Consider the following 49,398-nt stretch of genomic DNA (forward strand, 5'->3'; position numbering starts at 1 on the left):
CCATCAACGCCGATGACACCACCGACACCTTCGCAGGGCCGCCCGACTTGTGACCAAACAAGCCCAAAGCGAAATCGGTAAACAGTTTGATCATGCCCGCCTGTTCGAGGAAGGCGCCAAACAAAATAAACAGGAAGATATAGGTCGCCGAAACGTAAGTTGGCGTGCCGTAAAAGCCTTCGGTGCCAAAAGACAATTGATTCACTATCTGATCAAAGCCGTAGCCACGGTGCATCAAGTCACCCGGCAGGTACTGACCAAATAAGCCATAACCTAAAAACACGGTACAGATTAATGGCAGGGCAAAGCCCATCACCCGCCGTGCCGCTTCAAACACTAACGCAATGAGCAAGGTGCCTACAATCAGGTCTTCAGTAGTCAGCTCGCCGGAGCGATAGATCAGATCCGCCTCAAACACCCATTGATAAATCGCCGTACCAAACCCCAAAATCCCGAGCAGCCAGCCAAAGGGCTTGAATGGATGGCGCTTCGAAGTGGGATAAGTGATAAACACAATCAGCAGTAAAAAGCCGACGTGTACTGCCCGCAGCACTTGGCTCGATACCGGATGAAACGCCGCGGTGATCAATTGGAACGCAGAAAACGTGAGCGCCACAATAAACAGCGCTAACGGCCACTCGTTAGTCTTGGCATTGAGCCCTTGGTGGGAATCAGTCATGAAGTCCTCGCAACATTCAGAAACAGCCAATCTCTTCGGCGTAACGCCGAAGAGAACTCTGAGGTGGTACTGCTTACGCGAGTACTATTTAATGACACCCACTTCTTTGTAATAACGTGCGGCACCTGGGTGCAACGGAATGGCAGGACTGACCGCATTTTCGAGCTTAATCGCTTTGGCGGCGGCATGAGCGTTACTTAGATAATCCAAGTTTTCAAAGATCAGCTTCGCCATTTGGTAGGCCACATCATCCGGCACATCTTTATGGCTGACCAACATGTTTTGAATGGCGATGGTGGGCACATCGGCGTCTTGACCATCGTAGGTGTTAGCCGGGATCACCCCAGGTTGAAACGCTGCGTTACCGATTTTGGCAATCACCTCTTCAGGGATGGGCACAAAGTTCACAGGCATAGTGGAGGCCAGATCGCGGAACGCCGCCATGCCTAAACCAGACGACTGCAAGGTGGCATCTAACTGGCGGTTTTTCATCAGCTCAACTGATTCAGCGTAAGGTAGATATTCCACCGCCCCTAGGTCATCATAAGTAATTCCCGCAGCGGCAAAAATGGCGCGCGCATTCAACTCTGTGCCCGATTTAGGCGCGCCAACAGACACCCGTTTACCTTTCAAATCAGCCAAGCTTTTAATGCCAGCATCTTTGTTGGCCACAATCTGAATGTAGTTCGGGTAAATGGCCGCAATTAAGCGGATTTTATCTAACGGCTTTTTAAAGCCCGCATCGGCATCGCCTTTCCATGCGGCAGCTACTGAGTCACCTAGGGCAAAGCCTAGCTCGCCACGATTAGCTTGCAACAAGTTAAGGTTTTCCACTGACGCTTTGGTCGCTTGTACTGAGGTTTTTGCGCCATCAATGTTATTGCCATACAACTGCGATAACGCCACACCTATCGGGTAATAGATGCCACTGGTGCCTCCGGTCAGCACGTTGATAAATTTAGGTGCCGCCCAAACTGCCGAACTCACGGTCACCAGCGCCGCAGCGCTTAACACACCCAGTTTTTTATAGAGATTCATTGTTGCTTTCCTTGTTAGTGCTGGCTGATAGGTGCGACGGCTCCACCTTATCGTTAACAGCTTGTATGACCCGCATTGTCAGCAAAGTGCCACTCGCGGTGTGCGTTTTGCTTAGAGCTGCTGACTTTTGATGTTTAGCTTTTGTTCAAATTAAACGCGTTAGGTGCTGTTGCTGGTGCATCACTACACGGCACCTCACCGTGTTGCCTAACTCACGCGCTATCAACGGCAAAAACGCTCAACATAGATCAACAGCGACTATGTACTTCCATTAATAATCGGTTATTTCTGCTTATTCAATAACCGCCAATGTTAATAACTTGTAAATGTGAAATACATGCAAATACATAAGATAACTAGAATATACTGGATCGCTTCTGCTGATTTCGCCAGTTGAACAATGGTCTAACAACGCTTAAAAATCTTTAAAAACATACAATTAATGTGGTTATTGCATGGCGCAGATGGGGAGGCATCACTGACAGGAGAGAATTGACGTAACTTACTAAAAAAATAGAAATTTTATATTTATGTTAATACTCAGGCGCCACAACTGATGACGGTTGCACCAGCAAGTAAATAGCGCGCACAAAAAAGGCTGCACTGGGCAGCCTTTTAACAGCAAACACGCTTAGTTATACATGGCGTTGATTTCACGCTCATATTTGCGATAAATCAGCTTACGACGCAACTTCAACGTTGGCGTTATCAAGCCAGATTCCATGGAAAACGCTTCCGGCAGCAGAGTGAACTTTTTAATCTGCTCAAAGCCTGCGAGTTCGTGTTGCAGCTGTTTCAGACGTTCCTCAAAATGCGCCAGCACTTCAGAATTACGCACTAAGTCGAGTGTCGATTCATAACGCACGCCTTGATGCTTCGCCCACGCTTCTAATGCACCAAAAGCGGGTACGATCAACGCTGTTACGTAGTTACGCGCATCGGCAATCACTGCCACTTGTTCGATCAGCGGGCAACAACCCACTTTGCCTTCCACCCGTTGCGGCGCAATATACTTGCCGTTGGAGGTTTTCATCAGCTCTTTCAAGCGATCGGTGATAAACAGATTACCGTTGTCGTCGATACGGCCTACATCGCCAGTTTTTAACCAACCAGCTTCAAACGCTTCAGCGGTTTCTAACGGACGATTGAAGTAACCACGCATCACGGTGTCACCACGCACCAAAATCTCATCATCTTTACCGAGACGGACTTCCACGTCATTCAGCGGCAAGCCGTTAGCGCCTTTCACGCGGTTGTCTGGCGAGCAGCATGCCACGGTTGCGGTAGTTTCGGTCATGCCGTAACCCACCAACAGCGGAATGTTGATCGCGGCAAAAAACGCGCCGACTTCAGCATCCAATGCCGCGCCACCACATGGCATAAACTTGATGCGGCCACCTAAGGCGTTATGCAGTTTGCTGTACACCAATTTGTTAGCCAATGACCATTGCCATTTCAGCAGTAAGCTGCCTCTGGCACGGCCTTGGTCAACTTCAAACTGACGTTGACCAACCGACATCGCCCAAGCAAACAGTTTACGACGTGAAGCAGGACCCTTGCTGACCTTGTCCATCACGGCGCTGTACACTTTCTCGAGGAAACGTGGCACTACACACACGGTATGCGGTTTAACGGCGGCAATGGCTTCTTGCACCCGCGGGGTGTCCGCCAAGTACACGTTACGGCCACCACGGCTCATCACGTAATAGCTCCAACCACGTTCATACACATGGCTCAGCGGCAGAAACACCAACGATACATCGCCTGACTCAAATGGCACACGCTGATGGTGTTGGCGCATGGCCGAGGCAAAGTTACGTTGATCTAACATCACCCCTTTAGGATCACCCGTGGTACCGGAGGTGTAGATCAGCGTGAGGAGATCATCCAGATGACGATCAGCCAAACGTTGCACTAATTCAGGGTGTTCTTGGCCTTCCTCTTCTGAGATTAAGGCATCCAGATGGAAGTGCGTATCAGTAATCAATTCAACCTGATTATCAAACACCACCACTTGCTGCAGTGAAGGGCACAATGGCAGTAACTTACAGGCCAAGTGATATTGTGCTTCGTCATACACACACAACACTTTGGCGCCAGCATCACGAATGATGTACGCCGCTTGTTCTAAGGTTGAAGTGGGATAGATAGGCACTAACACGCCACGAGCTTTGTTGGCGGCAATATCGACAATCGTCCATTGTGGACAGTTGTTAGACAAAATTGCTACGCGGTCTTGCACGTTAAGACCATGATCAATAAAGGCGGCAGCCAATAGATCACTGTAATTTTTGAATTGATTCCAGCTGACCTTATCCCATGGGGCGGCCATTTCAAAGCCTTCCAGGGCGATATTATCAGGCTGCAATCGCACCTGTTGCTCCAGCAGGCTGATAATTTGGTATTGCTCAAGAGACATAATGTAACTCACCTTTTAGCTTACAGCTGTTTCACTTTTGACATTTTAACTCATGCCACAGTCAAGCTGGAAGATTTTTAGCGCAATTCGGCGATGACTCACATCCGTAAAATCTGGTTAGACCAGTTTATAATTTACTGATATAGCGAATAATTGAATTTGAAAATGGGGAGGATGCAGAACAAGTGCACAGCAAAATAGAACAAAAGCTCTATTTTAACAACAGGTTAATTAGATAAGTAAACGCTGTAGCCACTGGCTAAAAATATAAACAATAGTGACCAGTTAGATACGTTGAACGTCAACAGAAACTGACAGTGAATGGGTGTCGCCACCATCAAAGATTACCCCTTGCAGCGGCGAGACATCGGCATAATCCCGTCCCCAAGCCGTCACAATGTGCTGACCATTGGGCATAAGGTCGTTAGTTGGATCAAACTCAACCCAGCCCAATTCGGGCACAAAAATAGCAAACCAAGCGTGCGAGGCATCGGCACCGACCAACTTTTCTTGTCCCACTGGCGGTAGCGTTTCCAAATAACCACTGATATAGCGCGCTGGCAACCCCACCGAGCGAATACAAGCAATAGCGAAGTGGGCAAAGTCCTGACACACGCCACGGCGCTCTTTTAGTACGGTTTCCGCAGGTGTAGTGACATCGGTAGCGGCGGCATCAAAGGTAAATTCGGTAAAAATTTTGTGGGTAAAGTCCAGCGCCGCTTGCAGCACAGGCACATTATCCGCAAACGTGGCGGCGGCATAATCTCGCAGCAATTGAGAACACTGGATATGGGTTGAATCCAGCATATATTCTTTGACCATCCGCAGCTCAGCGGTGGTGGCTTGCGCTAACATCTGCCGCAATTCGCCACAGGTGATGTCATGCAGTTGTAGTTGATTCGGCAGATCGGCTTCATCAATCTCAAAAAAGCATTCCACTTCAATCGCTAACTTCTTATGTGGCTCTTGAATCGAGAAATAGTAGGTTTCATTGCCAAAGTAATCTTCGCCAGCACTTTGGTAGATAGGCGTTGGCGTCACAAGAATACGCTGGCTCAAAATCTGCTGCTTGGCGGTATTACGCGGCAGCAGGTGGGTCATGTTGTAGCACAAGGTGACCGCAGAGCTGTATTGGTATTCAGTGAGGTGACGCACGCGATATCTCATATATCAGTCTTCCATTGCGCTTTGATCAGCTGTTGTGGCCCAGCTGTGTGGTCAAAATATTTGTCGCTCAACAAGGTGGTAAACTGATCGAGCTGCTCACTGATCTGCGTCATCAACTGTTCAAGCCCCGCACGAGTGCCACTTTGTTCATCAATCAAGGCTAATGCTTCCAAATCGGCTAGCTGAATGTCGTTAAGCGACTTAATAATCAAACGGTTTTCCGGCGTTAATCCCGAGCTTTGGCTGTAGTTGCGTGGTAATTCGTTGAGATACTTACGCAGTTGATCAATTTGGTAAATCAGCGAACGCGGGTTGGTGGTATCGATCATCAACAGGTCTAAACCGTAAGCAATACGGGCACGAGTACGATAACGGCGGCGGAAGGAGATCAGCGCTTCCACGCTCAGCAGTACCGATTCCAACACCTGTTGCTGTTGCAAGCTCGGCAAGTGAGTCGTCAAGGTCGCTTTCAGCAGTGTCGCCGTTTGCAGCGCCCGCTCAGTACGGCGGCCCAGCTCTTGGAACATCCAATCCATGCCACGCAACATGCTCTCGTGAGTCAAACCAGACAACGCCAGTAGTGAGGTCACTAAGCTGTCGAGGGATTCTTCCGGCACGGATGGCAAGCCATCTTGGTAAGCGGCATCCACCGCTAAAATATGATCTCGCAGTTCATTCAAAATGATGCGGGTATCAGCCGATAGCATCTCTTTGACTTGCTCGCCGCAGGCTAGCATCGCTTGCAGGTTATATCGGATACTGCCCGCCCGTTCACCATCAATCACCAGCGCGGCTAACTCATCGTTAGGGTTTTCCAGCAGCTCCGGATTATCGGTAAAGCCGGGCAAACAACCCGTAAGTTGCGACATGGCAGTCAGCAACACGTCACGGCTTTCGGGCGGGAACGGTTCAATGCCATTGAGCTGTTTGAAGATGGTGCGCATCAAGCGCAGGCTAAGCTCCGCCCGCTCGGCATAACGACCAAACCAAAACAGGTTTTCAATGACACGGCTGGGCAGATTACTGACCTCGGCGCGGTCACGCGGCTGCGCATCTAAAATCGGCAAGCTGCTATTATCGGGTTTATCGCTAACCACCCAGGTATCTTTGCTCATCGCACCAGACAGGCTGGTCACAATCGCTTCGGCGGTGGATTCCGCCACGCGAGTTAATCCCCCCGGCATCACGCAATAACCTTCTTTTTCCGCCACGGTAAAACTGCGGAAGATGCTCGGCCGCCCTTCAATCGCACCATGATGCCAGATTGGCGCAATGGCGCCGGGAATATAACTTTGGGCCACAAAGGCGTGCGGTTGCTGCTCAATCTGCGCGATGAACTGCTGCCGCGCCTGTGCATCCAAACTATGACCATACACACTGCGGCTGTTGTAACTACGATAGGCTGGCTTAATGATCAACTGCTCAAGATTAGCCAACACGTAAGCTTTTTCTTGTGGATTACCACACCACCACGTGCGCACAGACGGCAGTTGCAGCGGTTGATTCAGCAAAAATTGGCAGATTTCTGGCAGGAAGGCGAGCAAAGCTGGCGCTTCTAATACGCCGCTGCCGAGTGGATTAGCCAGCACCACGTTACCGTTACGCGCCACTTCGAGTAAACCGGGCACACCTAAGCGTGAATCGGCACGCAGCTCGCTTTGGTCACAATAGCTATCGTCCATGCGCCGCAGAATCACATCCACTTGGCTGAGGCCGTTGAGCGATTTCATCCACACCTTGCCATTGCGCACGGTTAAGTCACCGCCCTGCACCAGCGGAAAACCTAGATAGTTAGCAAGGTAGGCATGTTCAAAGTAGGTGCTGCTGTAAGCGCCGGGCGTCAGCACCACGATGCGTGGTGAATCGGTTTTGTGTGCGACTAAATTAGCCAACGTTTGCCGCACTGTGTGAAAAAAGCTCGATAGCCGCATCACATTGGCGTTGCGGAACATACTCGGCACCACCCGCGATACTACGGTGCGGTTTTCCAGCGCGTACCCAGTGCCGCTTGGCGCTTGGGTGCGATCACCAATGGCAATAAAGTGACCATCGTGACCGCGCACCATGTCCACCGCATGAAAGATCAGCTGATGCACGCTCGGCAGTTTGACCCCATGACATTGGCGCAAAAACCCGGGATGAGAAAAGATGATCTCAGACGGAATAATACCCTCTTTGAGTAAGCGCTGCTCGCCGTAGAGATCTTGATAGATTACGTCAAACAATTTAGAGCGCTGCTTTAAGCCGCGCTCCAGCAGTTGCCACTCCGCTTGCTCAATGATGTTCGGCACGATATCCAACGCCCAAACGGCAGGCGATAGCGGATCATTATTGAGGTTATAGGTGGCACCGTCGTCGCGCAAAATACGTTGCGCCCGACGGTAGCGATCCTGCATGGCGTCATCGCCCAAACGGGCAATATTCTCCATCACCAGTTGCCAATGAGGCCGCGCCACGCGTGCATTGTCGAACGCTTCATCAAAAGCGCCCTGCGGCTGCGCATAAGGTGCCTGAGACTGCAAAGTATCACTTACAGCGGCAGACAGAGAACCGGTAGATGTCATGTTTTACTGCTAACTGTCGAAAATTAGAGCCTAGTATACTTTTTTCTTAGATCCAGCGTATGCGGATATTCCTGTGTAGGTTCCTCTGTTGCTGGAGCTAATTGTTTTGGCAGCGTTTTATTTTCATAAAACTCGCGCAGTGCATTAAATTCTGGCGGTGGCATCAATGGCCCTTGGCTAAAGCCTTGGTCAAAGAAACGGTTGACCCGCCGCGCTTCAGCCTCATTGCTGTTCACTGGCAAGGTAGCGTAATTGCGGCCGCCTGCATGGCTGACATGGTAAGTGCAACCGCCCAGCGACATGCCGTTCCAGCTATCGACCAAATCAAACACTAAGGGTGAATCCACCCCCAAGGTCGGATGCAACGCCGACGGTGGTGACCACGCGCGATAACGCACCGCGCCGACCATTGCGCCCTGCGTGCCGGTGGCGGACAAGGGGACTCGCCGGCCGTTACAGGTGAGTACATAGCGGCTCTCCGTCATACCGGTTAAGCGAACCTGTAACCGTTCCACTGAAGAATCAACAAAGCGCGCCGTGCCCGCTTGGGTGACCTCTTCACCGAGCACGTGCCAAGGCTCTATTGCCCAGCGCAGCTCCAGTTGAATGTCACCAAGTTGCTGACGGCCATAATGGGGAAAACGAAACTCTTCAAACGGCGCGAGCCACTCCAGCTTGAACGGATAACCATGCTGTTGCAGATCATCCACCACATCTTTGATATCTTGCCAGACGTAGTGCGGCATCATGAATTGGTCATGCAGCTGTGTGCCCCAACGTACTAGCGGTTTCTTGTATGGCTGGTGCCAGAACCGCGCCACTAAACAACGCAGTAGCAGCATCTGCACTAATGACATGCGCGCGTGTGGCGGCATCTCAAAGCCACGAAATTCCAGCAGCCCTTGGCGACCACTGGCACTGCCCGCGGCATAGAGCTTGTCGATACAAAACTCGGCGCGATGAGTGTTGCCAGTAATATCCACCAGCAAATTGCGCATCAGGCGGTCAACCAACCACGGCGTACTCACTTCGCCGTCTGGCATATTGTCAAAGGCGATCTCTAGCTCATAAAGTTGTTCATCACGGCCTTCATCCACGCGCGGCGCTTGGCTGGTTGGCCCAACAAACATGCCAGAAAACAGATAAGACAGCCCGGGATGATGCTGCCAGTAAGTCACCAAACTGCGCAGCAGATCCGGCCGCCGTAACATGGGACTGTCGGCGGGCGTAACGCCACCAAGCGTGACATGATTGCCGCCGCCCGTACCGGTGTGGCGACCATCGAGCATAAATTTTTCGGTGCCAAGCCGTGACAGATAGGCTTGTTCATACAAGGTTTCGGTGTTGTGCACTAACTCATCCCAGCTGTTAGCCGGATGGATATTCACTTCAATCACCCCTGGGTCGGGTGTGATCAGGAATTTTTGCAGGCGATAATCTTTCGGTGGTTCATAACCTTCAATCACCACCGGCAGTTGCAGTTTACTGGCGACCGCTTCGATGGCGTTGATCAATGCGACATAATTTTCTAAGTAACTCACTGGCGGCAAAAATAGCTGCAAGCGACCATCGCGCACTTCTAAGCAGATGGCGGTGCGCACCACATTTTTAACGATTTTATATTTTGGCTGGCAGTGACCTGCGGCTTGTTGCTGCACCGCAATCGCTGGCGCATCAACGTCAATGTTAAACACGGGCAACGGCTCACGCGGTTCAAACGGATCACGCTCGGCTTCGAACTCCTCTTCCGCAACCGCAGGCAATGAGCTGAGCGGCAAGCGGAACCCCATCGAGCTGTCGCCGGGGATCAAAGTAATTACCTCGGCGCGCATCGGCCACAGGCTGCTTTGCCATACCGCCCCATTGAATTCCACCGGCAAAATAAAACCGGTGGGATTGTCGAGCCCACGGGTCAGCAGTTGCGCTAAGCGGCGGCGCTCTAAATCATCGTTCAGATCGGCTTTGCGCGGGTCAACAGCTTCGGGCAGTTGTCGTTCAAGCCACAAGTAGTACAGCGTGTCTTCGTAGGCGGGTTGCAGATAACGCGCCGCGATACCGAGTTGCTCAGCTAGCAACTCGCCAAACTGCTGTGCGTGCGCCAACGTATGACCATAGTTAGTGTCAACCCGCGCTAACAATTTGGGGTCATGCCACAGTGCTTCACCGTCGGTACGCCAGAAACACCCGAGCGCCCAACGCGGCACTTCTTCACCGGGATACCATTTGCCTTGGCCATAATGCAGTAAACCATTACCACCGAATTGCTGCTTCATGCGCAGTAACAGATCTTTGGCGAGCCTGAGTTTATCCGCACCGAGCGCGGCAGTGTTCCACTGTGCAGAGTCCATGTCATCAATGGAGACAAACGTGGGTTCGCCGCCCATGGTGAGGCGCACATCGTGTTCGATAAATTCGGCATCGACGGCACGCCCCAGCGCATTAATATGTTGCCACTCTTCATCACTGTAGGGTTTGGTAACGCGCGGGTCTTCATGAATACGCGTGACCACGTTTTCATAGCTAAACTCACATTCGCACGGGTCGGTGTAACCGGTGATCGGTGCGGCTGACACCGGGTCAGCAGTGCAAGATAATGGAATATGACCTTCGCCAGCAAACAGGCCGCTGGTTGGATCCAACCCGACCCAGCCAGCGCCGGGCAGATAGACTTCGCACCACGCATGTAAATCAGTAAAGTCGTGGTCGGTGCCCGATGGGCCATCCAGTGCTTTAACGTCTGCCACCAGTTGTACTAAATAACCAGAGGCAAACCGTGCAGCTAAACCTAAATGCCGCAGGATCTGCACCAGCAACCACGCCGTATCACGGCAGGAGCCTTTTTTTAGCGTTAATGTTTCTTGGCAAGTTTGTACGCCAGCTTCCAAGCGAATACCGTAGGCAATCTCCTGCGATAATCGGCTATTGAGCGCGACCAAAAAGCTCACTATCGCCTGCGGTTTACGCTCAATACTGGCTAGCCAGGCGGTAAATTCGGGGCAATCGTCCGCCGTTTTTAGGTAGGGGGTGAGCTCCTCTTTCAAGCCGTCGGCATAGTGGAACGGAAATTTTTCGGCGTATTCTTCAATGAAAAAATCGAACGGGTTGATCACCGTCATATCGGCAATCACTTCAACCGCAAACTCCAGCTTGTTCATCTTTTCTGGAAACACCAACCGCGCCATCCAGTTGCCGAACGGATCTTGCTGCCAGTTGATAACGTGCTGTTCTGGCGTCACTTTGAGCGAATAGCCATGGATGTGTGTCCGTGAGTGGGGCGCTGGCCGCAGCCGTAAGATATGCGGCGACACATTGATGTAACGGTCAAACTCGTAGGTTGTTTTATGCTGAATTGCCACCCGAATGGTCATGCCGCATCCCCTTGTTGGAAATGGAACCAGTTTTCGGTGATCTGGTGATGCAGCGTAATCATCCCCAGCTGCACTTCATTCAGGTATTCACTAAATTGTTCATTAAGGTCGCTGGAGTGCTCCACGCCATTGGTGATCTGCAGCAGCTTGTCGACGTTGGCGGCGATAATACCAAACCGCGGTAAGGTCGCTGCAGCGGCTTTAACTTGCTCAAGGCAATAACGTTGCGAGCGCGGGAAGCAGGGATCGGTGAGCATAAAGGTCACCACCGATGCGCCGCTAATCGAGCAGCGCATGGTACGGCGAAAACTCAAATAAGCACTTTGGGATTTCAATACCTTAGACCACACCACTTGACCGAGTTTGACGCTCTCCTCCTCTTGCGAGTGTTGCATCTGGAAATTAGCGGCATCCAAAATACGGGTGTTCATATCGGCACGCTCCAAGAAGCGCCCCATCATAATAAAATGCCAACCGGCGTGACGGTCCATGGTGCCAGTCAGCAAGCCGATAATCTTTTGGCAACCTTCGATAATGGTGTTGAGATAGGCGTGGCGTACTGAGCGATTGATGCCCTGCTTAATATTTTGCCACGCATACAGATCGAGCTCATTAATCAGCTCCCACATTTCGCCGGGCACTACATCACGGGTGGTACGAATGTTCTCACGTACCATTTTCAACGAGGACAGCAAAGAGCTGGAATTCGTATCATCCGCCAGCATAAATTTGAGGACATTGTGCTCATCGCGCACTTTGTAGCGCTGGTTGTATAACTCAACGCCACTGTTAATCTCCACCAAGTTGTACCACGACACCGCGATATCACGCGGCAGGTCGTACAGCAGATCATCGTAAACACTGACCAAACGGGCGATGTTCTCTACCCGCTCCAAATAACGTGCGCTCCAATACAGCCGCTCAGCTACGCGAGATAACATGTTCACTCTCCTTTGGTCTCAACGATCCAAGTATCTTTACTACCACCGCCTTGTGACGAATTGACGACTAAGGAGCCTTTTCTCATCGCGACGCGAGTGAGGCCACCGGTGGTCACATAGGTATCGCGGCTTTGTAAAATAAATGGCCGCAAGTCGAGGTGGCGCGGTTCCAACGCCCCCGTGCCAATCAGGGTTGGCGCGGTAGAGAGTTTCAATGTCGGCTGCGCGATATAGTTGCGCGGGTTGGCTTTGATCAGTTCAGCAAAGGTTTGCTGCTCTTTCTTGGTTGAATGCGGCCCCACTAACATGCCATATCCACCAGATTCGTTAGCAGGCTTAACCACTAACTTATCCAAATTGGCGAGCACATATTCGCGCTGTTCTGGGTCATCGCACAGATAGGTTTCAACATTAGGCAGAATCGGCTCTTCGTTGAGATAGTAACGGATTAACGTCGGCACATAGGCGTACACGACTTTATCATCGGCGACACCCGCCCCTGGGGCATTGGCAAGCGCCACGTTGCCCGCTTTCCACGCCCGCATCAACCCAGGCACACCCAACACCGATTCAGCATTAAAAGCTTCTGGGTCGAGGAACAGGTCATCAATGCGGCGATAAATCACATCGACCCGTTCGGGGCCATAAATGGTTTTCATGTAAACGCAGTTATCATCTCCGACAAACAGATCACTGCCTTCTACCAACTCGACCCCCATCTGCTGCGCTAAAAACGCATGTTCGAAATAGGCGGAGTTATAAATGCCGGGAGTGAGCACCACAATTTCAGGCCGAGTGATTTGCCGTGGCGATAACGCGGTTAGTGTTTCAAATAACTGCGCTGGATAGGAGGCATTGGGCTGAATATCATCGTTTTCAAACAGCTCTGGCAGCACCCGTTTGGTAATGGCGCGGTTTTCCAACATGTAGGACACGCCGGACGGCACCCGTAAGTTATCTTCCAACACGTAGAACTTGCCATCATGATCCCGCACCAAGTCAGTGCCACAAATATGCGCCCACACGCCAAAAGCAGGCGAAACGCCGACACATTCCGGGCGAAAGTTCTTCGAGTCCTTAATGATGTGTTCGGGAATGATGCCGTCTTTAATGCAGTGTTGCTCGTGATACAGGTCATCAATAAAACGGTTGAGCGCGGTGAGTCGTTGCTTTAATCCCGCTTCGGTAATTGCCCAATCCTTGGCTTCAATGGTGCGCGGAATAATATCGAACGGCCAAGCACGGTCGATATTGCCCTCCTCGGTGTACACGGTAAAACTGATCCCCATCTCCTGCACGGTCGCTTCGGCGGTCAGACGGCGTTTTTCCAGTTCTTCGGCGGTTAATGAATCAAGGTATTTAAGCAGTTGTTTAGCAGGTGGACGTGGAGAGCCTGAGTGGTCGATGAGTTCATCGAAAAAATCACCGGAATCATAGTTTTTTATTAGCTTATCCATAAACCGTATATCCTCTTTGACAACCTTGGTGCAGGTTATCGCTGCTGTGCATTATTCCAGCGCATCCATAATACGTTTAATCTGAACAAAAATTAAACATCAAAGGTCAACAGCCCCCATTCTCAACGCACCAAAATGGTGCTATTAGCAAGTAGAACTCCCCGTTATACGGCAAAAAGAGGAGGATTCATCCACCGCGATGCTGACGTCTGCAAATCAGCAAATTTCGTACCACAGCAAGAAACTAACATCGCGCAAAGTGGACACCATTTGCAAACGTTTTGGCGTAACAATAGCGAGGAGATAAGGATAGAAATTTCGCTTGAGGAAGAGTGTTAACTCTTCCTCAAAATGGGGCAACGTCGTAAAAACGGCCGTTAGATTGTTGCGCGTAAGCCGGAGTCATCTCCCCCCCGCCGCTTGCCGCTACAGCTGCGCTCAGAAATAGCGACGACACTCTGGATTCCTCTCACTCGAACGCCAATCCATTACGCCAAAACTGCGGCAATTGTTGATATCTAAGTAGCAAGATTAACCCCAGAATCACTAGATCAACACTCATACCCATAGCGATGCTAAAGGCGCCCAACTCTGCCGCGCCAACGAGATAAAGCATCACCGCCGCACTCCAAACAAGTCCGCGCCAGTCTTGACGATATTTAAGGCCAATCAGTTGTACCGCCATACAGGCATTGACCATCATCAACGTAATATGCAGTAGTTGCTCTGCCCACTGTAGTGTTGGCGTAATCACCGCTTGACAGAGACCCAATGCCAACATGATTACCACTAGCAAACTCAGCAGTCGCCATTGTGCTTTAACATAGGCTTGGCGCAACCTCAGCCGTCCAGAATAACAAGGTAGCAGCCACAAGCGCGCTAATGCCATGCGGTAATCTTTCACCACGGCTTGTATCCAACAAATAAGTATTCCCACGAAGGCCGCAAGATAAACGATAGCCTGCATATCCTCCAGCTGAAAACTCATGAGCACCAATGCCATACAAGTGATAGGAAGCAGCAGAAACCAAGCTACCCAACCGAGTATGTCATCAAATAGATAACTTAGCGGGTGTAACCAACGTATTAGCGGTGCCGACATGGAAGCCCACCACTCGTGGGGGCCGATGGCGGTGAATGAGGAAACTCTTTCGTCTGGCGTCTGCTGTAACCAGGCAGTTGTTTGCGCCGACCAGCCACCAAACAATGCCACGCTCCAAAAAGCAAATGCGATCAATGTAGTCCAAAGCAAGAAATACAGCGGCACTAACGAATCAATCCCTCTGAAGACTATGAACAAAAATAAGAATGAACTTGCCAGCGCCCCCAACTTGGTCAACTGAAAAAAACCGCTAAACAACGCACAAATAGCGCCTAACAGCAGTACCTTAAATAGTGCGGCAGAAGGCCATAACAGCATTGCAGGCATCAGTGTCAATAGATAAACAAACATACTGAGCAACTGCTGCCAAATGAAAGTGCGTTTGAAATTAGGCACTAACGAGGCCCACTCCAACGCACGGTACTGCAACAAATTGGCATTTAACATATAGCCAAATGCCAGAGGTCCCATATAGCCCAATAATTTAACTGATTGATTGCTGTAGCCATCCGCGAACAGATATGCCGCCGCCCAAGGTAACAGCAAAGTGACCAACAACGAAAAACGCTGATGCCCCCAGTAATAACGCGTCCAGATATTCATACGTGCAGCTCCAGATACAGTTGTTCCAGATTCAACGCTTGGCTGGCCACTTGCCCAGCAAACTGCTCGCCTTGATAGCCATCCAACAAGTAACGTTGGCCACGTTGATGCAGCACGCTAATATGCTCAGGGAATTGCGGTACAGCACTTTCATCCAAAGCATCTGCGTTAACACTGTCTGCCGCAAAAGTGACTAAACGAACGTGTTCTTTGAGTTCGTCTAACTCGCGCATCAACAGCAATTTGCCATCTTTCAGCAGCGCCACGTGGCTGGCTACCCGTTCTAAATCTGAAGTGATATGCGACGAGAACAGCACCGCGGAGTTTGACTGTAGCGCTAGCTCAATCAAATCGGTCATAAATTGGCGCCGCGCCAGCGGATCGAGGCTGGCAACCGGTTCATCAAGTAACAGCAGTTGTGGCCGATAGGCCATCGCCATAATGATGGCTAACGATTGCCGTTGACCGACCGATAATGTGCCGACTTTCTCCTCAGCATCTAAGCCAAAACGTTGTAACCATTGCTGTTCTAACTGCTTGTCCCATTCAGGATAAAAACTGCTATGCAGCTCTAGAGCATTAGCCACTGTACAACGTTCATAGCCAAAAGGTTGCTGCGGCACATAACCCAGCTTAGCTTTTGCCTGCACCGACAACTTGTCTGGTACATTGCCAAAGATTTCCACCTCGCCCAACTCTGGCGTGATCAGCCCCAGTGCAATGCGCATCAAGGTGGATTTACCAGCGCCGTTGGCACCCAGTAGCCCTACCACCATGCCCGCTTCTAGCGTTAGCGACACTTCATCGAGTATACGGCGGTCATCGTAACGTTTAACTACCTTGTTCAATTGCAATAATGTACTCATCGCTATTATTCCTTTAGGTTATAGCGTTAACTGTCACTCATATCGCGCCATTGTTGGGCGATCAGTTCGATAAGTTGTTGTTCGGTTAGGCCTAACTGCTGTGCACTGGCCAATAATGCTGTTAATTGCGGCTGCAATAATGTCGCGGCCGATGCTTGCAGATGTGGACCTGCCGCTACCATCGTTGACTGGCCGCGACGACGTTCTAACCAGCCCTGTTCAACCAGTTGCTGAATTGCGCGCGAAACTGTCATAGGATTAACCGCTAAATGATTGGCAATTTGGCGCACTGACGGCAGCACGGTTTGTGCTGGCAACTGTCCACCAACGATCAGGTGGATAATTTGTTCGCTCAATTGGCGATAGATAGGTTCACCACTATTGGGGTTGACCTGAAGCAGTTCCAACATTTAGTTGCTCACTGTATTAATACATTGATACACTCGATTGTGCAAAATTACTACACTGGTTTTTTAATTGCAAAAGGAAATTCGCATGACGCAGCGTTACTCTCGCTGGATAGCCCTGTTAATGGGATTAGGACTATGCCACGCTTTACCGATGTCAGCTCAGGCGACAGAGCAAAGCAGTAGTTGCTACGCCGAAGGTCTTTCTGACCAACTTAAGTGCGGCAGTGTTGAGGTGGCTGAAAACCCGAAAAAGCCTAACGGCCGCAAAATCCAAATCCACTATGTAGTGATCCCCGCCATTAAAAACCTCGCCCCGAAAGAAGCGATTTTGGGTATCGCTGGCGGGCCAGGACAATCAGCCATTGAAAGCGCCGCGTCATTTGAACGTATGCTGAGTAAAGCGCGGCAACATCGCGATATTTTATTGATTGATCAACGTGGTACTGGCCAGTCAAACAAGCTCGCCTGTGCGGGTGAAGACCTTACCGACATCATCAAACTCAATGATGACGCCTATGACAGCGCCAAAGAGACTCGTGAATGCAAAGCGGCACTGGATGCGGATGTGACTCAGTACGGCAGTGAGCAAGCCCTTGATGACTTTGAAGTGGTGCGTCAGCATTTAGGCTACGAAAAGCTGCATCTGTACGGCGTATCTTATGGCACGCGCATGGCTCAGCTGTACATGCGTAAATACCCGCAAGCGCTAAAAACGGTGACCTTGGACGGCGTGGTCCCCATGAGCCAGAGCGTCCTCGCCATCGGTAGTGCTATTGCCAGAGCACAAGAGTTAGTTTTTGAAGACTGTGAACAGGACAAGAGCTGCCGCCAAACCTACCCCAAATTGCGGCAAGATTTTGAGCAGATACAGCAGTCATTAGAGGAGTACCCAGTGATGGAGAAAGTCCATCATCCCGTCACTGGCAAAACCGCGCTACTGACCCTGACACGCAACAAGTTTTTAGGTTCGCTGCGACTGGCACTCTATTCTCCGGCGGTGCGCTCCCTACTGCCATTTGCCATCCACCAAGCCTACCGCAAGAACTATCAACCGATCCTTGGCTTACTCGCGATGCAAGATGGTTCAATGGATATGGCGATGGGCATGCATGCGGCGGTGGTCTGTGGTGAGGATTGGCCGCGCCTCACCGCCAGCTTACGTCAACAAGCCGAACAAAGCGTGATGGGGCAAGAGATGCTAAAAGCCCTCGATGCGAGTTGCCCTATCTGGGATATTCCGCCAGTAAGCAAGGCGTTTGCGGCGCCGATTAGTAGTGATATTCCTACGTTACTGCTCTCTGGCGAGAAAGACCCTGCAACGCCGCCCAAATGGGCCGAGATGGCGATGCAAAAGATGAGCAAAGCGCGTCACTTAGTATCCCCTTATGCCACCCATAACGTAGCCGCCCAATCGTGCGCTGGCGAGCTGATTGCCAAACTGATTGAAACCGATGACACCAATGCGATTGATGGCGAATGCCTCCAAAAAGATGTGCGTCGTAGCTTTTATCTAAATGCCAGCAGTGTCGAGCCATTGCCGGAGGACAAGTAATGATTAACGTAGCCAACATCAGCAAAAAAATCGGTAAAGTACAGGCGTTGGACGATTTAAGCTTTAGCGCCGAAGACGGCATGATCACCGGTTTGCTCGGCCCCAATGGCGCCGGTAAAACCACCTGCTTACGCACCATTTTCGGCTTGCTCAAACCGGATCAAGGCGTGGCCGAAATCGACGGTATCAACGTTGCTAAACATCCGGTTGCTGCCAAAGCAAAATTGGGACTGTTCCCCGATCCCTTCGGCTTATACGAGCGCTTAACGCCACGCGAATATATTCAATATTTTGCCAAACTGTCAGGCATGAGCAGTAACGACGCCAAGCAAGCAACAGCAGCGGTGCTGAGCAAGTTGCGCATGGATGACATTGCCGATCGTCGCTGTAAAGGTTTCTCTCAGGGGCAGCGGATGAAAACCGCTTTGGCACAAGCAATTGTCCACCAGCCGACCAATATTATTCTTGATGAGCCAACGCGCGGCCTTGATGTGATGAGTACCCGCGTTTTGCGTGATCTCCTGTTAGACCTAAAACAGCAAGGCCACTGTGTGCTGTTTTCTAGCCATGTGATGCAAGAAGTCGCCGCCTTGTGCGATCGCGTGATTGTGATGGCTAATGGCAAAGTGGCCGCTATCGGCAGCCCGCAAGAGTTGTGTGAACGTACTGGGCAAGACTCGCTGGAAGAAGCCTTTATTCAATTAATCGGTACCGATGAGGGGATTGCCGCATGATCAGTAAAACACTCACCTTGCTGCGAAAGGAGCTGATTGATGCTAGCCGCGATAAGCGCTCGGTATTGGCGGGGCTGTATTACGCCATCGGCACCCCATTAATCATGTGTGGTTTGTTTATGGTGTTAATCAACCAGTTGTCTAGCCCCGATGACTTACCGATCAAAATCACCAATGCCGATACCGCCCCCGATTTAGTGCGCTATCTCGGCCAAAAAGGCATTAATAATGATACTGGCGAACAGGCTGACAAGATCCAACTGGTCATCAGCGATGATTACGCCCAACAGATGGCACAAGGTAAAAGCGCAGAAGTGATTATCGTCGCGGATAACTCCGAAGAAAAACTGCAGAAATCAATTCGGCGGTTACAGCAAGCACTACAAAGCTATTCGATGGAGATGGGCAGTTTACGCTTGCTGGCTCGCGGGATTGACCCGCGCGTACTGCGACCACTGCAAGTTGAACTGCATGACCAAGCCACTCAAGACTCTAAGGGCGGCATGATCATGGGCATCGCCATCTTTACCATGCTGTATTCAGTCTTTATCTCCGGTATGAACTTAGCTATTGATACCAGCGCTGGTGAACGCGAGCGCAACTCGCTGGGATTGTTGCTAAGTCATCCCGTAACCACTGGTCAGTTAGTGTTATCCAAACTGTTAGCAGTAACAGCCTTTGCCATGTTGGGCTTAGTGTTAATTTTAGCGATCAGCCACTTTGCTTATCCACTAGTGCCTTGGCCAGAACTGGGATTTAACATCACCATCACCCCGAGCTTTATGGCGACGGTACTGGTTATTGGTTTACCGGTGGCCATGCTGGCTGCGAGCTTGCAATTGTTTGTGTCGTTTATGGCTAAAACCTTTAAAGAGGCGCAATCGTATCTGACGATGGTGATGTTTATTCCGTTGGCGTTGGCAATGAGTGCGAGCTATAACATTGCCCCTGATGTGCTGAAATGGTTGCCAGTATCAGGCCAACAAGGGGCATTGATGGAAGTCATCAAAGGCAAGGCGTTGCCAATGCAGGAGTTGTTAATCTCCTCCGGTGCCACGCTGGCAATCACTCTGCTGCTGGCATTGGCGCTAACCCGCATGCTGCGCAGTGAAAAGGTGGTATTTGGCTTGTAAGTGTTATTGCAACTGCGGATACGCGAAATAGCGCTGTCCGCTGATTGCCATCACTAACGAATGAGGGATGAGAGACTATGTGGCGATGGTGCAAACAACATCATGTACTGCTGACCATACTATTACTGGTCGCTGCGCTTATTTGCTATGGGCTCGGCGCTCATCAAAGCTCAGTGCTATTGGTAGTTGTCGGTTGCTGTTTGGAAATGGCATTTTGGTCGCGGTTAGTGCTGCGCCGCTAACATGTTGATGGCGAAAAAAGGCTGGCATCTGCCATAGCCTTAAGTAATTGAACGATCCTGAGTAGACTTCATAATTGGTCTCAACATTGTTGAGGCCGATTTTTTATACAAACTCTCTACAGAGTTAAAGATTAACGCCGAGTTTTTTGCCAAAAATATCACCTCAATGCGTTAAACAGCAATATCCATCACGCTCTAGAGATAAAAATGTGACTCGCTCTTAAGCGAGTCACATTGGGCATCTGCCAGCATTTTTATTGGATGTCTCACTCGTTAGTAGCGGTATTCATAACTCGCAAATACGCTACCGTCAGAATCACTATCATCCAGTTCATATTCGGAACGACTGGCGCTACCGCCAACGGTCATCATGCCGGAGAGCATCGGCCAACGATAGCTCAGCTCTAGCATCAGCAGTTTTTCTTTAGGAATATCTGGGGTCCAACCGTTATTTATAGATACACCATCGTCATTCAAACGCGCATAACGCAGGTAGGCTTGTAAGCCACGGCTATTTTGATACTGCCCAATCAACCCCAACACCCATACTTTTGCGTCGCTATCATAGGTTGAGCCTAAGGCGCGGCGATAATAACGAGAACCACTCAAATAAGTGCTGTGTTCATAAAAGCAGTTAAACGCATTTGGATTGTCACCACAGGCACGTAAAGTATCTGAATACTCCACAAACACCTTGTAGTTTTGCTGATCATAGTTAAAGCGGGTATCCGCACCGTACAACATGGCACAGTCGGCTAAATCGGTTGGGCTTGGGCCGCTGGAGTCTTCACAGGTACGTTCAACATATAGGCCTACAGGGATATCAAACCAAGTGTCGGCATAACGCAGATCAAAGCCGGCCATCTGGTTACCAATCTTGCTGTCCATTGAAGAGTCGCAATCGACAGTACCGTCTGCACACTCAGTCCCCCCACTCACGGAATCAAAAAAGGTACCTAAGCCACAAGGCTCGCCTTCACCGCATAGTTGCGTAGTCCACGATACGCCAATTTCTAGCTGTTTTAATGGTTTAACGGAACCACGGAAGTTCCACAGCAGCGTATCTTCAATGGCACGGTCATCGTTTTCCCAGCTCACGCCAGTAGTCAAGGTCCATGGACCAATCCATGATAACCATGGCGTCTCAAAACCGTGTGCGTCGTTACGGCTGATCCACAACGACGGCATTGGCCGCGCGTTAGTGGTACGCATCAAGCCTGTATCGTTACCAGGCCCCCACCACTGTGACACAGTGCCAACTGAGATGACCCAGTTGCCAAGCACGCCAGCGACATAAGAGTCATCTAAGCGTAAGCTTTTATCATCCTGCGGATCTAAGGCGCCAGTTACCGCCAACTTGTAAGAAAAACGCGAACCAACATATTCATTGGAAACACGCAATTCCCCTTTCTCGCGATAATCAGACCCGAAGTGTTGGAAGCGCGCAGGATCACTAGCAGCAGAGGCTTTAATACGAGTGTTGGCGACATTATTAACGGCTTGATTGTAGTAATAATTTACGCGTGAAAAGGCTTGGCGCACACTAGGTGCCAGCACTGACGGTTCAGCCTTTGCTAAATCAACGCCGATACCCGACCACATTAAAGGGTAGGTATTCACCGGCACGGTAATCACCCCGGCATCGGCCAACGTTTGAATATCGGCACGTAAATAGACATCTTGGGTATCAACCCATGGTGCGGCCATGGTCATGCTAGAAACTAACATACCGACAACCCAACAACTGATGGCAACAAGTTTTTTCACTGGTTACTTTCCCTGTGACTGAAATTTTTGACTAAGCGCCGTCGCCACTGACGGCGCAACAAACTGACTCACATCACCGCCGTGCAATGCCACTTCCTTCACCAACGTGGATGAAATAAAGCGATTTTCCTCTAACGGCGTTAAAAAAACGCTTTCCAAATCTGGATATAAACGGCGGTTCATACTGGCTAATTGATACTCATACTCGAAATCGGCAACGGCTCGTAAGCCACGAATCAACACCGTTGCTTGTTGCTGCTTAGCTAAATCGACCAATAAGCCAGAGAAGCCAATAACAGTAACATTCGGCACCCCTTGGATCACCTCATTCAGCAAGTCAACGCGTTGCTGCTGCGCAAAACAGGGCTGTTTACTTGGGTTAGCCGCCACCGCCACCACAACCTCGCTAAATAAGCCTGCTGCGCGACGAATGAGATCGGTATGTCCGTTAGTGACAGGATCAAATGTACCGGGATACAGTGCTTTATGCCCCATGATGAACTTATTCCTAGAATACTGATGACGAGAAACCATACAGGCGTTCCCGAGTATGGCTGGCTATTTTGCCATACTTTTATGGCCGATGGGCAGTGAGTTCAACGTGATAGCAGTTGCCGAATTTCGACTAATGCTGCAGCAAGGCCGGCTTGCTGGGGTTCATCGGCCATCGCTCGCAGTAATTGCTGACGAGTTTCCGCCATGAGTAAATGGTGTACTTGCGGTACCAACTCCCCCGTTTGCGCAGCTAATACCAATCCGCGCTGCGCACAGGCTGTAATACGTTGGGGTTGATCCTTCGACACCGCAATGGCAAGGCTCGGCACCTGTAGGGCAATCGCTTGGATCAAGGTATCGCCACCACTCAATACTGCCGCACGCGCACCGGAGAGCAGTTCGACAAAGTGTTGCGTTGGCAGTTGTGCTACCGACTTAACCTCTGCCGTTGAAGGCGGAATAACACCGGGATAGTTACTGCCAAACACCACCACACATGGCATGTTCAGTTGCTGTTGGCATAACAAGGCTTCGCGCCATAATAGCTCTACAGCGAGCTCATCATGCAACTGATGGGCGCCCGAGCCCGCTGAAAACAACAAATAATTTCCAGCAGTTAAGTCCATTGATGCTAATAAACGCGCCTGATGTTCAACATCGGGCTCATCAAAAATGGCACCAACATATTGCGGATGACTATGACCAAAGTGGTTTAACAGCTGACGGCGCCACCAAGGAATCGGTGGTAACAGATAGTGCGGCTGTACGACCAGATGAACGTCGGTATAGCGTGCTCGTCTAATACGCATGCCACGATTACGCTTACGTTTATGTTGACTAAGGAACACCACCTTGGCGCCAAGGCGCTTGGCGTGCTGCAACTGCTGATGCCGCCCAGAAGCATCAAACACCACCACATCGGGACGAAAATTCGAGATGACTTGGTTTACACCAGTAATATCTTTGGTCGGAGAGCAGTCAAGCAAAGTCATCGGGAAAGGGCAGCTAGCGCTATATGACGCATGTCGATTAAGGATAAAGTGAATGTCAGCATCATTTGCTAAACGTTGCGCCAAAATTAATGAACGGGTGTATTCGCCTATCCCTTCGGGAGAGGACACCGGAATAAACAGAACCCGTTTGACCTGCTGCTGACTCACAAAATATCCTTATGTTGCTGTAGCCCTAAAGCGAGGTACGCTTGTACCACTTGATGTTGCTGCGTTTTAGCTAAAATATCGACGGCTAACGAAGATGGCGGTTCGCTCAAGGCACTATCAATCGTCACGGCCAAACCATCAGCATCACCAACGGGGACTAAATACCGAGCTAAATCTCCCGTTAAAATTTCACTCGGACCGTGATGACAATCGGTGCTAACCACTGGCGTACCGAGCGCCAACGCCTCAATCAATACCGTTGGCAACCCCTCATAATCGGAACTCAAAACTAATAACTTAGCGCGTTTAATCCATGGGTAGGGGTTCTGCTGAAAGCCTGGTAATAACAACTGTTCCGCCACATCGGCTTTACGCGCCAGTTTACGCGCTTTTTTAGTATTACCACATAACAAAACGAGGGGTAATTTGTGGGTCAATTTTGCTAATGCGGCGAACAGTACATCATGACGCTTCTGTCGCGCGACTCGCCCAACATGGATAATAAAGTCTTGCTCAGGAATAGCGACATTTTGCTCAGCCGCTAATTGCTCAATTGCTGAAAAATCAAAAGGATTATAGATGGTTGTTACCGATTTTGGCGTAACTAACGAGGAGTGTCGCACCTCTTCGGCAATCCCCTCAGACACAGTCACCAGCTGTTGTCCATTCAGGGCTTTAATCGCCCGGCGCATATCTAACCAGCTAAATAGCCCTAAAGCACGCTGCCGCTTAAGCTCTTGAGACGGTGAGTTGTGTAAGACGCAGTAAAGGGGAGCTACACCTGCTTCAATCATCAGCAGATTGGTTTGATGCAGATTGGAGATAAACAGATCAAAGCGCCCATCCTGCGCTTCAATGTCGGCAACTTTCGCTTTGAGTTGCTTGGCGGCAGTACGATAACGCCAAAAACTATCTAGATTTTTCGCATTTTTAAAACAGTGTGTAACTTGCAACCCCTTGGGGAGCTTATGCTGTACAAATGGCTCCATCACCAACATGTGCACTTGATGCCCTTGTGCCATCAAGCCCTCGGCGAGAGTCAGCATCACCTTTTCCGCACCGCCACCAGCTAAACTATCAATAGCAATCGCTATTCTGCGTCCCATTACCACGACTTCCTTATGCCACGCCTCATTAAAACGCGGTTGACTCTCATTGAATTAGCGGTAGCTATATTTACAAGCACCCACCTTGCTGGCGGCTTAACTTTCAACTTAATTGCTCAGCCACCAGCCGATCAAACAGTTGGCACACAGTATCAACACTAATACGGCTCATCAAATCGCTGCCTTTGGCACGCTTGCCCCAAGGAATATCTTGGCTAGGATGCTGTTCGGCCATCACTTGTTGGTAAACACTGGCCACATAATCGCGATAGAGATAGGGGCCTGTACGGCCGGGGTTAGAGTGTGCATACAAACCAATTACCGGCGTACCTTGGGTCACCGCCATATGTGCTGGGCCAGTATCGGGCGCCAACACCACTGCGGCGCGTTGCAGCACCGCCAGCAGTTGCACTAAGGAGGTTTGCCCCACCAAATTGGTCAACTCAGATTGGCTATGTTTGATGATATTGGCCGCTAAATCTTTTTCTAACTGCGCAGGGCCGCCGCACAGGTACACTTTAAAGCCTTTTGTGACGGCGTAATCAGCAACCGCCGCGTAGCGCTCTGGCAACCAATTACGTTCAGCTTTACTGGCGGCAGCACAAATCACTAACGCTTTCTCTCCATCAGCGATGTTGGTTTGCGCAAACGCCCTGTCAGCCTCAGGGATGGGAATATTCCACGTTGGCGTTAGATCGGTGACACCGATTTTTTCCGCAAAGCCCATAAAGCCTTCTAACACATGCGGCGTAGTTAGCGGTTTAACGCGCGCATTGGTGACCAGCCATTGGCCTTCTTTAGCCCGTTGACGATCAAAACCGATACGCACTTTGGCCTTAATCATTAACGACGCAATGGTTGCCCGAGCCGCCACTTGCATGTGCAGTAGCACATCAAACTTACGCCCACCGAGTTTGCGTTTTAGATCGCCATAGCTTTTCCACCCCAACGATTTATCAAAAATGACAAACTCCACGCCGGGTAGATGCTTTAACAGTTGGTATTCCACCTTGCCGATAACCCAAGTGATCGGCAGCTGCGGATATTGCCGCTGAATGGCCTGTACCATCGACACCGCGTGACACACGTCACCGATTGCTGATAGGCGCAAAATACAGAGAGATTTCATTTGGCTTGGGTCAAAACGCATTGGATTAATCGAGGCTTATTAAGTGCAAGGCACAAATCTTAATGTAGAATGGCGTCAGGTGCTAACGCTTTAGATACACATTAACATGCAGTTAAAAAAAACCGCCCATGGCCAAATCGCATTTTGTGCCGACACCCCGGCAGAGATCAGCCCAGAATGGTTCACTGACACCTTTTGGCGTCAGCAAAACCAGATTATTGGCAGCTCCAGTGGTCGCAATATCACTTGGTTTGTTGAGCACCAAGATCAACGTTGGGCGTTGCGTCACTACTGGCGGGGTGGTTTGATCGCCAAATTGATTAAAGATGCTTATCCATTTTCGAGCTACCACAACACACGGGCATTTGCTGAACTGCAACTGCTCGAACAGCTGTATGAGGAAGGCTTTGCCGTCCCCAAACCAGTGGCCGCCCAAGTAGTGCGCAGCGGCTTACTGTATCGCGCCGATATTCTCACCACGTTACTCCCCAATGCGCAGGATTTAGTGGCCTTATTAGCCGAGCGCGCATTATCCAATGAAGCATGGCAAACACTCGGTCAACTGATCGCCAAATTCCACCTGCGTGGCGTATATCATGCGGATCTCAATGCCAAAAATATTTTGCTGAGTGAACAACAGTTTTACCTGATTGATTTCGATAGAGGCGAACTGCGCGATGCTGCGGCCAGTTGGCAACGCAGCAACATCGAACGGCTACTGCGTTCATTTCACAAAGAAAAAACCAAGCAGCCCACGTTAGCGTTTGATGATGCCTGCTGGCAGCAGCTTATGGCGGGTTACCAGCAAGTGAACCCACTGCCGCTACACAACTGAGCATTCACCGTGACTCCAGTTGCTCCAGTAGCGGGGCCACCACGGCAAACTGGCGCTTTAGCGTACCGCGGTTACGCTCGACCACCGCCAGCCCCGCCTTGCCCGCCTGCGCTTTTTGCTCAGGATGGCTTAACAAGGCAATAACCGCCGCGGCGAGTTCAGCGCCATCAGCAACAATCTGCATTGCACCTTGCTGCTGTAGTGTTTGGCTAATCTCAAGAAAATCGCGATAGTTGGGCCCCTGCAAAATAGGTAAGCCCAACGCCGCCGGTTCCAGCGGGTTATGGCCGCCCATCACAATCAATGAACCGCCCACAAAAGCGACGTCACCACAAGCATACCAACCGAGCATTTCGCCCATGGTATCGCCTAATAATACTTGAGTCGTTTCGATGACCGGTTGCTGCGCACTGCGACGCACAGCATGCAGTCCCGCCTCATTAATCGCGGTGGCCGCATTATCAAACTGCTCAGGATGGCGCGGCACCATGAGCAGTAACGCATCAGGCCAACGCTGCAGAATCTGCTGATGACACTCAAGCACCGCGGTAAACTCACCCGGGTGCACACTGCCAGCCACCCACACCACCGACCGTTGCCACTGCTGCTTCAACGCTAGGTAAGGCGCCAGCTGTGCATTATCAACGCTCAAATCAAACTTTAGACTACCGCATACTTGTACTTTATCTGCCGCGACACCTAAGGCCTTAAAGCGCTCGGCTTCTTCCGCCGTTTGCACCGCAATGGCATCCAACTGTTGTAACATTGGGCCACTTAACTTAGCCCATTTCTGATAACCTGCGGCAGATTTAGCAGACAAACGCGCATTAGCCAAAACAATCTGCGTACCGTGTTGTTTGGCTTGATGCAATAGATTAGGCCACAGCTCGGTTTCCATCACGATCAGTAATTTAGGCTGTACTTGTCGCAGAAAACGGCGAATACACCACGGCAGATCAAACGGCAGATAACAGTGCTGAACACGGTCACCCAGTGCTTTTTGCACCAGTTGCGAACCGGTGGGGCTGGTAGTCGTCACCGTAATGCTAAACTGTGGGTAGTGCTGTTGCAGCGCCTTGATAAACGGAATGGCGGCTTGGGTTTCCCCCATCGACACACTATGCAGCAAAATGTCGGTCGATTTTAGCCGAGTTAAGCCAAAACGTTCGCCCCAACGGCCGCGATAATCCGCGCTTTTGATGGCGCGAATCGTCAAATAAATCAGCAATATTGGCGTAAGCAGGTACAATAAAAACGAGTAGCAAATGCGGTTCATACGCGTTGTCAGTCAAGTCCACCAGCGAAACGCTAATGGTAACATAGACGCGTGCACCGCATAAGCAAGGCCCATTGATTCAAGGATTGCCATGAAAACCCGTGACCGGATTATTCAAGCGAGTCTGCAATTGTTTAACGAACATGGTGAACGCAGTACCACCACTAACCACATCGCCGCGCACTTGGGCATAAGCCCGGGCAACCTGTATTATCATTTCCGCAATAAAGAGGACATCATCCTCAGTATTTTTCAGCAATATGAGCAACATCTGGAATCGGCGTTCGTGCCTTATCATGATGAACCGCTCAACATCGAGCTGCTGATCAAATACTTTGATGCCATCTTCTATGCCCTGTGGCAATTCCGTTTTATATATACCAACTTGGCGGATATTTTGAGCCGTGATGAAGCGCTGAAAGCCCGCTATCTACACGTACAAAACCGCCTGCAAAATCACGTATCTGCCTTGCTAACACAGCTATGCAATGATGGTTTTTTGCAGATTGAGCCAGCCAATATTCCGCCGTTAGCCGATACGGTGAAGATGCTAGTGAGTTTCTGGATCAGCTATCAGTTGACGCAATCCACCATGAAGAGCATCACCAAAAGCACAATTTATGAAGGTGTGGTGCGTTTGCTCATGCTGTTTCGCGCTTATGCCACCAGCAGTTCACTGGAAACCATCACCCGCTTGGAGCGACACTACACCGTATTGGCCTACGATTAACCAAGCGCAAGAGCCCCATTGACCGCATATCAGATTAGCAATATTTATGCTTACTAGCGCCATGCACAAATCTAACTAATAGCGCACAGGCTGAGCTAAAAATCACTGTGGCAGCCGTTTAATTGGGGTTAAAATGCCGCCAATCCACAAGTCAGCATAATCACATAAAGGAGACTGAACGTGGCATCTTCTGCATTCTACCAACAGATCCAACAACAACTCGAACAAACCAAAGCGGACGGTCTTTATAAAAGCGAACGGGTTATCGTGTCGCCACAACAAACCGCCATTACCGTGAATGACGCTAAAGTGATCAACTTCTGCGCCAACAACTATTTAGGTTTGGCGAACCATCCAGCACTGATTGAAGCCGCCAAACAAGGGCTTGATGACCACGGTTTCGGCATGGCGTCTGTACGCTTTATCTGCGGCACCCAAGATATCCATAAACAACTGGAAGCTAAGCTGTCAGCCTTTTTAGGCATGGAAGACACCATTCTGTACTCTTCTTGCTTTGACGCTAACGGCGGCCTGTTTGAAACCCTGCTTGGCGCGGAAGATGCAATTATCTCCGATGCACTCAACCACGCCTCCATCATCGACGGCGTACGTTTGTGTAAAGCCAAACGTTTCCGCTACGCCAACAACGACATGGCCGATTTAGAGCAACAACTGATTGCTGCTAAAGATGCTGGCGCACGCCATATTTTGATTGCCACCGATGGCGTGTTCTCCATGGACGGCGTGATTGCCAACCTCAAAGGCGTATGCGATTTGGCCGACAAGTACGGCGCACTGGTAATGGTCGATGATTCTCACGCAGTGGGTTTTGTTGGCGACAAAGGCCGCGGCACCCACGAATATTGTGAGGTGATGGATCGCGTTGACATCATCACCGGCACACTGGGCAAAGCTCTCGGCGGTGCGTCAGGTGGTTACACTTCAGGCAAAAAAGAAGTCATCGACTGGCTGCGTCAACGCTCACGCCCGTATCTGTTCTCTAACTCTTTGGCACCAGCGATTGTGTCGGCGTCTATCAAGGTATTGGAACTGCTAGAAGACGGCGATACGCTGCGTAATCAACTGCATGCAAACGCGCGTTACTTCCGCGAGCAGATGTCAGCCGCCGGCTTTACTCTGGCCGGCGCCGACCACGCCATCGTGCCAGTGATGATTGGCGATGCCAAACTGGCTGGCGATTTTGCTAACAAACTGCTGCAAGAAAACATCTACGTGATTGGTTTCTCGTTCCCTGTTGTTCCCCAAGGCCAAGCACGTATCCGTACCCAAATGTCTGCTGCGCACACCACCGCGCAGTTGGATCGCGCCATTGCCGCCTTTACCCGTATCGGTAAAGAGATGGGCATTATCTAACGCGACTATTGAGAACTCACATGAAAGCACTAAGCAAATTAAAGCCTGAACAAGGCATCTGGATGGTCGATGTAGAAAAGCCAGCAATGGGCCCGAACGACCTGCTGATCAAGATTCGCAAAACCGCCATTTGTGGCACCGATGTGCATATCTACAACTGGGACGAATGGTCACAAAACACCATTCCGGTACCTATGGTGGTGGGCCACGAGTATGTCGGTGAAGTAGTAGGCGTGGGCAGCGAAGTCCGCGGCTTCAATATTGGTGATCGCGTGTCTGGCGAAGGCCACATCACTTGCGGCCACTGCCGTAACTGCCGCGCGGGTCGTACTCATTTGTGCCGCAACACCTTTGGTGTGGGCGTGAACCGCGAAGGTTGTTTCGCTGAGTATTTGGTGATCCCAGCATTTAACGCCTTCCGTATTCCGGATGATATTAGCGATGACTTAGCCGCTATCTTCGATCCATTCGGTAACGCGGTGCACACCGCGCTGTCGTTTGATCTGGTGGGTGAAGATGTATTGATCACTGGCGCTGGCCCTATCGGCATTATGGCGGTAGCGATTTGTAAACATGTCGGTGCCCGCCACGTGGTGATCACCGATGTCAACGAATACCGCTTGGATTTGGCCCGTAAAATGGGCGCCACACGCGCGGTTAACGTCAGCAAAGACAATCTGAAAGATGTGATGAAAGAGCTGGGAATGACCGAAGGCTTTGACGTCGGATTAGAGATGTCTGGCGTGCCATCGGCGTTTCATGCAATGTTGGACACCATGAACCACGGCGGCAAGATTGCCATGCTGGGTATTCCTGGCGGCCAAATGGCGATTGATTGGAGCAAAGTGATTTTCAAAGGCTTGGTGATCAAAGGCATTTATGGCCGTGAGATGTTTGAGACTTGGTACAAAATGGCCAGTTTGATCCAATCTGGCTTAGATATTTCGCCAATTATCACCCACCAATTTGCGATTGATGACTTCCAAGCAGGCTTTGACGCTATGCGTTCAGGTCAATCAGGCAAAGTGATTCTAAACTGGGAATAACCCTAAGTTAGCATCAACGTCTGTGGGCACTGTACTCACGCAGTGCCCTCAGGCAAAATGTGATCAGCATCAACAAATTAGGCTCCGACACATCAGGTGTAACTATGTCGACTTATAAGATTCTGAACATTACCGAACTCAAACAACGACTGCAGCAAGATGACGCGCTGCAAGTGATTGATATCCGCGACCCCGCCAGTTTTGAGCAGGGGCATATTGCTGGTTCAACCCGCGTGGGCAACGACAACATTGCCCAATTTATGGCAGCAGCTGATTTAGATGCACCACTGGTGGTCGTCTGTTACCACGGCATCAGCAGCCAAGGAGCTGCCGAATATCTGCATCAACAAGGCTTTGACGATATCTATAGCCTTGAAGGTGGCTACACTGCTTGGGCGGCCGCCCATGGTTGAGATTGGTCGGCTGTCATCACCGCGTGCTGTGATGGCACTAACGGATTATCTCAAAAGCCAAGGGATTGAAACCCATCTGGAGCATGTCGCCCAAGGCACTGCTATTTACGTGGTCGATGGTCGTCACGCCACTGCCGCACAACGCGAATTTGCCGCGTTTATCCACAACCCGATGGACCCAAAGTACCTGCAAGCATCGTGGGATGTGGGCGACAGCCAAACCAAACTGGACTACGGCGCTCCAGGACTGCAACTGCTGAGTAATCTCATTACTGGCGCGGGGCCTGTCACACTTATCACCTTGATGACGTGTATCGCCATCTATATTGCCATGCTGTTAGCTCCGGAAGCGATCTATAGTGCCCTAGCGTTTTTTGGGGCAACCTCTGACAGCCATTGGCAATTCTGGCGTCTGTTTACGCCAAGTTTGCTGCACTTCTCGCTGCTGCACATCACCTTTAACATGGTGTGGTGGTGGTATCTGGGCGGACGTATCGAAAACAGCCTCGGCAGTGGCCGTTTATTGCTGCTATTGGTCGTGGCGGGCACCTTGCCAAATATGGCGCAGTTTTTCTTTGATGGCCCCAATTTTGGCGGGCTTTCTGGCGTCGTCTATGGCTTGATCGGTTACAGCTGGGTGATGAGCCAATGGGCACCACAGCGCGGTCTGGTGTTACGACCTGCACTGATGGGCTTTATGCTGCTATCACTGGTACTCGGTTTTAGCGGTATGATGGGCGATAACATTGCCAATAATGCGCACTTAGCGGGGTTACTCGCTGGCCTCGTCCAAGGTGGCATCGATAGTCGCCGTAAAAGCTAACGCAAAAGCTGGCCGAGTTGCTTCACATAATTGAAACGATTGGCAACATTTTAACCGTAGTGGCTACCGCGATAGCACGGCACAATGGTGTTCTGGTTCTCGCATAATAATGATACTCAGCCACCATGAAATCCTACGTCTACTTGCTTGCACCGCTGCTGTCACTCGCCAGTGTCGGCTGCAGTAATCTTAACCACGCCCCTGAACAACCCTTGTATACCGCGCTCACCAAAGCATCCGGTGGCGATATGCCCGCCACTCAGCGTGATCTGCGGTTCAAAAAAGCAGAACTGCATTGGCAAGTGTTTCCTGAAACGGAAACGCTCACCGGTCATGCCGTACTCAGCTTTGTTGCCAAAGCGCCATTGCAGCAAATATCGGTCGACCTTGACCGCGAACTGCCAATCAGCCAAATCAGCTTCAACGACCAACCGTTAACGGCAGCGCAATGGCAAAATCCTGAAGGGCGGGTGTTTATCACCTTGCCAGAACAACTACCGCAGGGCAGTGCATTTACTATTAGTATCGATTACGCTGGTAAACCGCATCAAGCCAAACACGCGCCATGGGATGGCGGCTTTGTGTGGAGTAAAACCCAAGATGGCCAACCTTGGATAGCCACCGCGGTGCAAGGTGAAGGCTGCGATCTATTCTGGCCGTGCATTGACCAACCTATGGGTGAACCCGAAATTGCCGAGCTATTTATTAAAGTACCCGCACCACTCGTGGCCCCCTCTAATGGCAAATTGCTCGGCATGACTGAACAAGATGGTTGGCGCACTTATCATTGGCAAGTAACACAACCCAATACCTATGCAGTTGCCCTCAATATCGGTCCGTATGAAGAGTTACAGACAACCTATCACAGCCGTTACGGTCATCAATATCCGCTGCACTACTGGTATCTCAAAGGGGATAAACAAGCGGCCGAAGGTCTATTTGCTGAATTTCCCAAACAGCTGGAATTTTTTGAACGTTACATCGGCCCTTACCCATTCTGGCAGGACAAAATGGCCGCGGTAAATACGCCCCATTTAGGCATGGAACACCAAACCATCAACGCTTACGGTAATCACTACGCCAAGGAGCTATTTGGCTACGACAGCCTGTTACAGCACGAGTTGGCGCATGAATGGTTTGGTAATCAGCTCACTAATGAAAACTGGGATGATTTCTGGTTACATGAAGGCTTTGCCACCTACATGCAGCCACTCTATGCCGAATACCTGCACGGACAAATGGCTTATGATGCGCAGCTGTACGGTATTCGCGCCAAAATCAGCAACAAGGCACCGATGGTATCTGGCAAGTCCAAAACAGAGGAAGGCGTTTACGATGAGAAACGTGGCCCTGGGCAAGATATCTACAACAAAGGGGCGCTGTTGTTACACACCCTGCGTAATTATCTGGGCGATGAAAAGTTCTTCCGCGCGATTCGTGAGCTGGTTTATGGCACCGCCGATCCACAGCCGGGTAATTTCAAACCGCTCTACAGCAATACCAAAAACTTTATTGCCATCGTCAACCGCGTTAGCGGCCAAGACATGACAGGTTTCTTTCAAACGTATCTCTACCAAGCACAGCTACCGAAACTCAGTAGCCAACGCGAAGGTGATGTACTGAAAATCAGCTGGACACAAACCCAAGGCGATTTTTCGTTACCCGTTGAAGTATTGGTTGATGGACAACTGCGCACGGTGCCAATGCCGCAAGGGCATGGCGAACTGATTGTCGGTAACGCCGACCTTATTCAGCTCGACCCACGGCAAAAGCTGCTTAAAGATGAGCCCTACTTTGCCGAATACCAAGCGTGGCAGCACGCGCAAAAAGAGCAAGCCAAAGCCGCTGAGCAACAAGCAAAGAAAAAGCAGTAATCTTGAATAATGAGTAGAAAATGCCGTGTCAGCTTCACTGTGCACGGCATTTTTATTAACGCTTAAGCGCGTTCAAGCACTTTAGCCACCAGCTTACTAATGCCAGAATGCACTTCAACAATATTGCCCGCCAACATATACGCAGGAGTACTCACCACATTATGCGCGGCATCAACAATCACCTCATCCACCTGCGCGGCTTGATGGTCGCCGCCCATGGCATTAAATGCTGCGGCAGTGTCCACATCAGTGCCAATAGTGCCTTTCACACCGGCACCATACAGCAACGGCATCATGACTGGCGAGATACAAATAAAGCCAACCACTTTCTTAACCTTAATAAAGCTTCCAATAAAATCCGTCACTAATGGGGAAATCTGCGCCTCAGCGCCGTTAACCGCAAAGTCACACAAGTTTTTAGCCGCACCAAATCCACCGGGAATCACTAAACCATCAAATTCGGCGACATCGAGTTCAGTCGTAGCCTTAATCTCTCCTCGAGCAATGCGCGCAGACTCTACCAACACATTACGACTCTCAGTTTCAGCGACCTCACCAACAGCGTGATTAATCACATGCAACTGCGCCATATCCGGCGCAAAACATTGGTAACTGGCCCCCGCTTGCGCTAACGCTAGCAAGGTCAACACCGCTTCATGAATTTCACTTCCGTCAAATACACCGCAGCCACTCAGTAGCACCGCTATTTTCTTCATTAAAAAAAGTCCTCTTATGTCATTTGAGTTTAACAAAAGTGTTATGAAACTGTTGATCCGCTCAAAAATCATGCTAACTTATTCCAACTGTTCCAGCGAGCTCCCTTCAGCGGTCCTCTGCAGTAAATCTGGAAATGGAATTTTAGAAATCCACAGACAGGAAAATTTACCCAAAGTAAAGTACAACGCACAAAAAAAATATTAACCAATTTAAAACAGTATGTTAGCTGTTAGGATGAGTTAGCCTTTCTCCTGTTACCCACGCTGTTATATTTTTCACTCACAGACTTATCCACAGGCTGGGAGGATTTTGTCGTGGCTCAAATTTCCCTTATGTGGCATCCTTTACTGCAAATTCAAATAGCTAAAAAATCGATTTCGACACTATGCCAAAAATCGCTGACAACCCGCTGATCCTCGTTGATGGATCCTCTTATCTTTATCGTGCCTATTATGCACCGCCGCACCTGACCAACTCAAAAGGTGAAGCCACGGGCGCCGTGTATGGGGTTGTCAACATGCTGCGTAGCTTGCTGTCGCACTACACTCCGTCACAGATGGCGGTGGTGTTTGATGCCAAAGGGCCAACCTTCCGTAACGAGATGTATGCCGATTACAAGGCACATCGTCCGCCGATGCCGGATGATCTACGTAGCCAAATCGAACCGCTGCATAAAATTATTAAAGCGCTCGGCTTGCCGTTACTGTGTGTCTCGGGCGTAGAAGCCGATGACGTGATCGGCACATTAGCCTGCCAAGCCAGTAAAGCTGGCCGCGCTATTTTGATCAGCACTGGCGATAAGGACATGGCGCAATTGGTGGATGACAACGTCAACCTGATCAACACCATGACCGACACCATTTTAGGGCCTGAAGAAGTAGTCACAAAGTTTGGCGTTGGCCCAGAGCTGATCATCGATTTGCTGGCTCTGATGGGCGATAAAGCCGATAACATTCCCGGTCTGCCCGGCGTTGGTGAAAAAACCGCGTTAGCCATGCTCACAGGTTTGGGCGGCGTCAGTAAAATTTTGGCAAATCCTGATGATATCACACCGCTCGGATTCCGTGGTGCTAAAACCATGGCACAAAAGATCCGTGATAATGCCGAAATATTGCAGCTATCTTACGAGCTGGCGACCATCAAAACAGACTGTGAGCTAGATATCCAATGGGATGCGCTGGACATTCAGCAGCCTGATCGCGATGAGTTGATCAAACTCTACGGCGAAATGGAATTTAAACGCTGGCTTGGCGAAGTGTTAGATAACAAAGCACCGCAAAATGCCCACAAAGAAACGGCCAGCGCCGAAGATGTTGCAGCAACAGCCGCGGTCGACATCGAATACGACACCATTGTAACCCACGAGCAGTTAGATAGCTGGCTTGAGCAACTCAGTAACGCCGCTGAATTTGCTGTGGATACCGAAACCACCAGCCTCAACTATATGGACGCGGAATTGGTGGGGATTTCATTTGCCGTAGAGCAAGGCAAAGCCGCCTATCTGCCGTTGATGCACGATTACGAAGGTGCGCCGGCACAGCTCGACAAAGCCGAGGTGTTAGCCAAACTCAAACCGATTTTGGAAAATCCAGCCATTGGCAAAATCGGCCAGAACCTCAAATATGACATCAGCATTTTCGCCAACGTGGGAATTACGCTACGCGGGGTACGTTTTGACACTATGCTGGAATCGTACGTGTTCAACTCTGTTGCGTCACGGCACGACATGGATGGTTTGGCACTGAAATATCTCGGCCATAAATGTGTCAGTTTTGAAGAGATTGCAGGCAAAGGTGCCAAGCAGAAAACCTTCAACCAGATTGAGCTAGACACCGCCGCTTACTATGCAGCCGAAGACGCCGACATCACGCTGCGTCTGCACCAACACCTGTGGCCACGGCTCAGCAAAGAAACTGGCCTTTCGACGGTATTTAACGAGATCGAGCTGCCACTGATCACCATTTTGTCGAAAATCGAACGTAATGGTGTACTGATCGATAGCATGCTGCTGGGACAACAAAGCGAAGAACTGGCGCGTAAGATTGATGAGCTAGAACAGAAAGCGTTTGAGATTGCCGGTGAAACGTTCAACTTAGGCTCAACCAAGCAACTACAGCAGCTGTTCTTTGACAAGCTGGGCTATCCGATCATCAAAAAAACCCCAAAAGGTGCGCCATCTACCGCAGAGGAAGTCCTCGTCGAATTGTCACTGGATTACCCACTGCCCAAAGTGATTTTGGAACACCGTAGCCTGACTAAGCTGAAGAGCACTTACACCGACAAACTGCCGATGATGGTCAACGGTAAAACTGGCCGTGTGCATACCAGCTATCACCAAGCCAACGCCGCCACGGGCCGCTTATCATCAAGCGACCCGAACCTGCAGAACATTCCGATCCGCACCGAAGAAGGTCGTAAGATCCGCCAAGCATTTATCGCCCCAACTGGCCGTAAAGTATTGGCCGCCGACTATTCGCAAATTGAGCTGCGGATTATGGCGCATCTCTCCGGTGATGAAGGCTTGTTAACCGCGTTCGCCGAAGGCAAAGATATTCACCGAGCCACCGCTGCCGAGGTATTTGATGTGGCGTTTGAAACCGTCACCTCTGAACAGCGCCGCCGTGCCAAAGCGGTTAATTTTGGCTTGATCTACGGCATGTCTGCTTTCGGTTTAGCGCGCCAACTGGATATTCCGCGTAGCGAAGCCCAAAGCTATATCGATACCTATTTCAAACGTTATCCTGGCGTGATGCGTTATATGGAAGAAACCCGCGCGTTAGCCGCAGAGCAAGGTTATGTGTCAACACTGTTTGGTCGTCGTTTGTATCTGCCAGAGATCAAAGACCGCAATGCGATGCGCCGCCAAGCAGCAGAACGCGCGGCAATTAATGCCCCAATGCAAGGCACAGCAGCAGACATCATCAAAAAGGCCATGATTGCAGTTGATGAGTGGATCACTAGCGAACAGCGCACCGATATCACCATGGTGATGCAAGTACACGATGAATTAGTGTTTGAAGTCGATGAAAACCAAGCTGAGGCACTGAAAGACAAAATCTGCCAACTGATGGCATCCGCAGCGGATCTTAAAGTGCCGCTGCTGGCTGAAGCAGGCTTAGGTGATAGCTGGGAACAAGCACACTAATCAATTGAGCGTACCAATCAACTCCTCCCGAAAGCCATCGTAAGATGGCTTTTTATTTATAATCAGCAAGATAACTACAAAAGTGGTGGTTTTATTCAGCGATCACCGACAGTAATTGTGATCCTATACGCGATTATTGAACTCAAAAACAAAAAACTGTTTTCAAAATACAGATAAATAAGCTATTATTCGCGGCGTAGGGTACAGAGGTTAAGATGTTCTATCTTTCAGACCTTTATTTCACTTTTAGTGATCAGCCAAATAATGGCGCCCCAGCCTCCACACAAGGCTGGGGCTTTTTTTTGCCTAACGTTTAGAGTAATTACTTTAATTTGCCAAAAAGATGCGCTATTCTGGCGCAGAACCGTTAGATCACAGCTTTAACGGTTCTTGAGTCTTGTTGAAATTTGGCTTCTCCCCAAAAGGGGCTAAATGAATTTATGCCGAGTACAGAATATGTCCTCGGCTTTTTTTTGCCTGAACGGCTAGGGGCTGTTTATCTTTGCTGGTTGTTTTTGCAGCAGGCAGCGCGTCGTTTATTCAGCATTCAATGCTTGTGGCGCATAACGACACATTGCATCATTTAGCTAAAACACACGCGGCCAGTTGCCAAAACGTTCAACAACACAGGTCAAAAAGGAGGTGCAGATTATTCTGCGGCAGGAACAGTCTCATCGGCGACAGCTGGGCCAGTAAACCACTCGGACAGCATACTCAGCACTTTCGGCTTACCAGTACCCTTTAACGATGAAAACCCTTCAACGCGCACCGCATCACCAAAGTCGGCTAATGCCTTACGTACATCGTTAACCGTTTTCATGCGGGCGCTTTGTGTCAGCTTGTCTGACTTAGTCAGCAATACCAACACTGGTAGCTGGCTCTCTACCGACCACTGCACCATTTGCATATCTAGGTCTTTCAGTGGATGACGAATATCCATCAACACCACCACACCTTGCAAACATTCACGATGCTGCAGGTACTCACCTAGCGCTTGTTGCCATTTTTGCTTCATCGCCAATGGTACTTGGGCAAAACCATAACCAGGCAAGTCCACTAACCGACAACCTGGCGCAGTTTCAAACACGTTGATCAGCTGCGTACGCCCCGGTGTTTTACTGGTTCTGGCCAAGTTTTTCTGTTCAGTCAATGCATTAAGCGCACTGGATTTACCTGCGTTAGAGCGGCCAGCAAAGGCAATCTCGATGCCTTCATTGCCGGGAATATGCTGTTCGAGGTGCTCAATATCCGGCGCGCTGATCACAAAGTGTGTCTTGCGAAAATCGATGCTTGAGTCAGTCAAGTGAAACTCTCCGTTGCCTAAAAACACCGCAGCCAACATGCGTTGCGGTCAAAATTATGTAAAAATGCGCTCATTAGCCCGTCATTCTAACATGCCTAAGCGTTTACGCCGAAAATCATCATGAGCAAATTCATTATGCGACTCGTGACCCTAGTGTCACTCTGGTACGGACTTATTCCCAACACTTACGCCAATACCGCCGACATTCAAGCCGGTGAGCGAAAGTCAGCCATTTGTGCTGGCTGTCACGGCAGCCGCGGCATCGCCCCAAGCGCCAATTTCCCGCACCTTGCAGGGCAATCCACCAACTACTTAATCAAACAACTGCAAAATTATCAGCAAGCCAATTCCGGCCGACAGGCTCCAATGATGACCAGTATTGCTGCGCAGCTATCAGAGCAAGATATCCAGCAATTGGCCGCCTATTACGCCGCGCAACCTCCGCGTCACCCGGTATCAGCGGCAGAAAGTGGCATAGGTAAACGCCTCTACCTCGGCGGCGATATGGCAAGAGATATCGCTGCCTGCTCAGCCTGTCACGGCGTACACGGCCAAGGGCTTACTGCCGCGGGTTTTCCCGCGCTGTCAGGGCAACACGCCCTGTATACCGAGCAACAACTCAATAAGTTTAAACAAGGCCAGCGCCATAATGATCCCAATAATATGATGACCGATATCAGCCGCAAACTTAATGCCGAAGAGATTGCCGCGCTAGCCGCTTATATTGCAACATTAACACCGCCAAAAGCAGCTAATTGACGTTTACGTAAACTTAATAATGGTTGACACAGATCACTAAATGTTTTTTAATGTCGACGATTTATGATTCCCAGTCAGTAAAAAAACCATAATTTTCTGGGAGCAATAATGGTTGCAGAGTCATTTGGGGGACTCTCAGCTAATGGGAGTGCGGCAATCACTCTCAGCTATAGTGGGCATGATGCCTTACTAATAAAAAGGTCTGGATGACCACAAACGACAAAGCAGGGAATGCGTCAATAAAAATAGGGATATGACCGGGAGAGTCGTTCGCTTAGCATGGAATGCAACTAGCAGAATTGGGCACAAAGTGTCATCATCAAGCGGCAGCTCGTCTGCCGCTTTTTTATTTCTGTATTTCGCTAAAATTATTGGAATATGAAGTAGATGCCGAATTGTCCCCTGTGCCAAACCCTAACAACTCAAGCGCACTATCACGACAAGAAACGCAGTTTCTTCCTCTGTGATGGCTGTGGACTGGTGTTTGCCGATCCCAACAGCGTACTCCCACCACCGATTCAGCGACAGCGCTATGGCCGCGCCCAAAAACACAGCAAGGTACAACAACTCGAAGCATTTATCGATATGTTGATTGCGCAATTGACGGACCTTGGTTACCAACAACTTGAAGGGTTAAATTTCGGTCGCGTGTTATCTGCCGCAGCGCAGCAACGAGTCGCCGACGCGGGCTATCACATCCGCCAGTTTGATCCATTTTTTGCCCCTGAGCGGCAATGGCTACATCAACAGTATGATTTTATCTGCAGCTATCGCGTGTTTGAGCACTTCCATACTCCCGCACGTGAGTGGCAATTACTTAATCAGTTGCTGAAGCCGGGCGCTTGGCTGGCGATTTCAACGCCACTGCTGCGCTCAGTCGATGCCTTCGCCAAATGGCATTTCAAGAATAATCCCACTCATGTGAGCTTTTATCAGCCACGAACCTTCGCTTATTTGGCCGAAATGGCCGGATTATCGCTTTTATTTGCCGAAGGAGACTTTGTATTGATGCAAAAAGCAGCGTAATTTGCTATAAATCGCGCCCCGGTTGCAAAGCTGCAGTAAACTAGGATGAAAGCGCTTGCACCCTGATAGCAATTTCATCAAATGAGAGCCATATGACTAGAATTAAAAAGTCGCGCAACACCAATGAAAACGGTGCCAAGCGTGCGCCGCGAACCAAAAAAGCTGAGCGCACCATCGCGCGCAAGAAACAAGATAACGGCAACAAATCTGGTAGCCGTCAATCCGTTGGAGAGCAACCACAAAACAACCAAGGCGGAAAGGGTAAAAAAGACCCTCGTATCGGCAGTAAAAAGCCGGTAGCGTTGGTGCTGCCTAACACCAAAGAAACACCGATTGCCGCAGTGCGCGCAGTGAAACAAGCTCCACTAACTGACGAACAAAAACTGGCGCAGTTAGAAAATGACCCACGCTTAAATCAACTGTTAGATCTGTTGGAAGAGGGTAAGACCTTGCCAGTGGCAGATCAGCAATGGTTAGATAAGCAGTTGAACGAATTGGAACGTTTGATGGATAAGCTCGGCATTGATGATTTAGCCGATGCCGATGATGCTGAATTTACTGATGATGAAGATCTGCTCGCCAAGTTCGATGCAGGTGAAGATCTATTGAAGCAGTACCAACAAGACGATAAATAAGGAGCCGTTGTGCAGATGTTGCTGGTAATTGTTGCGCTGATCATTGTGGCTGGCCTTGCCGCCTACGCCACCATGTTACTCATCCGTTTGCGTAAGCAAACCCAAGCCAAACAAGCCGCAATTGCTGCACAACAGCAAGCCGTACAGGAACGTCAGCAGCGCGTGCTGGACGATATCCGCTACATCGCTTTGGCTATGACCGAAGATCGTTGTGAGATATCAGAAGGCGTGCTGCGTATTGCTAAACTGTTCGAAGCGCTGGCACTCACCGAACGTGTGGAAGCAGACTTTCCAGCCACCTACGAGCATTACGAGTTGATAAAAAACCATCCTATTTTGGAAGAACGTCAAGCGTTACCAAAACAGGAGCGGATGAAGCTGGATTTCCATCGCATGAAATCTGAGGCAGCGCTTCAGGATAATATTCTTAACGAAGCGAAAACCTTAGCCAATTTTGTCCTCAAACCTACCCACTAAAGTGAGCTAAATGGCCCGTGTTGGCGTGAGTCGGTGCACAAAACCGAGCCACTTGGGCAGACATTAGTAACTTTTTCATAGATATTCGCTGTTTCTTAAATATCCTGTTAAGAATTTCAAACTGGATCAAGGTTATTTGGCGAGTAACATTGCATACTTCGCCTGTTGCTAATTTAATGTCGGAGGACGCGTCTTGGAGCAGCCCACTAAAATCAGCTGGGATCAGTCAATGATCGAGAAGTACAACTACAGCGGTCCGCGTTATACCTCATATCCGACGGCGCTAGAGTTCGATGATTCCTTCACTGAGGGCGATCTGCTATCGGCGATTGAACACAGCAAAAGCGATAAACTGTCGCTCTACATCCATGTGCCTTTCTGTGCCAAGCTTTGCTACTACTGTGGTTGTAATAAGATTATTACCCGCCATCAGCACAAAGCAGACCAATACATCGAATACTTGGAAAGTGAAATTCTTAAACGCGCACCACTGTTTAAGCGTTACAAAGTCACTCAAATGCATTGGGGCGGCGGTACACCTACCTTCCTCAATCCAGAGCAGATCTTGCGGTTGACCAAGCTGCTTAAAGCAAACTTTGATTTTGCCGAGGTGGGTGAGTACTCGATTGAAGTTGATCCGCGTGAAATCGAACTGACCATGCTGGATACGCTTAAAGAAGCGGGCTTCAACCGGATTTCTATCGGCGTGCAAGACTTCAATAAAGAAGTGCAAGTCGCGGTTAACCGCGAGCAAGATGAAGAGTTTATCTTTGCGCTGATCAACAAAGCGAAAGAGATGGGTTTTGTGTCAACCAACGTGGATCTGATCTACGGCTTGCCACACCAAACGCCAGCCACCTTTGCGCAAACCATTCAACGCATTTTGGATCTGTCACCAGACCGTTTGTCAGTGTTCAACTACGCACACTTGCCAGCCCGTTTTGCGGCGCAGCGTAAGATTAAAGATGAACACCTGCCAACGCCGCAGCAAAAGCTGGAGATCCTGCAGCATACGATTGAAACGCTGACAGGTGCAGGCTATCAGTACATCGGTATGGACCACTTTGCTAAGCCAGACGACGAGCTGTCTAAGCTGCAACGTGAAGGCCGTTTACACCGTAACTTCCAAGGTTACACCACCCAAGAAGAGTGTGATCTGTTAGGTTTAGGCGTGTCATCTATCAGCCAAATTGGCGATTGCTACGCGCAAAACCAAAAAGATATTCGCCCTTACTACGAAGCGATTGATGACCACGGCCATGCGCTGTGGAAAGGCTGCAAACTGAACCGTGACGACGAGATCCGCCGCGCGGTCATCAAACAGCTGATCTGCCACTTCGATTTAGATATGGCGAAGATGGATGAAAAACTGGCCATCAACTTTGAAGAGTACTTCGCGGAAGATTTGAAACTGCTGCAAACCTTCATTGATGACAAACTGGTGACGGTTGCCGACCGCAAAATTCATGTGGGTGAAACTGGTCGTCTGCTGATCCGTAACATCTGTATCTGTTTTGACGTGTACTATCGCGAAAAAGCGCGCCAACAACAGTTCTCTCGGGTTATCTAAACTCAGGTAGCGCACCAATCGTGCACAGAAAGCCGACATCATGTCGGCTTTTATTTTGACTCATTAGCGCACTAACTAACATGCGGCGCTATTTACGACTTTCGCGCATACAAAGCTTGGCGTTCACTGTCTGACAAGAAGGCCATTTCGATACCATTGCGTTGTAGTTGCTGTAATTGAGCGGCGGTTAACTGCAGCTCTTGCTGAGCAATCCGATATTCATGGGCAATATCGATATTGCTCACGCCGGGATCATCAGTATTCAAACCCACTAATAAGCCAGCCTCAATAAACTGCTTTAACGGATGCACGTCGTAAGAGGCCACTGTTGAAGTGTGTAAATTGCTAGTAGGGCAAGATTCAATGCCAATACGCTGCTTGGCTAAATAGCCCATCAGCTTGGCATCTTCCACCGCTTTAACACCGTGACCAATGCGCACCGCGCCTAGCTCGTTAATCGCTTGCCAGATGCTCTCGGCCCCCGCCGCTTCGCCAGCATGCACCGTCACTTGTAAGCCGGCATTGCGGGCTTTTTTGAAATGCTCGTTAAACAACTCGCCGGGGAAACCCAGTTCATCACCAGCCAAATCCACAGCGACTATGTCTTGATGGCAACTCACCAGCGCATTCATCTCAGCTAAACACGCTTGTTGGCCAAACGTGCGTGACAAAATACCAATCAACTTCACCTGCGTGTTGAAGTCACGCATTGCTGCATTGGTACCATCAATAACTGCCTCAACCACAGCTTGCAGCGGCAATTTGTGATTCATTGCCATGTAGTACGGACTAAAACGTAGCTCCGCGTAGTCGATGCCAGAATTTGCGACATCTTCCACGTTTTCGTACGCCACGCGACGCACAGCGTCTAAGTCTGCTAATACGGCGACCATCCAATCAAGCTTGGCTAAAAAACCTAACAGATCGGCTTCTTTTCCCTGAATTTGCACATGGGGGGCAAGTAACTTGGCAGTGTCAGCCGGGAGCGTAATGCCATGCTGTTGGCCAAGCTCCAAAATCGTTCGAATACGGACATTGCCGTCCAAGTGTCGGTGCAAATCCACCAACGGGATAGAAGTATCAATCATAAAAAGCCTCTTTCGCGTTACCTGCATTATTCGGAATTGGTAGTGGTAACTGCCTAATTCTAGCATGAGTGACACGTATCTCATTGAATGCCAATGTTACAAAAGTGCCCTGTTTAGCAAATCGTCGCAATAGTAATCAGCTTATAAGGCCGTAAAATCGCCGCGTTCCGTTCATTTATCGACGTAAGTGACAACAACCGTGAGATAATTACTGGTATGCTTTATCAATAAAGTTGGCAGTTTTAGGAGGTCTCGTGGGTAGATTTCGCAGTCAATATGACCATCCACTATCAGAACAGCAGTTGGAGCAATTCTGGCAACAAGTCTCAGAAAGCAGCCTCAAGCTCGCCGACGAACACACGATAGCTTATTGCTACATTGAGCATCCAAATCACGACAAAGTGGTGGTGATCAGTAATGGCCGAGTAGAGAGTTATCTCAAATATATTGAAGTGATCTACGAGCTGTATGAGCAGGGCTATAGTGTTTACGCGCTAGATCATGTGGGGCAAGGGCTATCCAGCCGACTGTGCACTAATCCACACATAGGACATATCGACCGCTTTGATCGCTATGTCGAACACCTAGACCAATTTATTGCGACCATAGTGCTACCGCAGCAACACCCACACCGTTACCTACTCGCGCATTCCATGGGTTGCGCCATTGCTGCACTCTATTTAGCACAGCACAGTGAGCATTTTGAAGCGGCGGTGTTCTGCGCGCCGATGTTTGGGATTAAGCTACCGCTGCCAAAGTCATGGATAACTTGGTTGACTAAAAAGATGAACCGCTACTCCGCCGACAATGAGCCTAACTACGTGTTGGGTGGGCAGGATTATCATGCCAAACCCTTTTATGGCAATCCGCTGACTCACAGTCGCCAACGTTACAGTCGGCTATTGGCACTCTACCAACAAGTACCGCAAATTCAGCTCGGTTCGCCAAGTAATCAATGGCTATTAGAATCACTAGCGGCGGCTGAGCGGGCGTTACATGCCGCCAAACAGTTATCGATCCCAGCACTAATTTTACAGGGAACGATTGACCGAGTCGTCGACAATGATGCGCAATGGCGTGCCTGCGGGGAACATACTCAACTACAGCAGATTGAAGGCGCTCGTCATGAGTTGTTGATTGAGCATGACTGCTGCCGCACACAAACCATGGCGTTAATAATGGATTGGTTCAGCAACTGAGCGTAACTGACGCACTTCGCCCGCACGCGGTAGCAAGCGGGCAAATTCTGCGGCAGGCAATGGCTTACTCCATAGATAACCTTGGAACCAGTCGCAGCCATGTGCTTTGAGATAGGCATGTTGAGCTTGAGTTTCTACCCCCTCAGCAACCACAGCCAATTTGAGTGCGTGCCCCATATCAATGATGGCTTTGACGATGGCGTTACCTTGGTCATTTTCACCGATGTTACGGACAAAGGACGCATCAATCTTAAGCCGTGATAACGGCAGATGTTGCAGGTAACTCAGCGAGGAATAGCCAGTACCAAAATCATCGATGGCAACTGAGAAACCGGCTTGTTTCAACGCGTTAAAACGCTTTTTCACTATTGAGATATCGGTTAAAAACAGATGCTCGGTCAACTCTAACTCAAAGGCTGAAGCCACCAGTTGTCGTCCTTTAATCTCCGACAACAAACGTTCGACAAAATCTGCATCGTTAAACTGTCGCGCACTGATATTCAGCGAAATCTTCGGTAACTGCTTGTCAGCATTGATAACTAAAAACTCACACACGTCTTTAATTAACCAACGGGTTAAATTATCAATCAGCCCAGAGCGCTCGGCCACAGGAATAAATTCTGCCGGAGAGATAAAACCAAACATAGGATGGCGCCAGCGCAACAACGCCTCAGCACCGGAAAGTACCCCATATTCATCAACAATCGGCTGGTAATAAATCTCTAACTGGCGTTTGTCGATCGCATCACGAAGATCATTTTGAATAATCAGTTGGGCGCTAACCTGGCGCTCCATCTCAGGAGAATAGATCACGCAGTTATCACGACCCCGTTCTTTTGCGTCAAACATCGCCATATCGGCACAACGCAGTAACTCACCTGATGATGTGGTTTCCCGTGGCTTAATGAGATGCACACCAATACTGGCTGACACATTGAGCTTATGCCCGTTGATCACTAACCCTTGAGAGATGCTCTGCCGAATATCACCGGCAATCGCAAATACGCTCGTGGTTGCCGCATCATGACTAGTGGCAATATTCTCAACGACCAGAGCAAACTCATCGGCGCCCAAGCGCGCCAGTAAATACGGGCTGGTCGCTTCAGCTAAGTGCTTACTCACCTGCACCAGTAAACTATCACCGGACTTATGCCCTAACGCATCGTTAATGACTTTAAAGTTATCTAAATCGATGACAAACAGGGCACTGAAACTCAGCTGCTGCCCGTTCGCCGCGCTAATACGATTCAGGCAATTGATCAAATGTTCACGGTTGGGTAGATGGGTAAGCGGATCATGACTAGCGAGGAATGCCAGAGTATGTTGATTTTCAATGTCGTTAGAGACATCGGTATGTAAGCCCACTAAACGTATCGGACGCCCTAGCGCATTCCACGCTACCACCATCGCACGGCTGCGGACCCAAACGTAATCGCCCGATTTATGCAGCAACCGATGCAGCGATTCATACTCATTAGTTTTACCATCAAGGTAATCTTGTAACACCGACAGAGCGGTGGGCAGATCTTCTGGATGTAACAAACTACGCCAAGTGGCGAACTCAGCCGCAAGCTCTCCGGGGGCATAACCAACAATCTCTTGCCAACGATCAGATAAAAACACCTCGCCAGACAGCATATCCCAATCCCACAAGCCATTTTTATTGCCGTCGACAGCAAACAGCCAACGTTGCTCGTTTTCCTTAATACGCTCCAACAATCTATCCATGTGCAGATATAAAGACTGAATGTTGTCATCCAAGCCTTGATAAAAACTCATCGGCCACTGAGGCTCTGTGGCCAGATGACGCTGAGATATGCGCAGCTTTAACTGTTGTAATGGCTGAATAAACAATCGAAAAACCAGCAAAGCACAACCAGTCAGCAACAAGGTGATAACTACTGCCCAGCCAATAAATAGGTGATTAAATGCCGAGGCCGCAGCGGTCAGTTGAGGAAAGAGATCATACTCAACAAACACAGTGGTGATATCAGCGTAACTTTGTGAGTTATATTGCTCGACCGGAAAATAGATCAGTAACAAATCTCGAGCACTGTCAACTCGATAACTCGGTTGTGCTGATTGATTGGCCGCTAATGCCGAAGCAACAGAATAAGTATCAAAAGCATCGGGAGCAAGTGTGTTTAGCCACAATGAATGATTGGCATATCGAATAGTGCTGTTGCTATCAATAAACGCGACGGAAACGACTTTTTTATTAGTCGCTAAATAACGTAATTCATCCCCAATACGACGCTCATCTTGACTAATCGCAGCTTTATTAATGGCATCGACGGTATGCTCGAGAGTAGAGAAAACCCCAAGCCTTGCCTCCGCAGCTGCGTTCGTAGTGGCATGACTGCGGCCAACAAAATACACGCCAATCAGCAACAAGCAATAACAGCAGAGCACAAGCGATGCTGTTAAATAAGGTCGACGAAGCCAAGAAAACTTCAAGATGGCCCTCCGTTGCTGAGCACATTAGGTCAGGTTAACTTAGAGCATATATTATGACAGCCACAACAGATATCTGTAATCATGTTTTGCTGGCAAAAAGTAGCTAACAATGCTCTCTACTGCATATCAGCTTATATCTCAATATTTGAGTTCGAATACGCCATCCTAAACATCAGAACGCAAATGATGATTAAATCATTGAACCATCGATTGATAAGATAAAGAGCAATACTACACCTGCAAAAACAACAACAGGTGGTGCGTATACGCTTCTAATACCAATTTGATTAATTATCTGGTCAGATTTTTCCAGTCTTTGGAGCACAGAGATTTGCTCGGACCAGTATCCTTAATGAAGGTATTTCAGGCTCGGCATACTTGGTCAACAATTTGTTCGTAGCAATCAAATACTCAGTTGAAAAGACAGTGTTGTCTGAGGCCTTGCCAAACTTGCTCCGATCTGGGGAATAGGCGGGGGAGCTTAACTAAAGTGAGATTAAAGTCGTTGGCTGAATGCATGACAATTTCATCGTATTCATGATTAGCCCTATTAGATCACACTTTTAATAACTGGTCAGACGTTGCGAGGCCACAAAGCAAAAAAGGCCACCCGTTTGGGTGGCCTTCTCTAAATTGGGCGTCTGGCGATGACCTACTCTCACATGGGGAAGCCCCACACTACCATCGGCGCGATTGTGTTTCACTTCTGAGTTCGGGAT

38 protein-coding genes (1 of these 38 cut by a window edge) are annotated in these 49,398 nt (G+C 49.7%); 17 read left to right on the forward strand and 21 right to left on the reverse strand.

Going from position 1 to position 49,398, the window contains the following annotated elements:
* The 11 genes from ACN0TT_RS12340 to ACN0TT_RS12390 form a co-directional block, all read right to left on the reverse strand.
* Positions 1–679: the beginning of a TRAP transporter permease gene (locus ACN0TT_RS12340; RefSeq protein WP_417762461.1), read on the reverse strand. 1,343 nt of this gene lie to the left of the window's left edge; the window shows 679 of its 2,022 coding nt (coding positions 1–679); the start codon lies at positions 677–679; its stop codon lies off the left edge, out of view.
* 84 nt (positions 680–763) lie between these two features.
* A complete protein-coding gene (locus ACN0TT_RS12345) occupies positions 764–1,717 on the reverse strand; it encodes a TAXI family TRAP transporter solute-binding subunit (RefSeq protein ID WP_417762462.1) in 954 nt (317 codons plus the stop codon).
* Between the two features lie 631 nt (positions 1,718–2,348).
* Positions 2,349–4,136 (reverse strand): AMP-dependent synthetase/ligase, encoded by a 1,788-nt coding sequence (locus tag ACN0TT_RS12350; protein WP_417762463.1) that lies wholly within the window; start codon positions 4,134–4,136, stop codon positions 2,349–2,351.
* Positions 4,137–4,421: 285 nt separating this feature from the next.
* Positions 4,422–5,303, reverse strand: coding sequence for a transglutaminase family protein (locus ACN0TT_RS12355; protein ID WP_417762464.1), 882 nt, complete (start codon positions 5,301–5,303; stop codon positions 4,422–4,424).
* Positions 5,300–7,867 carry a circularly permuted type 2 ATP-grasp protein gene (locus ACN0TT_RS12360; RefSeq protein ID WP_417762465.1) on the reverse strand — a complete coding sequence of 856 codons (2,568 nt, stop codon included), beginning with the start codon at positions 7,865–7,867 and terminating at the stop codon, positions 5,300–5,302. Before ACN0TT_RS12360 ends, ACN0TT_RS12355 begins: the two co-directional genes overlap by 4 nt.
* A 23-nt stretch (positions 7,868–7,890) precedes the next feature.
* A complete protein-coding gene (locus ACN0TT_RS12365) occupies positions 7,891–11,235 on the reverse strand; it encodes a DUF2126 domain-containing protein (RefSeq protein ID WP_417762466.1) in 3,345 nt (1,114 codons plus the stop codon).
* Positions 11,232–12,176, reverse strand: a complete 945-nt coding sequence (locus ACN0TT_RS12370) for an alpha-E domain-containing protein (RefSeq protein ID WP_417762467.1) — start codon at positions 12,174–12,176, stop codon at positions 11,232–11,234. Before ACN0TT_RS12370 ends, ACN0TT_RS12365 begins: the two co-directional genes overlap by 4 nt.
* A 2-nt stretch (positions 12,177–12,178) precedes the next feature.
* On the reverse strand, positions 12,179–13,633 hold the full coding sequence (locus ACN0TT_RS12375) for a circularly permuted type 2 ATP-grasp protein (protein WP_417762468.1): 1,455 nt from the start codon (positions 13,631–13,633) through the stop codon (positions 12,179–12,181).
* Positions 13,634–14,102: 469 nt separating this feature from the next.
* Positions 14,103–15,338 carry a hypothetical protein gene (locus ACN0TT_RS12380; RefSeq protein WP_417762469.1) on the reverse strand — a complete coding sequence of 412 codons (1,236 nt, stop codon included), beginning with the start codon at positions 15,336–15,338 and terminating at the stop codon, positions 14,103–14,105.
* The gene (locus ACN0TT_RS12385) at positions 15,335–16,204 is read right to left on the reverse strand and encodes an ABC transporter ATP-binding protein (protein ID WP_417762470.1); all 870 of its coding nucleotides are present in this window, start codon (positions 16,202–16,204) and stop codon (positions 15,335–15,337) included. The genes ACN0TT_RS12380 and ACN0TT_RS12385 overlap by 4 nt, the downstream gene beginning before the upstream one ends.
* A gap of 26 nt (positions 16,205–16,230) precedes the next feature.
* Positions 16,231–16,614 carry a GntR family transcriptional regulator gene (locus ACN0TT_RS12390; RefSeq protein ID WP_417762471.1) on the reverse strand — a complete coding sequence of 128 codons (384 nt, stop codon included), beginning with the start codon at positions 16,612–16,614 and terminating at the stop codon, positions 16,231–16,233.
* A gap of 85 nt (positions 16,615–16,699) precedes the next feature.
* Here ACN0TT_RS12390 and ACN0TT_RS12395 point away from each other — a divergent pair, with 85 nt between their 5' ends.
* The 3 genes from ACN0TT_RS12395 to ACN0TT_RS12405 are packed head-to-tail and all read left to right on the forward strand — an operon-like array spanning position 16,700 to position 20,033.
* A complete protein-coding gene (locus ACN0TT_RS12395) occupies positions 16,700–18,166 on the forward strand; it encodes an alpha/beta fold hydrolase (RefSeq protein ID WP_417762472.1) in 1,467 nt (488 codons plus the stop codon).
* Positions 18,166–18,900, forward strand: coding sequence for an ATP-binding cassette domain-containing protein (locus tag ACN0TT_RS12400; RefSeq protein WP_417762473.1), 735 nt, complete (start codon positions 18,166–18,168; stop codon positions 18,898–18,900). The genes ACN0TT_RS12395 and ACN0TT_RS12400 overlap by 1 nt, the downstream gene beginning before the upstream one ends.
* Positions 18,900–20,033, forward strand: a complete 1,134-nt coding sequence (locus ACN0TT_RS12405) for an ABC transporter permease (protein ID WP_417762499.1) — start codon at positions 18,900–18,902, stop codon at positions 20,031–20,033. Before ACN0TT_RS12400 ends, ACN0TT_RS12405 begins: the two co-directional genes overlap by 1 nt.
* Before the next feature lie 515 nt (positions 20,034–20,548).
* On the opposite strand, the gene ACN0TT_RS12410 is transcribed toward ACN0TT_RS12405, so the two are convergent.
* The 5 genes from ACN0TT_RS12410 to ACN0TT_RS12430 form a co-directional block, all read right to left on the reverse strand.
* Positions 20,549–22,003, reverse strand: coding sequence for a capsule assembly Wzi family protein (locus tag ACN0TT_RS12410; RefSeq protein WP_417762500.1), 1,455 nt, complete (start codon positions 22,001–22,003; stop codon positions 20,549–20,551).
* Positions 22,004–22,045: 42 nt separating this feature from the next.
* Positions 22,046–22,537, reverse strand: coding sequence for a pantetheine-phosphate adenylyltransferase (gene coaD, locus ACN0TT_RS12415; protein ID WP_417762474.1), 492 nt, complete (start codon positions 22,535–22,537; stop codon positions 22,046–22,048).
* Between the two features lie 101 nt (positions 22,538–22,638).
* Positions 22,639–23,697, reverse strand: coding sequence for a hypothetical protein (locus ACN0TT_RS12420; protein WP_417762475.1), 1,059 nt, complete (start codon positions 23,695–23,697; stop codon positions 22,639–22,641).
* Positions 23,694–24,803, reverse strand: coding sequence for a glycosyltransferase (locus ACN0TT_RS12425; RefSeq protein WP_417762476.1), 1,110 nt, complete (start codon positions 24,801–24,803; stop codon positions 23,694–23,696). The genes ACN0TT_RS12420 and ACN0TT_RS12425 overlap by 4 nt, the downstream gene beginning before the upstream one ends.
* 103 nt (positions 24,804–24,906) lie before the next feature.
* The gene (locus ACN0TT_RS12430) at positions 24,907–25,953 is read right to left on the reverse strand and encodes a glycosyltransferase family 9 protein (protein WP_417762477.1); all 1,047 of its coding nucleotides are present in this window, start codon (positions 25,951–25,953) and stop codon (positions 24,907–24,909) included.
* Positions 25,954–26,038: 85 nt separating this feature from the next.
* Between ACN0TT_RS12430 and ACN0TT_RS12435 the strand changes: the two genes are divergently transcribed.
* Positions 26,039–26,767, forward strand: a complete 729-nt coding sequence (locus ACN0TT_RS12435; RefSeq protein WP_417762478.1) for a 3-deoxy-D-manno-octulosonic acid kinase — start codon at positions 26,039–26,041, stop codon at positions 26,765–26,767.
* 4 nt (positions 26,768–26,771) lie between these two features.
* Here ACN0TT_RS12435 and waaA read toward each other — a convergent pair whose 3' ends face one another.
* On the reverse strand, positions 26,772–28,043 hold the full coding sequence (gene waaA, locus ACN0TT_RS12440; protein WP_417762479.1) for a lipid IV(A) 3-deoxy-D-manno-octulosonic acid transferase: 1,272 nt from the start codon (positions 28,041–28,043) through the stop codon (positions 26,772–26,774).
* A 91-nt stretch (positions 28,044–28,134) separates the two neighbouring features.
* Between waaA and ACN0TT_RS12445 the strand changes: the two genes are divergently transcribed.
* From ACN0TT_RS12445 to ACN0TT_RS12470, 6 genes are all read left to right on the forward strand, one after another.
* Positions 28,135–28,773 (forward strand): TetR/AcrR family transcriptional regulator, encoded by a 639-nt coding sequence (locus tag ACN0TT_RS12445; RefSeq protein WP_417762480.1) that lies wholly within the window; start codon positions 28,135–28,137, stop codon positions 28,771–28,773.
* Positions 28,774–28,953: 180 nt separating this feature from the next.
* A complete protein-coding gene (locus ACN0TT_RS12450; RefSeq protein ID WP_417762481.1) occupies positions 28,954–30,147 on the forward strand; it encodes a glycine C-acetyltransferase in 1,194 nt (397 codons plus the stop codon).
* A 20-nt stretch (positions 30,148–30,167) separates the two neighbouring features.
* Positions 30,168–31,193, forward strand: a complete 1,026-nt coding sequence (tdh, locus tag ACN0TT_RS12455) for an L-threonine 3-dehydrogenase (RefSeq protein ID WP_417762482.1) — start codon at positions 30,168–30,170, stop codon at positions 31,191–31,193.
* 104 nt (positions 31,194–31,297) lie between these two features.
* Positions 31,298–31,606, forward strand: coding sequence for a thiosulfate sulfurtransferase GlpE (gene glpE, locus ACN0TT_RS12460; RefSeq protein WP_417762483.1), 309 nt, complete (start codon positions 31,298–31,300; stop codon positions 31,604–31,606).
* Positions 31,599–32,429, forward strand: a complete 831-nt coding sequence (glpG, locus tag ACN0TT_RS12465; protein ID WP_417762484.1) for a rhomboid family intramembrane serine protease GlpG — start codon at positions 31,599–31,601, stop codon at positions 32,427–32,429. The genes glpE and glpG overlap by 8 nt, the downstream gene beginning before the upstream one ends.
* Positions 32,430–32,554: 125 nt before the next feature.
* Positions 32,555–34,303, forward strand: a complete 1,749-nt coding sequence (locus tag ACN0TT_RS12470) for a M1 family metallopeptidase (RefSeq protein ID WP_417762485.1) — start codon at positions 32,555–32,557, stop codon at positions 34,301–34,303.
* 62 nt (positions 34,304–34,365) lie between these two features.
* On the opposite strand, the gene elbB is transcribed toward ACN0TT_RS12470, so the two are convergent.
* The gene (elbB, locus tag ACN0TT_RS12475) at positions 34,366–35,019 is read right to left on the reverse strand and encodes an isoprenoid biosynthesis glyoxalase ElbB (RefSeq protein WP_417762486.1); all 654 of its coding nucleotides are present in this window, start codon (positions 35,017–35,019) and stop codon (positions 34,366–34,368) included.
* Between the two features lie 386 nt (positions 35,020–35,405).
* Here elbB and polA point away from each other — a divergent pair, with 386 nt between their 5' ends.
* On the forward strand, positions 35,406–38,165 hold the full coding sequence (polA, locus tag ACN0TT_RS12480) for a DNA polymerase I (protein WP_417762487.1): 2,760 nt from the start codon (positions 35,406–35,408) through the stop codon (positions 38,163–38,165).
* A gap of 649 nt (positions 38,166–38,814) precedes the next feature.
* Here polA and yihA read toward each other — a convergent pair.
* Positions 38,815–39,468 carry a ribosome biogenesis GTP-binding protein YihA/YsxC gene (gene yihA, locus ACN0TT_RS12485; RefSeq protein ID WP_417762488.1) on the reverse strand — a complete coding sequence of 218 codons (654 nt, stop codon included), beginning with the start codon at positions 39,466–39,468 and terminating at the stop codon, positions 38,815–38,817.
* Between the two features lie 135 nt (positions 39,469–39,603).
* Here yihA and ACN0TT_RS12490 point away from each other — a divergent pair, with 135 nt between their 5' ends.
* The 5 genes from ACN0TT_RS12490 to hemN all read left to right on the forward strand — a co-directional run bounded on the left by ACN0TT_RS12490 (position 39,604) and on the right by hemN (position 43,935).
* The gene (locus ACN0TT_RS12490) at positions 39,604–40,227 is read left to right on the forward strand and encodes a c-type cytochrome (RefSeq protein ID WP_417762489.1); all 624 of its coding nucleotides are present in this window, start codon (positions 39,604–39,606) and stop codon (positions 40,225–40,227) included.
* A 387-nt stretch (positions 40,228–40,614) separates the two neighbouring features.
* Complete coding sequence (locus tag ACN0TT_RS12495) at positions 40,615–41,253, forward strand: class I SAM-dependent methyltransferase (protein WP_417762490.1); 639 nt, start codon at positions 40,615–40,617, stop codon at positions 41,251–41,253.
* A gap of 92 nt (positions 41,254–41,345) precedes the next feature.
* Entirely contained in the window at positions 41,346–41,888 is a 543-nt protein-coding gene (gene yihI, locus ACN0TT_RS12500; protein WP_417762491.1) for a Der GTPase-activating protein YihI, read from the forward strand.
* A 9-nt stretch (positions 41,889–41,897) separates the two neighbouring features.
* Positions 41,898–42,365 (forward strand): DUF2489 domain-containing protein, encoded by a 468-nt coding sequence (locus ACN0TT_RS12505; protein WP_417762492.1) that lies wholly within the window; start codon positions 41,898–41,900, stop codon positions 42,363–42,365.
* Positions 42,366–42,558: 193 nt separating this feature from the next.
* Positions 42,559–43,935, forward strand: a complete 1,377-nt coding sequence (gene hemN, locus ACN0TT_RS12510) for an oxygen-independent coproporphyrinogen III oxidase (RefSeq protein ID WP_417762493.1) — start codon at positions 42,559–42,561, stop codon at positions 43,933–43,935.
* Between the two features lie 92 nt (positions 43,936–44,027).
* On the opposite strand, the gene add is transcribed toward hemN, so the two are convergent.
* On the reverse strand, positions 44,028–45,023 hold the full coding sequence (add, locus tag ACN0TT_RS12515; protein WP_417762494.1) for an adenosine deaminase: 996 nt from the start codon (positions 45,021–45,023) through the stop codon (positions 44,028–44,030).
* Between the two features lie 254 nt (positions 45,024–45,277).
* On the opposite strand from add, the gene ACN0TT_RS12520 reads away from it, so the two are divergent.
* The gene (locus tag ACN0TT_RS12520) at positions 45,278–46,222 is read left to right on the forward strand and encodes an alpha/beta fold hydrolase (RefSeq protein ID WP_417762495.1); all 945 of its coding nucleotides are present in this window, start codon (positions 45,278–45,280) and stop codon (positions 46,220–46,222) included.
* Here ACN0TT_RS12520 and ACN0TT_RS12525 read toward each other — a convergent pair.
* Positions 46,196–48,679, reverse strand: a complete 2,484-nt coding sequence (locus ACN0TT_RS12525) for a putative bifunctional diguanylate cyclase/phosphodiesterase (protein ID WP_417762496.1) — start codon at positions 48,677–48,679, stop codon at positions 46,196–46,198. The two genes, ACN0TT_RS12520 and ACN0TT_RS12525, sit on opposite strands and share 27 nt — an antisense overlap.
* Positions 48,680–49,398 lie beyond the last annotated feature (719 nt).

It is taken from the genome of Shewanella sp. (assembly GCF_048265805.1).
Lineage (GTDB): Bacteria > Pseudomonadota > Gammaproteobacteria > Enterobacterales > Shewanellaceae > Shewanella.

What these genes read in the sequence shown, in the direction of transcription:
- glpE (WP_417762483.1), top strand. Translation starts at nt 31,298, where the DNA reads ATGTCGACTTATAAGATTCTGAACATTACCGAACTCAAACAACGACTG.
- tdh (WP_417762482.1), top strand. Translation starts at nt 30,168, where the DNA reads ATGAAAGCACTAAGCAAATTAAAGCCTGAACAAGGCATCTGGATGGTC.
- ACN0TT_RS12350 (WP_417762463.1), bottom strand. Translation starts at nt 4,136, where the DNA reads ATGTCTCTTGAGCAATACCAAATTATCAGCCTGCTGGAGCAACAGGTG.
- ACN0TT_RS12490 (WP_417762489.1), top strand. Translation starts at nt 39,604, where the DNA reads ATGCGACTCGTGACCCTAGTGTCACTCTGGTACGGACTTATTCCCAAC.
- ACN0TT_RS12355 (WP_417762464.1), bottom strand. Translation starts at nt 5,303, where the DNA reads ATGAGATATCGCGTGCGTCACCTCACTGAATACCAATACAGCTCTGCG.
- ACN0TT_RS12375 (WP_417762468.1), bottom strand. Translation starts at nt 13,633, where the DNA reads ATGGATAAGCTAATAAAAAACTATGATTCCGGTGATTTTTTCGATGAA.
- ACN0TT_RS12390 (WP_417762471.1), bottom strand. Translation starts at nt 16,614, where the DNA reads ATGTTGGAACTGCTTCAGGTCAACCCCAATAGTGGTGAACCTATCTAT.
- coaD (WP_417762474.1), bottom strand. Translation starts at nt 22,537, where the DNA reads ATGGGGCATAAAGCACTGTATCCCGGTACATTTGATCCTGTCACTAAC.
- ACN0TT_RS12470 (WP_417762485.1), top strand. Translation starts at nt 32,555, where the DNA reads ATGAAATCCTACGTCTACTTGCTTGCACCGCTGCTGTCACTCGCCAGT.
- ACN0TT_RS12495 (WP_417762490.1), top strand. Translation starts at nt 40,615, where the DNA reads ATGCCGAATTGTCCCCTGTGCCAAACCCTAACAACTCAAGCGCACTAT.
- ACN0TT_RS12370 (WP_417762467.1), bottom strand. Translation starts at nt 12,176, where the DNA reads ATGTTATCTCGCGTAGCTGAGCGGCTGTATTGGAGCGCACGTTATTTG.
- ACN0TT_RS12425 (WP_417762476.1), bottom strand. Translation starts at nt 24,803, where the DNA reads ATGGGACGCAGAATAGCGATTGCTATTGATAGTTTAGCTGGTGGCGGT.
- ACN0TT_RS12360 (WP_417762465.1), bottom strand. Translation starts at nt 7,867, where the DNA reads ATGACATCTACCGGTTCTCTGTCTGCCGCTGTAAGTGATACTTTGCAG.
- polA (WP_417762487.1), top strand. Translation starts at nt 35,406, where the DNA reads ATGCCAAAAATCGCTGACAACCCGCTGATCCTCGTTGATGGATCCTCT.
- ACN0TT_RS12395 (WP_417762472.1), top strand. Translation starts at nt 16,700, where the DNA reads ATGACGCAGCGTTACTCTCGCTGGATAGCCCTGTTAATGGGATTAGGA.
- yihI (WP_417762491.1), top strand. Translation starts at nt 41,346, where the DNA reads ATGACTAGAATTAAAAAGTCGCGCAACACCAATGAAAACGGTGCCAAG.
- ACN0TT_RS12410 (WP_417762500.1), bottom strand. Translation starts at nt 22,003, where the DNA reads ATGTTAGTTTCTAGCATGACCATGGCCGCACCATGGGTTGATACCCAA.
- ACN0TT_RS12445 (WP_417762480.1), top strand. Translation starts at nt 28,135, where the DNA reads ATGAAAACCCGTGACCGGATTATTCAAGCGAGTCTGCAATTGTTTAAC.
- ACN0TT_RS12365 (WP_417762466.1), bottom strand. Translation starts at nt 11,235, where the DNA reads ATGACCATTCGGGTGGCAATTCAGCATAAAACAACCTACGAGTTTGAC.
- ACN0TT_RS12345 (WP_417762462.1), bottom strand. Translation starts at nt 1,717, where the DNA reads ATGAATCTCTATAAAAAACTGGGTGTGTTAAGCGCTGCGGCGCTGGTG.
- ACN0TT_RS12435 (WP_417762478.1), top strand. Translation starts at nt 26,039, where the DNA reads ATGCAGTTAAAAAAAACCGCCCATGGCCAAATCGCATTTTGTGCCGAC.
- ACN0TT_RS12400 (WP_417762473.1), top strand. Translation starts at nt 18,166, where the DNA reads ATGATTAACGTAGCCAACATCAGCAAAAAAATCGGTAAAGTACAGGCG.
- ACN0TT_RS12380 (WP_417762469.1), bottom strand. Translation starts at nt 15,338, where the DNA reads ATGAATATCTGGACGCGTTATTACTGGGGGCATCAGCGTTTTTCGTTG.
- waaA (WP_417762479.1), bottom strand. Translation starts at nt 28,043, where the DNA reads ATGAACCGCATTTGCTACTCGTTTTTATTGTACCTGCTTACGCCAATA.
- ACN0TT_RS12430 (WP_417762477.1), bottom strand. Translation starts at nt 25,953, where the DNA reads ATGCGTTTTGACCCAAGCCAAATGAAATCTCTCTGTATTTTGCGCCTA.
- ACN0TT_RS12385 (WP_417762470.1), bottom strand. Translation starts at nt 16,204, where the DNA reads ATGAGTACATTATTGCAATTGAACAAGGTAGTTAAACGTTACGATGAC.
- add (WP_417762494.1), bottom strand. Translation starts at nt 45,023, where the DNA reads ATGATTGATACTTCTATCCCGTTGGTGGATTTGCACCGACACTTGGAC.
- elbB (WP_417762486.1), bottom strand. Translation starts at nt 35,019, where the DNA reads ATGAAGAAAATAGCGGTGCTACTGAGTGGCTGCGGTGTATTTGACGGA.
- glpG (WP_417762484.1), top strand. Translation starts at nt 31,599, where the DNA reads ATGGTTGAGATTGGTCGGCTGTCATCACCGCGTGCTGTGATGGCACTA.